The 57,671-nt window shown below is 30.1% G+C and carries 54 protein-coding genes, 1 tRNA gene and 2 pseudogenes (1 of these 57 running past the window's edge); 15 read left to right on the forward strand and 42 right to left on the reverse strand.

Annotated elements, in window-relative coordinates:
• Both AJ886_RS03935 and AJ886_RS03940 read left to right on the forward strand, forming a co-directional pair.
• Positions 1-476, forward strand: a pseudogene (locus tag AJ886_RS03935) (glycosyltransferase family 2 protein); the annotation flags it as partial.
• Positions 476-1,435 carry a radical SAM protein gene (locus AJ886_RS03940; RefSeq protein ID WP_070287154.1) on the forward strand — a complete coding sequence of 320 codons (960 nt, stop codon included), beginning with the start codon at positions 476-478 and terminating at the stop codon, positions 1,433-1,435. The pseudogene AJ886_RS03935 and the gene AJ886_RS03940, both read left to right, overlap by 1 nt.
• On the opposite strand, the gene truD is transcribed toward AJ886_RS03940, so the two are convergent.
• Complete coding sequence (gene truD, locus AJ886_RS03945) at positions 1,428-2,546, reverse strand: tRNA pseudouridine(13) synthase TruD (RefSeq protein WP_070287155.1); 1,119 nt, start codon at positions 2,544-2,546, stop codon at positions 1,428-1,430. The genes AJ886_RS03940 and truD overlap by 8 nt on opposite strands.
• Positions 2,515-3,336: a thiamine-phosphate kinase gene (locus AJ886_RS03950; protein ID WP_070287156.1), complete on the reverse strand. Its 822-nt coding sequence runs from the start codon at positions 3,334-3,336 to the stop codon at positions 2,515-2,517. Before AJ886_RS03950 ends, truD begins: the two co-directional genes overlap by 32 nt.
• A gap of 86 nt (positions 3,337-3,422) precedes the next feature.
• On the opposite strand from AJ886_RS03950, the gene AJ886_RS03955 reads away from it, so the two are divergent.
• The 10 genes from AJ886_RS03955 (at position 3,423) to AJ886_RS04000 (ending at position 11,119) form a co-directional block, all read left to right on the forward strand.
• Positions 3,423-4,496: a DUF5644 domain-containing protein gene (locus tag AJ886_RS03955; RefSeq protein ID WP_070287157.1), complete on the forward strand. Its 1,074-nt coding sequence runs from the start codon at positions 3,423-3,425 to the stop codon at positions 4,494-4,496.
• Entirely contained in the window at positions 4,493-4,876 is a 384-nt protein-coding gene (locus tag AJ886_RS03960) for an ornithine carbamoyltransferase (protein ID WP_070287158.1), read from the forward strand. Before AJ886_RS03955 ends, AJ886_RS03960 begins: the two co-directional genes overlap by 4 nt.
• Positions 4,869-5,552: a 16S rRNA (guanine(966)-N(2))-methyltransferase RsmD gene (gene rsmD, locus AJ886_RS03965; protein ID WP_070287159.1), complete on the forward strand. Its 684-nt coding sequence runs from the start codon at positions 4,869-4,871 to the stop codon at positions 5,550-5,552. The genes AJ886_RS03960 and rsmD overlap by 8 nt, the downstream gene beginning before the upstream one ends.
• A 58-nt stretch (positions 5,553-5,610) precedes the next feature.
• The gene (locus AJ886_RS03970) at positions 5,611-6,657 is read left to right on the forward strand and encodes a flagellar basal body P-ring protein FlgI (RefSeq protein WP_070252594.1); all 1,047 of its coding nucleotides are present in this window, start codon (positions 5,611-5,613) and stop codon (positions 6,655-6,657) included.
• A complete protein-coding gene (locus AJ886_RS03975; RefSeq protein WP_070287160.1) occupies positions 6,657-6,998 on the forward strand; it encodes a hypothetical protein in 342 nt (113 codons plus the stop codon). The genes AJ886_RS03970 and AJ886_RS03975 overlap by 1 nt, the downstream gene beginning before the upstream one ends.
• A 62-nt stretch (positions 6,999-7,060) precedes the next feature.
• Positions 7,061-7,258, forward strand: coding sequence for a flagellar biosynthesis anti-sigma factor FlgM (gene flgM, locus AJ886_RS03980; RefSeq protein WP_070287161.1), 198 nt, complete (start codon positions 7,061-7,063; stop codon positions 7,256-7,258).
• A 41-nt stretch (positions 7,259-7,299) separates the two neighbouring features.
• Positions 7,300-7,734 (forward strand): flagellar protein FlgN, encoded by a 435-nt coding sequence (locus tag AJ886_RS03985; RefSeq protein WP_002779263.1) that lies wholly within the window; start codon positions 7,300-7,302, stop codon positions 7,732-7,734.
• A gap of 9 nt (positions 7,735-7,743) precedes the next feature.
• Positions 7,744-9,570 (forward strand): flagellar hook-associated protein FlgK, encoded by a 1,827-nt coding sequence (gene flgK, locus AJ886_RS03990; RefSeq protein ID WP_070287162.1) that lies wholly within the window; start codon positions 7,744-7,746, stop codon positions 9,568-9,570.
• A 16-nt stretch (positions 9,571-9,586) separates the two neighbouring features.
• Positions 9,587-10,351, forward strand: a complete 765-nt coding sequence (locus AJ886_RS03995; protein WP_052800369.1) for a TIGR02757 family protein — start codon at positions 9,587-9,589, stop codon at positions 10,349-10,351.
• A 3-nt stretch (positions 10,352-10,354) separates the two neighbouring features.
• Positions 10,355-11,119: a TSUP family transporter gene (locus AJ886_RS04000; protein WP_070287163.1), complete on the forward strand. Its 765-nt coding sequence runs from the start codon at positions 10,355-10,357 to the stop codon at positions 11,117-11,119.
• On the opposite strand, the gene AJ886_RS04005 is transcribed toward AJ886_RS04000, so the two are convergent.
• From AJ886_RS04005 to AJ886_RS04150, 30 genes are all read right to left on the reverse strand, one after another.
• Positions 11,112-12,293 (reverse strand): type II secretion system F family protein, encoded by a 1,182-nt coding sequence (locus AJ886_RS04005; RefSeq protein ID WP_070287164.1) that lies wholly within the window; start codon positions 12,291-12,293, stop codon positions 11,112-11,114. The genes AJ886_RS04000 and AJ886_RS04005 overlap by 8 nt on opposite strands.
• On the reverse strand, positions 12,290-13,849 hold the full coding sequence (locus AJ886_RS04010; protein WP_070287165.1) for a GspE/PulE family protein: 1,560 nt from the start codon (positions 13,847-13,849) through the stop codon (positions 12,290-12,292). Before AJ886_RS04010 ends, AJ886_RS04005 begins: the two co-directional genes overlap by 4 nt.
• The gene (locus tag AJ886_RS04015) at positions 13,839-14,426 is read right to left on the reverse strand and encodes a hypothetical protein (RefSeq protein ID WP_002870888.1); all 588 of its coding nucleotides are present in this window, start codon (positions 14,424-14,426) and stop codon (positions 13,839-13,841) included. Before AJ886_RS04015 ends, AJ886_RS04010 begins: the two co-directional genes overlap by 11 nt.
• 3 nt (positions 14,427-14,429) lie before the next feature.
• Positions 14,430-15,038, reverse strand: coding sequence for an ATP-binding protein (locus AJ886_RS04020; RefSeq protein WP_002862129.1), 609 nt, complete (start codon positions 15,036-15,038; stop codon positions 14,430-14,432).
• The gene (mshL, locus tag AJ886_RS04025; protein ID WP_002870886.1) at positions 15,031-16,443 is read right to left on the reverse strand and encodes a pilus (MSHA type) biogenesis protein MshL; all 1,413 of its coding nucleotides are present in this window, start codon (positions 16,441-16,443) and stop codon (positions 15,031-15,033) included. The genes AJ886_RS04020 and mshL overlap by 8 nt, the downstream gene beginning before the upstream one ends.
• On the reverse strand, positions 16,421-16,732 hold the full coding sequence (locus AJ886_RS04030) for a hypothetical protein (protein WP_002862131.1): 312 nt from the start codon (positions 16,730-16,732) through the stop codon (positions 16,421-16,423). The genes mshL and AJ886_RS04030 overlap by 23 nt, the downstream gene beginning before the upstream one ends.
• A gap of 23 nt (positions 16,733-16,755) precedes the next feature.
• Positions 16,756-20,316: a pyruvate:ferredoxin (flavodoxin) oxidoreductase gene (gene nifJ, locus AJ886_RS04035; RefSeq protein ID WP_070287166.1), complete on the reverse strand. Its 3,561-nt coding sequence runs from the start codon at positions 20,314-20,316 to the stop codon at positions 16,756-16,758.
• A 93-nt stretch (positions 20,317-20,409) separates the two neighbouring features.
• Positions 20,410-21,051, reverse strand: a complete 642-nt coding sequence (locus tag AJ886_RS04040; protein ID WP_002887739.1) for an HAD family hydrolase — start codon at positions 21,049-21,051, stop codon at positions 20,410-20,412.
• Positions 21,051-22,010, reverse strand: a complete 960-nt coding sequence (gene cadF, locus AJ886_RS04045) for a fibronectin-binding outer membrane protein CadF (RefSeq protein ID WP_070286091.1) — start codon at positions 22,008-22,010, stop codon at positions 21,051-21,053. The genes AJ886_RS04040 and cadF overlap by 1 nt, the downstream gene beginning before the upstream one ends.
• Before the next feature lie 124 nt (positions 22,011-22,134).
• Entirely contained in the window at positions 22,135-22,524 is a 390-nt protein-coding gene (gene rpsI / locus AJ886_RS04050) for a 30S ribosomal protein S9 (RefSeq protein ID WP_002851459.1), read from the reverse strand.
• A 2-nt stretch (positions 22,525-22,526) separates the two neighbouring features.
• Complete coding sequence (gene rplM, locus AJ886_RS04055; RefSeq protein ID WP_002779321.1) at positions 22,527-22,952, reverse strand: 50S ribosomal protein L13; 426 nt, start codon at positions 22,950-22,952, stop codon at positions 22,527-22,529.
• Between the two features lie 83 nt (positions 22,953-23,035).
• Entirely contained in the window at positions 23,036-25,801 is a 2,766-nt protein-coding gene (locus AJ886_RS04060) for a RecB-like helicase (RefSeq protein WP_070287167.1), read from the reverse strand.
• Positions 25,798-28,164, reverse strand: a complete 2,367-nt coding sequence (locus AJ886_RS04065) for a PD-(D/E)XK nuclease family protein (RefSeq protein WP_070252600.1) — start codon at positions 28,162-28,164, stop codon at positions 25,798-25,800. Before AJ886_RS04065 ends, AJ886_RS04060 begins: the two co-directional genes overlap by 4 nt.
• Positions 28,161-28,682: a FixH family protein gene (locus AJ886_RS04070; protein WP_070286093.1), complete on the reverse strand. Its 522-nt coding sequence runs from the start codon at positions 28,680-28,682 to the stop codon at positions 28,161-28,163. Before AJ886_RS04070 ends, AJ886_RS04065 begins: the two co-directional genes overlap by 4 nt.
• On the reverse strand, positions 28,669-29,271 hold the full coding sequence (locus AJ886_RS04075; protein WP_002870878.1) for a hypothetical protein: 603 nt from the start codon (positions 29,269-29,271) through the stop codon (positions 28,669-28,671). The genes AJ886_RS04070 and AJ886_RS04075 overlap by 14 nt, the downstream gene beginning before the upstream one ends.
• On the reverse strand, positions 29,268-29,369 hold the full coding sequence (locus tag AJ886_RS04080; RefSeq protein WP_002858872.1) for a hypothetical protein: 102 nt from the start codon (positions 29,367-29,369) through the stop codon (positions 29,268-29,270). The genes AJ886_RS04075 and AJ886_RS04080 overlap by 4 nt, the downstream gene beginning before the upstream one ends.
• On the reverse strand, positions 29,366-29,587 hold the full coding sequence (locus tag AJ886_RS04085; protein ID WP_083267240.1) for a DUF4006 family protein: 222 nt from the start codon (positions 29,585-29,587) through the stop codon (positions 29,366-29,368). Before AJ886_RS04085 ends, AJ886_RS04080 begins: the two co-directional genes overlap by 4 nt.
• Positions 29,584-30,447 carry a cbb3-type cytochrome c oxidase N-terminal domain-containing protein gene (locus AJ886_RS04090; RefSeq protein ID WP_002870877.1) on the reverse strand — a complete coding sequence of 288 codons (864 nt, stop codon included), beginning with the start codon at positions 30,445-30,447 and terminating at the stop codon, positions 29,584-29,586. The genes AJ886_RS04085 and AJ886_RS04090 overlap by 4 nt, the downstream gene beginning before the upstream one ends.
• Positions 30,447-30,710, reverse strand: coding sequence for a cytochrome c oxidase, cbb3-type, CcoQ subunit (locus tag AJ886_RS04095; RefSeq protein ID WP_002851307.1), 264 nt, complete (start codon positions 30,708-30,710; stop codon positions 30,447-30,449). The genes AJ886_RS04090 and AJ886_RS04095 overlap by 1 nt, the downstream gene beginning before the upstream one ends.
• Before the next feature lie 4 nt (positions 30,711-30,714).
• Positions 30,715-31,380: a cytochrome-c oxidase, cbb3-type subunit II gene (gene ccoO / locus AJ886_RS04100; RefSeq protein WP_002855439.1), complete on the reverse strand. Its 666-nt coding sequence runs from the start codon at positions 31,378-31,380 to the stop codon at positions 30,715-30,717.
• 12 nt (positions 31,381-31,392) lie between these two features.
• Complete coding sequence (gene ccoN / locus AJ886_RS04105) at positions 31,393-32,859, reverse strand: cytochrome-c oxidase, cbb3-type subunit I (RefSeq protein WP_052858371.1); 1,467 nt, start codon at positions 32,857-32,859, stop codon at positions 31,393-31,395.
• A 125-nt stretch (positions 32,860-32,984) separates the two neighbouring features.
• Entirely contained in the window at positions 32,985-33,665 is a 681-nt protein-coding gene (gene bumR / locus AJ886_RS04110) for a butyrate response regulator transcription factor BumR (RefSeq protein ID WP_002862143.1), read from the reverse strand.
• 2 nt (positions 33,666-33,667) lie between these two features.
• Entirely contained in the window at positions 33,668-34,879 is a 1,212-nt protein-coding gene (gene bumS, locus AJ886_RS04115) for a butyrate sensor histidiine kinase-like phosphatase BumS (protein ID WP_070284018.1), read from the reverse strand.
• Positions 34,876-35,535 (reverse strand): sulfite exporter TauE/SafE family protein, encoded by a 660-nt coding sequence (locus AJ886_RS04120; RefSeq protein WP_002870873.1) that lies wholly within the window; start codon positions 35,533-35,535, stop codon positions 34,876-34,878. The genes bumS and AJ886_RS04120 overlap by 4 nt, the downstream gene beginning before the upstream one ends.
• On the reverse strand, positions 35,532-36,650 hold the full coding sequence (gene carA, locus AJ886_RS04125) for a glutamine-hydrolyzing carbamoyl-phosphate synthase small subunit (protein ID WP_002851156.1): 1,119 nt from the start codon (positions 36,648-36,650) through the stop codon (positions 35,532-35,534). Before carA ends, AJ886_RS04120 begins: the two co-directional genes overlap by 4 nt.
• Complete coding sequence (locus AJ886_RS04130) at positions 36,650-37,201, reverse strand: DUF507 family protein (RefSeq protein ID WP_002851269.1); 552 nt, start codon at positions 37,199-37,201, stop codon at positions 36,650-36,652. The genes carA and AJ886_RS04130 overlap by 1 nt, the downstream gene beginning before the upstream one ends.
• A 92-nt stretch (positions 37,202-37,293) precedes the next feature.
• Positions 37,294-37,812 (reverse strand): MotE family protein, encoded by a 519-nt coding sequence (locus AJ886_RS04135; RefSeq protein WP_070286419.1) that lies wholly within the window; start codon positions 37,810-37,812, stop codon positions 37,294-37,296.
• Complete coding sequence (locus AJ886_RS04140; RefSeq protein ID WP_070287170.1) at positions 37,805-38,233, reverse strand: flagellar export protein FliJ; 429 nt, start codon at positions 38,231-38,233, stop codon at positions 37,805-37,807. The genes AJ886_RS04135 and AJ886_RS04140 overlap by 8 nt, the downstream gene beginning before the upstream one ends.
• Entirely contained in the window at positions 38,230-39,480 is a 1,251-nt protein-coding gene (locus AJ886_RS04145) for an adenylosuccinate synthase (RefSeq protein WP_002862151.1), read from the reverse strand. Before AJ886_RS04145 ends, AJ886_RS04140 begins: the two co-directional genes overlap by 4 nt.
• Before the next feature lie 28 nt (positions 39,481-39,508).
• Positions 39,509-39,606 (reverse strand) — tRNA-Sec (locus tag AJ886_RS04150).
• Between the two features lie 139 nt (positions 39,607-39,745).
• On the opposite strand from AJ886_RS04150, the gene yedE reads away from it, so the two are divergent.
• Both yedE and yedF (AJ886_RS04160) read left to right on the forward strand, forming a co-directional pair.
• Entirely contained in the window at positions 39,746-40,942 is a 1,197-nt protein-coding gene (gene yedE, locus AJ886_RS04155) for a selenium metabolism membrane protein YedE/FdhT (RefSeq protein WP_002880461.1), read from the forward strand.
• 3 nt (positions 40,943-40,945) lie between these two features.
• On the forward strand, positions 40,946-41,173 hold the full coding sequence (yedF, locus tag AJ886_RS04160) for a sulfurtransferase-like selenium metabolism protein YedF (protein WP_002855447.1): 228 nt from the start codon (positions 40,946-40,948) through the stop codon (positions 41,171-41,173).
• 15 nt (positions 41,174-41,188) lie between these two features.
• Here the strand turns inward: yedF (AJ886_RS04160) and putP are convergent, their stop codons facing one another.
• From putP to fdhD, 7 genes are all read right to left on the reverse strand, one after another.
• Positions 41,189-42,658, reverse strand: a complete 1,470-nt coding sequence (putP, locus tag AJ886_RS04165) for a sodium/proline symporter PutP (protein WP_070287172.1) — start codon at positions 42,656-42,658, stop codon at positions 41,189-41,191.
• A 17-nt stretch (positions 42,659-42,675) separates the two neighbouring features.
• A complete protein-coding gene (locus AJ886_RS04170; protein WP_070210369.1) occupies positions 42,676-46,164 on the reverse strand; it encodes a proline dehydrogenase family protein in 3,489 nt (1,162 codons plus the stop codon).
• Positions 46,165-46,293: 129 nt separating this feature from the next.
• Positions 46,294-47,316, reverse strand: coding sequence for a selenide, water dikinase SelD (gene selD, locus AJ886_RS04175; protein WP_079396812.1), 1,023 nt, complete (start codon positions 47,314-47,316; stop codon positions 46,294-46,296).
• A 10-nt stretch (positions 47,317-47,326) separates the two neighbouring features.
• Complete coding sequence (gene yedF / locus AJ886_RS04180) at positions 47,327-47,899, reverse strand: sulfurtransferase-like selenium metabolism protein YedF (RefSeq protein WP_002867054.1); 573 nt, start codon at positions 47,897-47,899, stop codon at positions 47,327-47,329.
• A gap of 110 nt (positions 47,900-48,009) precedes the next feature.
• Positions 48,010-50,112 (reverse strand): aspartate chemotaxis receptor CcaA, encoded by a 2,103-nt coding sequence (gene ccaA / locus AJ886_RS04185; protein ID WP_002862158.1) that lies wholly within the window; start codon positions 50,110-50,112, stop codon positions 48,010-48,012.
• A gap of 112 nt (positions 50,113-50,224) precedes the next feature.
• Positions 50,225-50,962 (reverse strand): winged helix-turn-helix domain-containing protein, encoded by a 738-nt coding sequence (locus tag AJ886_RS04190; protein WP_002855349.1) that lies wholly within the window; start codon positions 50,960-50,962, stop codon positions 50,225-50,227.
• Positions 50,955-51,737, reverse strand: coding sequence for a formate dehydrogenase accessory sulfurtransferase FdhD (gene fdhD / locus AJ886_RS04195; RefSeq protein WP_070287174.1), 783 nt, complete (start codon positions 51,735-51,737; stop codon positions 50,955-50,957). Before fdhD ends, AJ886_RS04190 begins: the two co-directional genes overlap by 8 nt.
• Before the next feature lie 1,455 nt (positions 51,738-53,192).
• Between fdhD and AJ886_RS11010 the strand changes: the two are divergent.
• Positions 53,193-54,308: pseudogene (locus AJ886_RS11010) on the forward strand (autotransporter outer membrane beta-barrel domain-containing protein); the annotation flags it as partial.
• A gap of 621 nt (positions 54,309-54,929) precedes the next feature.
• Here the strand turns inward: AJ886_RS11010 and AJ886_RS04205 are convergent.
• The 3 genes in view from AJ886_RS04205 to AJ886_RS04215 are tightly spaced (each overlapping or abutting the next) and all read right to left on the reverse strand, a layout consistent with a single transcriptional unit that may run on beyond the window.
• Entirely contained in the window at positions 54,930-55,862 is a 933-nt protein-coding gene (locus AJ886_RS04205; RefSeq protein WP_002862161.1) for a formate dehydrogenase subunit gamma, read from the reverse strand.
• Positions 55,859-56,500 carry a formate dehydrogenase FDH3 subunit beta gene (gene fdh3B, locus AJ886_RS04210; protein ID WP_002851264.1) on the reverse strand — a complete coding sequence of 214 codons (642 nt, stop codon included), beginning with the start codon at positions 56,498-56,500 and terminating at the stop codon, positions 55,859-55,861. Before fdh3B ends, AJ886_RS04205 begins: the two co-directional genes overlap by 4 nt.
• Positions 56,497-57,671, reverse strand: the final stretch of a protein-coding gene (locus AJ886_RS04215) for a formate dehydrogenase subunit alpha (protein ID WP_083267242.1). The gene runs 1,630 nt beyond the window's last position; 1,175 of the gene's 2,805 nt are visible here — the last part of the coding sequence; its start codon lies beyond the right edge, outside the window; the stop codon is at positions 56,497-56,499. The genes fdh3B and AJ886_RS04215 overlap by 4 nt, the downstream gene beginning before the upstream one ends.

Raw genomic sequence — 57,671 nt, forward strand, 5'->3', positions numbered from 1 at the left:
TAAATTCCCAAAATAATATAATCTTACAACAAACTAATCAAATTCATAATTTAAATACAACCTTGGAAAATCAAAATCAATTATTAATTGCAAAACAAAACCTGCTAAAATTCCAAAATAATTATGGAAAAGCCAAAATAAGAATTCAAAACCAACTTTCTTATAAACTAGGACAAGCTTTGATTTTAAATTCTAAAAGTGTATTCGGTTGTTTATCTTTGCCTTTTATAATATTAAGCATTGTTATTTCACATAAACAAGAACAAAAGGCTTATAAATTTAAAGTAAAGAAAAATCCAAATTTAGCTTTACCTCCTTTAGAAACTTATCCTGATTATAATGAAGCTTTAAAAGAAAAAGAATGTTTTACTTATAAATTAGGAGAAGAATTTATTAAGGCTAGTAAAAATTGGTATGGGGGTGGGTATATTAAATTTTGGTTAATTAACATACAAAATTTAAAAAGGAAAAATTAATGAAACTAAAACAATGGCTATTATCACTAGTAAAAAAACTACAAACTAAAAAGAAATATAAGCATATTTTAGAATTGCAATCTAGAATTACAGAACTAGAAAAAATAAATAATATTTTATTAAACAATATGACAACGGGGGGGGGTATAACAGAAAAAATTAAAAAAATTACTCCTAGACCTTTTTTGCACGGCATTAGTTTTCATTTAGCAGAACACTGTAATTTAAATTGTTTTAGTTGCGATAATTTCTCTCAGATAGCTAAAAAAGGCTATTATGAATTAAATCAATTTGAAAAAGATGTGCAAAAAATATTTCACATTACCGAAGGAATGGTAGAACAGTTTTATTTAGCAGGAGGGGAACCTTTGATGAATAAAGATTGTAAAGAATATTTTTATATTTTAAGGAAATATTTTAAAAATAACTCAATTTGGTTAATTACTAATGGAATTTTACTCCCAAAACAAGATAATTCTTTCTGGAAAGCTTTAGAAGAAAATAATATCATCCTAAGACCTACAAAATATCCCTTGAAAATTGACTGGGAAAATATTAAACAAAAATGCAAAGAATATAACATAACACTATCTTTTTTCAATGATGAAAACATAGAAAAAACCAGTTTTAAAACAGCTTTAAATTTAAAAGGCGATAGCGATCCATTCGATAATTTTACAATTTGTCACAGAGCTAATATAAGAATACAAATAAAGGATGGTATAGTATACCCATGTCCCATAGTAGCAAATATCAAATATTTTAATAGCTACTTTAAGCAAAATTTGCAAATTTCTAATAGAGATTATCTTAAACTTAACAAAATTACAAGTTACGATGAAATATTAAACTTTATATCCAAACCTTTGCCATTCTGTAGATATTGCGCCATTTCAAAAATGGATTGTAGACCTTGGTGTCATAGTACAAAAAACATAACAGAATATGCAGTTAACTAAAGATTGTATTATGCAAAATTTCTTCTAAAACCACAGTGGCATAAGAGCCTTTTTGTAAGAAAAACTCTATACAAAAATGAGCTTTTTCTTCATCATAACGCCATTTTAACTCTTCTAAATATCCCCACATAAAGCGTCTTGAACCTTGCATTTTAGCCTTAAACCCCAAAGCATCTTTAAAAATTTCATTTTCTAAATTTAAAGCCAAACCTTCTCCTGTTTCATAAGTCTTAGCACCGATTAAAAGCCCCATAGCGCTAATGTCTCTTGCTCTAAAACGCTCAAGCTCAGCACTTAAATCCTCGCATAAAAAACACTTTCCAAAAGGATAATGCCCTAAAACTTCGCCTTTTAAAAGCTTAAAAAATTGTTCTTGTTTTTTAAGTTCCTTAGCTTCTTCTTTAGAAATTTTATAAATTTGGATCAATTCTTTTTCGCTAAAATCATTTGCAAAATGTGATAACTCCACTCTTTTACTCAAATAACGATTAAAAAGCTCACTTTGAAAAGCCGAGATTAAAAACTCTTTCATTTTTACATTTTTCATCTTTTTGCCACGCAAAATTTCAAGCCCTTCTTTGTAATTATCCCCAAATTTTCCAAAACGCTGATAGCCAAAATAATTCGCAAAACCTTGTTTATCCAAATTCATCAAAGCTTGTTCTAGCTTTAAAGCATCGCTTGGTAAAACTTTTTTTAAGCGTATGAAAAAAGAATTTCCTTTTAAATGCCCTATTCTTAGCTTGTTTTCATGGATAAAAGTTTCTAAAATTTTAAGTTTAGGATGAGAAAAATTTGACAAAAAACTCTCAAATTTTTTAGGCATAGAAAGGTATTGAAAGGTTGATCCTTGCTTGTCTTTAAGCCCTGCATAACCAAAATCTCTTATTTTAACCCCGCTTGCTTCACTTAAAATTTTTAAAGCTTCATTTGTGGTTAAATCTTTTTTATTGATATGCAAAATAAGATGCTCGCCCTTACCGCTAAATTCATACAAAGGTCTTTCACGCACTACAAAATCATCGCTATTTTTACTAAAATACGCATTAATAGGGCTGTGTTTTAAACTATATAAAGGCTTAAAAATGGTGTTCTCTTCCGCTAAATTCATATTTTCCTTTCACTGCTTTTCCAAAGATATTTAATTTCACGCCGTGTTTTTTGGCTATTGTTTCTATATTTTGCCGTTCTTTTTCATCAAAAGCAAATAAAATTTCATATTCTTCTCCGCTATAAAGCGTATAATCATCAAGTTTTTTAAACCAAGAAATACCGCATTTATTTAAGGCTAAAAGTCTTGATAAATCTTTGCTTAAACCATCTGAAATATCCATAGCACAAGAAATTAAAGGTGCGATTTCATAAAAAAAACTAGCTCTTAATTTTGGCTTTATAAATACATGATTTGGTTTTAAAGCACCCCCATTTTGCAAAATTTCAAGCCCTTTTAAACTTCGCCCTAATTTTCCTGTATAAGCAAGTAAATGTCCCTTTTTTAAACCTTTTCTAAAAACGGCTTTATTATTAATCTTTGAAATGATAGTAAGACTAATGTCTATTTTATCATTGCTTATAGTATCGCCGCCTATGATTTTTATGTTAAATTTCCTAGCTGTTTTTAAAAAACCTTTTTGCAAGGCTTTGATCTCATTTTCGCTTAAATTTTTTGGCAAGGCAAGTCCTAAAAGTGCGTATTTTGGTACAGCATTCATCACAATGGCATCTGAGATATTGACAAGCATTGCTTTTGTAGCGATTTGCCCTAAGCTAAACCACTCCCTTTTAAAATGCACATTTTCAAAAAACAAATCCTTGCTAAAACACCAATCATCAATAATAGCTCCATCATCGCCATTTTTTTCATTTAAAAAAGCTTTGATAATAAAATCTTCTTTATTCATAATGCGTGATTTTATAAAATTTCCTTTTAAATTCTAGTGAATTTTAGAAAAATTTTATATAATATAGAAATATTTAAGGAAAAACCATGAAAAAATTAGAATTAAGAATTTTTAGATTTGATAAAACCAAGGATTATGACGCTTATTATAAACCTTATATTTATGATAATTATGAAAATTTTGCAAGCTTTTATGATTTGCTTTTGCAAGTTCAAGATGATGATATTTATTTTGATTTTGATAAAGATGAAGACACTTACATAGTGGTAAATAAGAAAATCATACCACTTTTTACACCTTTAGAAAAAATAGCAAAAGAATTTGATTTTAATCTTTGTATCGAGCCTTTAAGCACAAAAAGAGCCATTAAAGATCTTATCATCGATAAAAATGATTTTTTAGACAAATACAAATATCTTGAAAAATTTGGCGATGAAGAGGATAAAAAGCTTTATGTAAAATATGATTATTTATATTATGCAAGTGAAATTTTAGACTATCTTCCTGAATATATGGGCGATGGAGTGTTTTATTTGGCTTCAAAAATGATAGAAAAATATCCTGAAAAAAAGATAGAAATTTTAAAAACTCTAGCAGATAAAGAAAAGGGTATTTTTTATCATCTTGAAAGCAAAAATGAAATTTTAGAAACAACGATCAAAAACCTACAAAATGAAATTTTAAATTTAGGGCTTTTTGATAAAAATATTTTACACTTTGATTTACCTAGAACCAATGCTTTTGATAATGAGATCAAAGAACTTAAAGAAATTAAACATAATTTTAAAGATTTCAATATAGCTTTTTATGGTTTTAATGCTTGTGATACTTTAAAATCCAAACTTGAGGCTAAATTTATTTCCTATGAAAACAGTACAAAAAATAATGGCTTTACTTTACTGAATTTAAACCCTACGCTAAGCTATAAAATGGCTGCAGATGTTGTTTTGGACGCTTATGATAGCGGGGCTGATTTTATGGTAGTAAAAGAAGAAAAAGATTTTTATCTTTTTGATACTTGTGCTAAAAAACTTATGCAAACAAGCGGAAGGGAATTTGAAGACTTTTATATTTTAAGTCGTTTTGAGTTTTTAGCCCTTATCGAAGGTATACAAGCTCCATCATTAAAAAATCACACTTTAAAGGTTAGTTTGATATGAAAATCTCTTTAGAATGCAAAGATCTCATCATAGAAAAAACTTTAGAACTTTTTTTAAAAGATCATTTGGTGATGAAAAAAGATTGTGATTTTATCATTAGCGATGAAAAAATTCATACCGCAAAACCCTTATTTATCATCTCTAAGAACTCTCCATTTTTAAGCGTGCCATTTAGCAAAGAAGCCTTGTTTGAGTCTTTAAATGAATTTGATAATGCCTTAAAAGCAGCAGCTTTACAACTTGCACTTGAACAAAAAAGACTGCTTGAAGAAAAAATTGATGCTATTGCCTTGGAATTTAAAAAAGATTATGAAAATAAAATCGATCTTGCCATAAAAGATCTTAAAAACAAACTCATAAAAGCACTTAATAATGAATGACGAATTTATAAGCGTTAAAGACTTTTTTAATCATAATGAAAAAAGAAAAAATTTCCTTCAAAAACAAGAAATTAATCCTCTTAAAGAAAAAATAAAAAAAATCAAAGAAACAAAGCTTTATACAAATATAGAAAGTGGTAAATACAAAGGAAAAAAACTACTTTTACCTAGTCTTACAACAACAAGAAGTACTAAAAGCATAGTAAAAAGTTGTGTTTTTAATGTAATAAGGGAAGATTTAAGAGATAAAATTTTCATTGAAGCCTTTGGCGGAAGTGCTTTAATGGCGGCTGAAGCACTAAGTAATTATGCTTTAAAAGCTTATGCTGTAGAACTTGATGTAAAAGCTTATAAAATTGCTTTAGAAAATGCTAAAAACATAGATCCAATTTTAGAAGTGATCCACGCAAATACTTTTGAAATTTTACCCCAACTCATAGAAAATTCAAAAAATGAAATCATCTTATATCTTGACCCACCTTTTGATATCAGGGAAGGTTTTAGCGATATTTATGAAAAAATTTATCATTTTTTAGAAAATTTAGATTTAAAGACTTTAAATTTAATTATTTTTGAACACCACTCAACCATAAAAACTCCTGAAAAAATCCAAAATTTTCAAAAAGTCAAAGAAAAGAAATTTGGATCAACAAGTTTAAGTTTTTACACTTCTTAACTTACTTGGAACACTTCTTGCTTGATCTATCATCAATAATAGATTAAAGGAAGAATCCATGAGAGTTTTAACGATATTTTTACTCTTTATGACAAGCATTTTTGCAGTGCAAATCAAGGATGTAGCAAACACTGTAGGTGTAAGAGATAACCAACTTATAGGTTATGGACTTGTTGTAGGGCTTAATGGAAGCGGCGATGGAACAAGCTCTAAATTTACACTACAATCCATCTCAAACCTTTTGCAAGGTATGAATATCAAAGTAGATCCTAACGATATCAAATCAAAAAATACCGCAGCTGTTATGGTTACAGCCAAACTTCCAGCCTTTGCAAAAAGCGGAGATAAACTTGATATTACCGTTTCATCTATGGGTGATGCAAAATCTTTACAAGGCGGAACACTTTTACTGACTGCACTTCGTGGGATTGATGGTGAAATTTATGCCATAGCACAAGGCTCTATCTCAACAGGAGGTTTAACACCTAGACCAGGAGGAGCAGGTTCTCACTCAACTACTGCAACTGTAATGGGTGGAGCTAATGTAGAAAGAGAAATTCCACAAAATTTTAGCCAAAATAATGATCTAACCTTAAGCTTAAAAGTAGCAGACTTTAAAACCGCAAATGATATAGAAAGAGTTTTAAATACCGTTTTTGGCGAAGAAGTGGCTAAAGCCATCGACTCTCGCACAGTAAAACTCAAAAAACCTGAAGATCTTTCAAATGTTGATTTTATGGCAAGAGTTTTAGAACAAGATATAGCCTATAAACCACAAAGCAAAGTTATCATCGATGAAAGAACAGGAACAGTGATTGCTGGAGTTGATGTAGAGGTAGAACCTGTTTTAATCACTCATAAAGATATCACTATAAAAATAGATCCAAACAATAACGCAGTAGCTAATCAAAATGAAATCGATATGAAAGATGGTGGTTTTGTAGATCCAAGTTCAAATACCTTAAGAATCAACAATGCCAAAAGCACAGTTGCAAATATAGCTAGAATGCTTAACAAACTTGGAGCAACCCCAAATGACATTATCGCTATTATGGAAAATTTAAAGCGCGCAGGTGCAATTAACGCAGATTTGGAAATCATCTAATGAAAGTGGATAATTTTTTAAATACTTATAGTATGAATAGCGCTTTACTTGATCGTGCAGCCAAAGCAAGAAGTTTAGAATCAAGTATTAAAATAAATGACAATAATATAGTTACAAAGAGTAAAGAAGATGAAGCCTTAAAAGAACAAACGGATGCTTTTGAGGCATTTTTTTTAAAGCAAGTTTTAGATGTATCTTTAAAAAGTCAAAATTCACTCTTTGGAAAAGATGCCAGCGATGAAATATACTCTTCCATGTATAACGATACCATGAGTAAAGCTTTAAGTGGAGGTATGGGTTTTTCAAAATTATTATACGATTTTTTAAAAGAAAGGGGTTAAGTTTTTTAAATTTGGGTCGATATGGTTTGTAGAGGATTATAACTAAGATCAAGGAGGCAGAAATGATCAATCCTATACAACAAAGTTATGTGGCAAATACCACATTAAATACAAATAGAATAGATAAAGAAACAAAAACAAACGATACTCAAAAAACGGAAAATGATAAAGCGAGTAAAATCGCAGAGCAGATTAAAAACGGTACTTATAAAATCGATACAAAAGCTACGGCTGTTGCGATTGCTGACTCTTTAATCTAAAACTTTCATTCTCCTTTTTTTGAGAGAGAAAAGGAGAAAATATGCTTAAACAAAGACTTGATGAAGTAAATGCTATCTTAGCAAAACTTATTGCTTTAACCGAAGAAGATATAGAAAATATCAAAGTGGCTAAACATGAGAGTGTAACGCCAAGTGTAGAAGAAAAAAACAAACTTATCGCCGAATTTATTACAGCTAAAAAACAACTTGATGTTGCCTTGGTTGAGCTAAATAATAGCTCTACAAAAGGGCTTAGTGAACTCTTAGATGATGAAGATAAACAAAAACTAGATCTACTTAAAAAAAATCTTCAAAACCTTCATAGTAAAAACAAAGAGTATGCTAAATTTGTTCTTATTGTCAAAGATTTTCTTGATGGCTTAGTAAATAAAATGTTTGATATCAATGATGGAACAAATAATGCTTATGGAGATAAAAAGACAAATCCAGAGTCAATTTTCAAAATCAATGTATAAGGATTTATAATGGGTATTTTTGGAACATTATACACAGGTGTTACAGGCTTAAAGGCAAGCGAAGTTCAAATCGCAACAACTGGAAATAATATCTCAAATGCTAATGCAACTTTTTATACACGCCAAAGAGTAGTGCAAACTACAAATGGGTATATTACCACAGGTGGAGTTCAAGTAGGCACAGGAACTGCTATAGAAAGTATAGTGCGTTTGCATGATGAGTATTCTTACTATAAATTAAAAGGTGCATCAAACCAACTAGAATACACTAAATATATGGCTTCAACCTTACAAGAAATCGCTCAGCGTTTTCCAGACTTACAAAATACTGGAATTTTGAAAGATTTAGAAAATTATAACAAAGCTTGGAATGATTTTGCATCTAACCCCAATGAAAATGCCACAAAAATAGCCCTTGTAAAAGCTTCTCAAACCTTAACAGAAAGCGTTAATAACACTTTTGCAACCTTGGATAAAATCCAAAAAAAAGTAAATGATGATATTAAAAATACGGTTGATGAGATTAATAGAATCGGCGAAGAAATTGCTACTATAAATAAACAAATTTATGGACAAGAAGCCCTACCAACAGAACACGCAAATGAGCTTAGGGATAGAAGAGATGAGCTTGAGCTTACTCTTTCAAAGCTAGTTAGTGCAGTTGCAAGCAAAAATGAAATCAATCAAGACAATCGCCTTGATACAACCATCACTGATCCAGGACATCAATACAATCTAAGTATAGAAGGTTTTAGTATAGTAGATGGGATAAATTTTCATCCTTTAAAGCTTGATTATGATGATAAGAATAAATCTTATAGCATTTATTATGAAACTCCTGATGAAAAAGTTCGCGATCTTACTGCAAAGATTAGCGGTGGACAGCTTGGTGCTCAACTTGACTTACGCGGTAGAAACTATAGCAAAAGCGAAGGAAAATATGAAGATGGAATTATCCAAGGTTATATGGATTCTTTAGATACTTTTGCTAAAACCATGATCAATGAAACTAACAATCTTTATGCGAGTTCTGCGAAAAGTTCTGTTACCTCTGATTATCTATCTGGACTTAAGGGAGATATTCCTTTAGTTAATTACGACAGAACCATACAACCAGGAAGTTTTGATATAGTCATTTATGATGATAAAGGCGATAAAAAACTCACCAAAACCATCACCATAGATGTAAATACAACCATGAATGATATCATGCGTCAAATCAATGCTAATACAGATGATAATAACGATCACAATGCAAATAATGATGTTGATGATCATATCAATGCAAGTTTTAGCTACGATGCAAAAACTGGAGATGGTTTATTTCAAATCAATGCAAAATCAGGTTTTAAGGTAGCCATTGAAGATAAGGGCACAAATTTCGCAGGTGCGTTTAGCATAGGTGGTTTTTTCAGCGGAACTGATGCAAGTGACATGAAAGTAAAAGATTCCATCTTAAATGATCCAAGTACAGTAAGAGCAAGCTCAAATGGAGTTGATAGTGGCAATGACATGGCAAATAAAATCATCCAACTTCAATATAAAAAAGTTAATTTTTATAATGAAGATGGCACTATCGATAATCTTACTATGGAAGAATATTACCGCAAACTTACAGGTAAAATAGCCTCAGATGGTGAAAATAACAATGTCGTCAATTCAAGCAATGAAACTCTTTATAATTCTGTTTATAGCGAGTACCAATCTAAAAGTGGCGTAAATACAAATGAAGAATTAGCCGCCCTTATACAATATCAATCAAGTTACGGTGCAGCAGCAAAAATCGTCTCAACCGTAGATCAAATGCTTGATACCTTACTAGGGCTTAAATCTTAAGCTCTAGTAATATCAAATGAAAAATTTTATCCATCTTAAAGCTAAGCTCGATTTTTTAGCCAATCAAAAAAATACCAATCATTCCCTTTTTGAAACTCCAGATCCTTTGCAAATTGCTAAAATTCACAATGATGAATTTATTGCCTTAATTTGTGCTTTATTTGCCTATGGAAATGCTAAAAATATAGTAAATTTTCTAAAGAAACTTGATTTTTCTTTATTAAACCTTCAAGAAAAACAAATAAAAAAAGAACTTAAAAATTTAAAATACCGCTTCCAAAATGAAAAAGATATACAAGAAATTTTTATCACTCTTTCAAGACTGAAAAATGAAATTTCACTCTACGAACTTTTTTATCAAGCCTATCAAGAAAGAGAAAATACCACAGATGCCATCTTAGCTTTTATGCAAAAAATCAAAACCTTAAATTCATATTCAAGTTATGGATATGATTTTTTCTTTGGAAAAATTTGGCAAAACACCCCTACTTCACCTCTTAAACGCTATAATATGTATCTAAGATGGATGGTTAGAAAAGATGAACTTGATCTTGGACTTTTTACCAAAATTCACACCAAAGATCTTTTAATTCCACTTGATACACATACACATAAAATTTCCTTGACTTTAGGACTTCTAAAGCGTAAAATATATGATTATAAAAGTGTTTTAGAACTCACGCAAAATTTAAAAAAATTAGATGCAAATGATCCCATAAAATATGACTTTGCACTCTATCGTTTAGGGCAAAGTAAGGAAATTGACAAATTTAAGGAGTGAAAAATGGGCTTTGAGTACTTAGATACAATTTATTATTTCATACTTTTTTTTGTAGCTCTTTTTGCTGGTTTTATAGATTCTATTGTAGGTGGAGGAGGGCTTATTACTCTACCAGCACTCATAGCCTGTGGGATTCCTGCGCATTTATCTTTAGCAACAAACAAACTCCAAAGCGTCTTTGGTTCTTTTACGGCTACTTTAACTTATTTTAAATCCACCACTCTACCTCATCTTGCTTGGGGTGTTTTTTTTACAGCCTTAGGAGCGGCTATAGGAAGTTATAGCGTTCTTTTTGTAAAAGATGAGCAATTAAAGCTTATTATCTTAATCTTTTTAACTCTTACTTTCTTATATACAGCCTTGCGTCCTAACTTAGGCAAACACGAAAGCGAACCTAAAATAAAAAATATCAAAATTTTTCATTTAATTTGTGGCTTAACTTTAGGATTTTATGATGGATTTTTAGGGCCTGGAACGGGTTCATTTTGGATTTTTGCTTGTGTGATGCTACTAGGTTTTAATATGAGAAAAGCAAGCATTAATACTAAAATTTTAAATTTCACTAGTAATATCATTGCTCTTGCTATATTTTTATGGCAATACGAACTTTTATGGGCTGTAGGCTTGCTTATGGGCGTAGGACAAGTTTTAGGAGCTTATTTAGGCTCAAAACTTGTATTAAAAACTAATGGAAAGTTTATAAAAACTTTATTTTTAATCGTTGTAGGAGCTACTATCATTAAAGTAGCTTGGGATTATTTTAGTTAAAATTGACCCCTGAGCTAAGCTCCCACATAGGTAAGAATATACCTAAAGCCAAAAACAAAACTAAAAGCGCTACAAATAAAATCATCATAGGTTCTAAAAAAACCAAAAATCTATCCATCAAATTTTCGCTTTTTTGTTGATAATATTTGGCAATTTCTTCACTTAATACTTCAAGTCTTCCACTTTTCATCGCAACACTAAGCATAGAAAATACCAAAGAATCAAAAATATCAATCTTTTTAAAAACCTGACTTAACTCAAGACCAGAATCTATAAAACTAAAAAGTTTTTTATACTGAAAAATTAAAAATTTATTTTCAAGCCCTATAATAGCTAAATCAAAAGCTTTAGATATTGAAATTCCATTTTTTAAAAGTAAAGAAAAAACCATAAAAAAATAATAATTTTGATTATAAATAATCAAACGAGAAATCAAAGGTATTTTTAAAAATAAAAAATCGCAAGAAAAAGCAAAAGAATGAAAATTTTTATAAGCTAAAATAAGCATAACAATAAAAATAACAAACAAAAATGTGCAAAAAATTCCATAGCCATCTAAAAAATTATAAATTTCTAACATTACATGCGTGATAAAAGGCAAACTCACGCCTAAATTTTCAAATAAATCTTTAAAATTAGGCACTACAAAAAGCATTAAAAACAAAAATGCTCCGATAATACTTAAAAAAACCAAAGTAGGATATCTAAAAGCCTTTTTTAATTGTTTTTGACTCTCTAAGCTTTTTTCTCGAAGTTTAGAAATTTGACTAAACACTTCACTGATTTTTCCTGTCTTTTCAGCCGTTTTAATCAAAGCTAGCTCCGCACGATTTAATCCAAAATTAGCATTTTCAAAAGCTTGATTTAGATTTTGAGCTAAAATTAAATTGTCTAATATTTTTTTCATAATCTTGCAAGAATGCATAAGATATAATTCTCTAATCGCTTCTTGAACACTTAATCCAACTTCACACAACAAAGCCAGCTCTTTAAAAAAGAGTATAAAATTTTCATCTTTTAATCTCTGAAAATTAGATTTTTGAATTTCTTTTATATCAATGATTTTCCAATTCTTTGATAAGGCTTTTGCTTGTGCTGTATTTAAATTTTCAGCTTTTATAGTTTTTGTATAATTTTGATTGTTTTTAAGAAATTCTACTTCATAAAATTTCATCTTACAACCCTTAAAAGCTCATCTATACTTGTAAGACCTTCTTTGGCTTTTTTTAAACCTTGTTCAAACATAGTTTGAAAGCCATATTTTTTTGCAAGCTCCATTAAAATCGTTTTATCTTGATTTTCCCTAATTGCACAAGCTAAATCTTCATTGATCTCTAAGCACTCAGCGATTAATTCTCTGCCAAAAAATCCACTATGATGACAACGCTCACATCCTTTTGGTTCAAAAAATTCACCTTCAAATTCAATATAATATTTTTTGCTTTTTTGCTTACACCAAGGACAAAGTTTTCTAACCAAACGCTGTGCTATAACAAGACTCAAAGCCGATGCTATCAAGTAACTTTTTGCTTGCATATCCAAAAGCCTATCAATGGTACTAAGAGCATCATTAGTATGCAAGGTGCTTAAAAGCAAATGACCTGTTAAAGAAGCTTTAAGTGCAATATCTAAACTTTCTTCATCGCGAATTTCTCCTATCATGATAATATCAGGATCTTGCCTTAAAATTGCTCTTAAAATACTATTAAACTCGACTCCAACTTTTGAATTAAGCAAAATTTGCTGCACTAAAGGAATTTTATACTCTATAGGATCTTCTGCGGAGATAATCTTTTTTTCAATACTTTTCAACTCATTTAAACACGCGTATAAAGTTGTGCTTTTACCACTACCTGTAGGGCCGGTTAATAAAATCATTCCATTGGGACGATGTAAAATCTTTTTTAAAATTTCTAAATTTTTATTTCCAAGATTTAGTTTATACAAATCCAAAATTTCTTTATCATGTTTTAAAATTCTTATAACAACACTTTCGCCATAAATCAAAGGCAAACATGAAACACGAAAATCATATCTTTCATTTTCAAAATCTAATTCAAAACTTCCATCTTGCGTTTTTCTTGATTCAGCTAAATTCAAACAAGCTAAAAATTTGACATGAAAAACCAAAGCTTCATAAATATCCTTCTCAAAAATAGCAAATTCACGCAAAATTCCATCAACCCTAAATCTAATCAAAGCGTCATCATTCCTTGCTTCTATATGAATATCACTCGCATGAAAAGATAAAATTTCATGTAATAAAAAATCAAAAATTTGACTGATGCAACTTTGATCATCTCTTTTTTGATTTTCTTGCCATTCAAGTCTAAGCTTAATGCTTAGTCTTTTAATCTCCTCTTGAATGCGAATTTGATTTAAAATTTTAGCTATCTTTAATTCATCGGCAATTGCAGTGTCGATTTTTTCACAAATCATAAAAGTCTTAACTTGCTCTAAAAGCTCTAAAGAACAAGGTTTGGATCTAATAATCATAAAGCCGTCATTGTTTTTAATAAGCAGAAATTTAAATTTTAAAAGTAAAGAAAAAGGTATACCTTCATAAATAAAATCATTATCTTCATCTAAATCAACAAAATGCAAATTACAAAAATTTGCTAATTTTTTAAAAAAATCCCAAGAAGTGATATTAAATTTAGTGCAAATTTCATCAAGACTTATTTCATTATCAATATAAGCTTGAAAAATTTTATCCATTCTACTTTCCATCTAATTCCATTAAACCATAATAATTTATATAAGCATCTAAAGCACTTTGAGCTTCTTTTTCTTCACCTAAAGCTCTTTTAGCCTGAGCAAAAATCAGCCAAGAATCTTGTTTTTGCTTGTCAAGTTCATTGGCTTTTAAAGCCCAAAATATTGTCTTTTGATAGGCTTTAATATCAAAATACTTCTTAGCTAAATTTAATGCCTTTTCATAGCTTGGATTTCGATAAAAAGATTTTTTTAAATCAGAAATATTTAAAATTTTAGAATCAATTTCTATCTTACTAATATGTGTATTTTCCTGCACCGCTTTAACTTCTTCTAGTTCTTTATATAACTTTTCCCTAGAAATCTTATTTTTTTCTTGTAAAATTTGTGCTTGAAGAATCTTTTGCTCTAAATGCTTTTTATGTTCAATAGCTTGCAAATAAATATTTTTTTGCTTATTATATTTTTGCATTAGCACAAAAAAACAAAATGCTATTGCTAAGATTAAAACAATTAAAAATAAATATTTTAAATATTTTTTAAGTAAAAAATATTTATACCTAAGCTCAAGCTCTTTAATTCTTTCTTGCATATCTTACCTTAATAAGCCATTCTCTAAAGCACTAAGCTTTAAAATATACTCTTGACTTTTGTTTTTATCGAAAAAACTATTTATCTCGTAAAAACTTTTTAAAGTTTTATCAATATATCTTAAATTTCCTTGAGAAATTTTTTGTAAAAACTTAAGACATTTATTTGAAAAATTCATTCCAAATTTCAATTTAATATAATCATCAAGTTCTAAAAGACTAATATTTTTCAATTCAAAACAAGCACTTAAGCGACTTTTAAAATGCTCTTTTTTAAGTATATTCAACTTTTTATGAGAACTTAAAACAAAACTTATAGAATCACTATAAATCCTGATGCTTTCTAGCATTGCATAATCATACATTCCCACTTCATCAAGAATAATTAAACTCTGGCCTTGTGAAATCAAAAACTCAATTTTTTCTTTTAAGAAACTCTGATCTTTAAAATTTTCATTAATAAAATCAACATTATATTTTTTTGCCAATCTTTGCAACAATACACTTTTACCACTACCGCTTTTTCCCCATAAAAAAATAAAAGCTTTTTGGCTTTCTAAAATTTGATTGATTTGATGAAAAATTTCTTCTCTAAATGGAATAATTTTACTCATAATGCTTAAATCCTAGATCTTTAAGACTTGGAGCGTTTACACTATCTACTATACTTGGAGTGATAATAAAAACAATTTCAGTTGCTTTAGAATTTAAAACTTCTCCTTCAAACAAAGAACCTAGGATTGGAATTTTTGATAGAAAATTGATAGAATTTTTCTCATTAGATTTATCGTGAGAAATCAATCCACCTAAAATTAAAGTTTGATTATTCTCCACTTGCACAACACTAGAAAGCTTTTTTTGTATAGTATCAGGAGCAATAGTTCTTGGCTCTTTTTGTCGTTTATTATCTTCTGGATACTTAAAATCACTTAAGCTTGGATTAATCCTAAGCATTATTTTTCCATCATCAGAAATTTCAGGCAAGATATTGAGTAAAATGCCTACAAAAATAGAATAATTATTATAACTTTCACTAACAGTAGTCCCATTTTCAGTACCTTTAGAACTTTCTTTGACTTGATAATTTATAGTATCGCCTACAGAAATAATGGCTTGTTGGTTGTTTAAAGCCATAAGCTTTGGATTAGAAAGCACGCTAGTTTTTCCATTTTGAGAAAGAAAGTTAATAATAGAATCAAAATTTAAATTTGCCCTTAAACCCAAATTCTTAACAAAACCTTGCCCATTTTGAAACTGAATAAAAGAATTTTCATTATTTACTTGTGAATTTAAACCTATATTAAAATTTTGCCAATTAATCCCACTAGAATGGCTTTCATTTAAACTCACAGCAAGTATGCTAACATCGATAATAACTTGTTTTTTAAGACGATTTTCTAGTTTTTGCAAATAATTTTTCACACTTTTTAACTGAGAATTTGTTCCAGTTACTATAATAAGACCTGCATTGGGATTTATAATGGGAGTTTTAGCCTCATAATCTTCATGAGAATTTTTTAATAATACAATAATCTCTTTTTCTATATTTTGCCAAAAATCAAATTTTTCCATACTTTTAATCATATTGTCTTCTGCGTCATCAAAACTACCGCTATATTCACTTTGCCTTGGTTTAGCGTCTACAGACGCTTTAGTTATGCTTTGTCCTTCTCTGATAGAAGTGATATAACTTATCTTGAAAATCTTCGTATTAATGCCTGAAATTCTTAAAATTTTACCATCAAAATCATAGCTAAGATCATGCTCTTTGATAAAAAAATTAAAAATTTCGTCCAAACTCATTTGATGAATATTGACAGAGTTTTGCAATGTTTCTAATTTTTCTTTGGCAATTTTATCTTTAACAATAATACTAAAAGAACAATATTTTGCAAGCTCATCAAGACTTTCTTGTATGCTTAATTTTTCATTAATACTGATATCAAAAAGACGCTTTTGACAATCTAAAGCATAAAGATAATGGCAAAAAAGAATGTTAATTAATATTAATCTTATCATTTTTATTTATTTGGATTGCAATTTCTAAATTATCATATTGGAATTTAATCTCTTTAGTATTTATTTCATGTATTATAGCATCATCAATCATATCACCTTTTTTATACCATCGATCATAAATTTTTACTTTATCAAGCATAATTGCAGTAATTTTAATATGTCTTAATTTTTCAAAAGTAGGATTCACAAATGGGTTTTGAAGAGTATTAAAATTTATGCGATTTTCTTTATCTATAAGTTTAAAATACTCTTCAAAATTATCTTGTGCAAACAAAGTGCTAAAACACAATGTAGCACTAAAAATATATTTTATCAGCTTTCAACCTCATTACTATAATCAGCCATAGCGATACGCTTAAGCTGTCTATAGCGACGTTGAGCGTCTTTTTTATTGCGTTCAAAAAGCTCAACAGCATGTTCAGGATTTGCTTTTTTAAGTGAATTATAACGCACTTCATTCATCAAAAATTGCTCATATAAATCCCAATCAGGCTCTTTTCCTGTTAGAGTTAAAGGATTTTTTCCTTGCTCTTCTAAGCGAGGATCAAAGGTATAAAGTGGCCAATAACCACATTTTGTAGCAAGCTCACCTTGCTCTCCTGAGTAACCCAGCCCACCTTTAATACCATGAGCTATACAAGGAGAATAACAAATCACCAAAGATGGTCCATCGTAGGCCTCAGCTGCAGTGATAGCTTTGATAAGATGAGTATAATTTGCCGTTGAATTTACTTGTGCTACAAAAATATAACCATAAGTCATAGCAATTTGACCTAGATCTTTTTTCTGTATAGGTTTGCCTGCTGCTGCAAACTGTGCTACAGCTCCTGTTCTAGAAGATTTTGAACTTTGACCGCCTGTATTAGAATAAACTTCTGTATCAAGCACTAAAATATTTACATTTTCTCCGCTTGCTAAAACATGATCAAGTCCGCCATAGCCTATATCATAAGCCCAACCATCACCACCAAAAATCCAGTGAGATTTTTTACTTAAATACTGTTTAAGCTCTAATATATCTTGCACCGCTTTAATATTTTTATTTTGCTCTAAAATAGGGATCATTTTATTTTTAATTTCCACAGACATAGCACCATTGTCTTTATTTGCAATCCAATCTTTAAAAAGAGCTGATAAAGCATTTGGAACTTCTTGCATACTTTCATTCATGATATGTTCAATGCGGTGTCTTGTATTTTCAGTTGCAATTTTCATACCCAAACCAAACTCAGCATTGTCTTCAAAAAGTGAATTTCCCCAAGCAGGACCGTGTCCATTTTTCACACTTTTTCTATAAGGAGTTGATGGAGCTGAGCCCCCATAAATAGAACTACAACCTGTCGCATTAGCCACAATCATTCTTTCACCGAACAATCTTGTAATTAAAGTAATATAAGGAGTTTCCCCACATCCAGGACAAGCTCCATGGAATTCAAATAAAGGTTGGGCAAATTGTGCTCCTTTTGTAGTTTCTTTATTTAAAATATCATCTTTGTATGTGATTTCTTTAAATAAATAATCCGCATTTTCTTGCTCACCAAAATCCATCTCTTCTTGAAGTGGTACCATAACCAAAGATTTTTCTTTAGTAGGACACTCATGAACACAAAGCTCACAGCCTGTACAATCAAGTGGAGAAACTTGAATTTTAAAGCTTAATTTTTCTCCTTTGGTTCCTTTAGCTTCTAAAGCATGATCTTTTACACCGCGAGGTGCATTTACCATTTCTTCATCATTAATCAAAAATGGTCTAATAACAGCATGCGGACAAACTGAAGCACATTGATTACATTGGATACAATTTGCCTCTATCCATCTTGGTACCATAACCCCAACACCGCGTTTTTCGTATTCGGTTGTGCCGTGTTCAAAACTTCCATCTTCATAACCTAAAAAGGCTGAAACAGGTAAATCATCACCCTTAGCCGCATTCATAGGTTTTACGATTTTTTCAACAAATTCAGTACCTTTATAGGCATTGGTTTGTTCTTTTTCTTTAAGCTCTAAATTTTTCCAATTTGGATCTACTTCAACTTTTACAAGTCCATCAGCACCCACATCAATAGCCTTGTAATTCATTTCTACAATAGCATCGCCTTTTTTACTATAAGATTTATACGCAAGCTCTTTCATGTATTTTTGTGCGTCTTCATAAGGAATGATTTTTGCAAGTTTGAAAAAGGCTGATTGCATAATGGTATTTGTACGATTTCCCAAACCTATATCACGAGCTAGTTTGGTTGCATTGATGATATAAAAATTTACTTCTTTTTCAGCTAAAGTTTTCTTTACTGCATCTGGAAGTTGTCTTATGGTTTCTTCAGCATTCCAAATACTATTTAAAAGGAAAGTTCCTCCTTTGCGAATTCCTGCTAAAACATCATAAATTTCCAAATAAGCCGCTACCGAACAAGCGATAAAATGCGGAGTTGAAACAAGATAAGTTGAACGGATAGGTTTTTTAGAAAATCTTAAATGGCTTCTTGTATAACCCCCTGATTTTTTAGAATCATAAGCAAAATAAGCTTGAGCGTAAAAATCCGTTTTATCCCCGATGATTTTAATCGAGTTTTTATTTGCACCCACAGTTCCATCAGCACCAAGTCCGTAAAATAAACATTCGATCGTACTTTCATCTCCAAGTGAAATTTTCTCTCCAGTACTCAGTGAAGTATGAGTTACATCATCAACTATACCTACAGTAAAGCCATCTTTTGGATTATCAAGTTTAAGATTTTCAAATACTGCTATCATTTGAGCAGGATCAACATCCTTTGAAGAAAGTCCGTATCTTCCACCCACTATAACAGGAGCATTTTCTCTTCCATAGAAAGCTGATTTTACATCAAGATAAAGTGGCTCCCCAAGACTTCCTGGTTCTTTGGTTCTATCTAAAACTGCGATTTTTTTCACTGATTTTGGCATAACATCAAAGAAATATTTTAAGCTAAATGGGCGATAAAGATAAACTTTTAAAATCCCTACCTTTTCACCCTTAGCATTAAGATAGTCTACCACTTCTTCAAGTGCTTGAGTCACAGAACCCATAGCAACAATCACACGCTCTGGCTCTTTATGTCCATAATAAGTAAATGGTTTGTATTCTCTACCTGTGATTTTTGAAATTTCTTGCATATATTCATTAACAACATCAGGCAAAGCATCATAAAAACGGTTACTTACTTCTCTAGTTTGAAAATAAATATCATCATTTTGTGCTGTTCCGCGTGTTTTTGGATTTTCTGGATTTAAAGCATTATTTCTAAATTCAAGCAAAGCTTCTCTATCTAATAATCTATCAAAATGTGCATAATCCATTACTTCAACTTTTTGAATTTCATGGCTTGTTCTAAAACCATCAAAAAAATGCAAAAATGGCACTCTTCCCTTAATTGCAGCTAAATGTGCTATACCAGCTAAGTCCATGGTTTCTTGCACGGAATGCGAACAAAGCATAGCAAAACCAATTTGTCTTGCCGCATAAATATCTTGATGATCACCAAAGATAGACAAAGCTTGAGCAGCCAAAGAACGCGCTGCTACATGGATTACACAGGGGAGTAATTGACCTGCTATTTTATACATATTTGGAATTTTAAGGAGTAATCCTTGAGAAGCTGTATAAGTTGTAGTCAAAGCCCCAGCCTGTAAAGATCCATGCACACTACCTGCAGCACCTGCTTCACTTTGCATTTCTACGATTTTTACAGGAACTCCAAAAAGATTTTTTTTGCCTGCAGCTGCCCACATATCGGTGTAATCAGCCATAGGAGAACTAGGTGTAATAGGATAAATTCCAGCAACTTCAGTAAAAGCATACGCAGCGTATGCAGCAGCCTCATTTCCGTCCATAGTTTTCATAATTTTACCCATTGAGACCTTCCTTATATATTGATAATTTTTATAATTTTTTAGCTATCAATTTACTATAAATTCTCTTAAAAGGCGTTTAACGAAAACTTGAAATTAGTTTAATCTAGCTATATAATTAACAGCCTCATATGCATTTAAAAATACCATAGAATGAGCTTTTAATTCATTTTCATTGCCATAGCCACAAGTTAAGGCCAAAGGAGTGATATTAGCAGAAATTGCAGCTTGAATATCTAGTATTGTATCGCCTATCATATAGGCATTTTCTTGAGTTTTATTAAGTCTTTTTAAGGCTAAAATTATAGGTTCAGAACTTGGCTTTGGATTTATGACATCTTCAAGAGTAATTAAAGTTTTAAAGAATTTTTTAACCCCCAAATAATCAAGTAAAATCGGAGTAAATTTACCTCCTTTTGTTGTAACTATACCAAGATCTGCAATTTCGCTTCCAAGTTCTAATGCTTCTTTTGCTTTAGGCAAAAGAGTGGTTTGTTCTAAATAAATTTGTGCATAAATTTCACGATAAGCTAATACAAATTCTTTACTTAAATTTACTTTATCTGGATAAAGCATTCTAAACATTTGCTCTAAAGGATAACCTATGAGATTTTTGATTTCTTCATTATTTTTAGAAGTTAATCCAAGGGCTTTAAAAGCTCCTTGGAAAGAATTTAAAATAGCATCAGTAGAATCAATTAAAGTGCCATCTAAATCAAATAAAATAGTTTTATTCATTATCTTAAAATAAATTTAGCATCCACTCTTCTATTATCCGCTCTACCTTCTTTAGTGTCATTGCTTGAGCGAGGATTATCTTGACCATAACCTACTGTTTTGATGCGACTTTTTTCTACACCATATTTTTCAAGTTCATTAGCAACACTTTTAGCACGTCTTTCAGAAAGCTTTTGATTATAAGCTCTTGAACCGATATTATCTGTATGTCCTTCAAGAATAGTATCATATCTTTCATTTTCATCTAAAACTTTTGCAATTTCTTTGATTTTTTCTTGAAAAGTTGGATTTATAGTAGTTTTATCAAAACCAAAATGACCTTCCAAAGAAATAGTTTTTTCGCAACCATTTTCATCTAATAAAGCACCTTCTCTTGGTTCTACAGGACATTTTACTTGTGGAGCTGGACGAGTATCAGCAACTTCTTCTACAGCTTTTTCCTTTTTGCCACCAAAACCAAAACTAATACCTAAAGTTGAAACCCAATTATGGTTTGCATGGTTAAAATTAATTTGATCTCTAGTTTCAAGTCTTAAAGCCAAAGAATCACTAAGACGGAATTTTACACCCGCGCCATAATGTCCAAATCCACCGCTTTTATTATCATAGGCAGCATTTGAAAAATCCTCATATCCTCCACCTGCTAAACCATAGAAATAAAATTTCTCACCTACATCAATACCTTTAATAGCACTCAAATAAGTTCTTGTAATATCTGTAGTTTTATTTGTATTTGTATATTTAACATCAGAATAATGCTCTAACCCAAATTCTAATTGATCAAGCCAAAAATCGTCAAAATGATAACCAAGTCTAATCCCTGGTGCATAGCGATTATCCATATCTAAATTACCTTCAAAGTAATTATAGTTTAAAGTTGGAGTGATTTCAAATTTTACATTGTTATCAGCACCGAATAAAACACTTGCCAAACCTAAACATAATAATATTTTTTTCATAGAAAAAACCTTTCATTGTGTTATAAAATAAAAATTTAAATTTTGCAATTATATCATAAATGACAGAAAAAAGGATAAGTTTTATAAAAAATTGTAGAAAGGTGGGAAAATCCCACCAAAAATATTAACGTTTAGAGAATTGCGGGCTTCTTCTTGCTTTGCGGCGTCCATATTTTTTACGCTCAACAGTTCTACTATCTCTAGTAAGAAGTCCTTTAGGTTTTAATAAAGCTCTAAAATCAGCATCCATAGCTGCTAAAGCTCTTGAAATTCCATGTCTTAAAGCTTCAGCTTGAGCACTATAGCCCCCGCCTAAAGTAGTTGCTTTAATATCCATTGAAGTTTCTTGTTTAGTCACAAGTAAAGGTTGAACCACTTTAAGCTTAATCGCCTCGTGTCCACCAAGCCAAGTGTTTAAATCAACACCATTAACACTAATTTTACCACTACCTGGTTTTACCCATACCTTTGCGATAGCAGTTTTTCTCTTACCTGTTGCGTATGTTGTTGCCATGATTATTTTCCTTCTTTAGCAATTTGCGCAGTGTGTGGGTGCTCACTACCCGCATAAATTTTTAATTTTTTAAGCATAGCTCTGCCCAAATTTGTTTTAGGAAGCATACCTCTAACTGCTAATTTATATAATTTTGCAGGATTTTTTTCAAGTAAATCACCAAATTTTTCGCTTTTTACACTTCCAAAATATCCTGAATGTCTATGATAAAGCTTATCTTCTGCTTTATTAGCACCTGTAAATACAGCTTTTGAAGCATTGATGATAATTACATAATCACCACAATCAACATTTGGAGTAAAGCAAGGCTTGTTTTTACCTCTCAAAATTGTTGCTACTTCAGTTAAAAGACGACCAAAGCGTTTGCCTTCTGCGTCTAAAACAATCCATTCTCGTTTTACTTCGTTTGGCTTTGTTATCTTTGTCATAATTTTTACCTTTGCCAAAAATTTAAAATGTGATTGTATAAAAAATAATATTAATTTTTACTTAATTTAAGTAAAAATAAAGTTTATATTTCCAAAATTTGAATTTCATTTTCCAAACAATAAACTATAAAAGCACGCACTTTATCTTTTTTTAAAATTTCACTAATGGCAATCTTATAAGTTCTTACTTGCTCTTTATGTTTATCTTGCATAGCAAGACCTGTTTTATAATCAATTATGAAAGCTTCTTCATCTTTTAGAGTAAGCAAGTCTAATTGTTTAATTTCTCCATTAAAACTCAAAGCTTGCTCTTTTAAAAGCTTTCCATCGCTAATTAAATTTTGAAATTGAGTATTTTTCAGCAAAATTTCAATTCTTTTAAAAAGCTTTTCAAAATCACTCTCATCTAAAAAATGCCTAAATTTGCTCTTGCATCTTTGAGTAAGTATTTGAAAATTTTCACCCTTAGGGAGTTTTAAATTTTGCATAAAAAAGTGAAAAGCATTTCCAAAATATAACTCTTTACTATCAAGCTTTTCTTCACTTTGAACTTCTTGTGGGCTAATTTTTTCAAATTTTTGTAAAGCTTGAATACTTTCTTTTTTAATACTTAAAATTTGCTCTTTGCTTTCTAAAAAACCTCTCTCTTGAGAATGTATATTTAAAAATCCCCCCTTAAAATAACTTGGATAATTTCCATTTACACTTTCTTCGTTTCTTTTTATGATAATCAAACTTTCCTTAGCTCTTGTAAAAGCCACATAAAGTTTATTGATATCATCTTCATAATTTGCTCTTGTAATATTTTCTTTAAAAAGGGTATAAATAGGCTCTTTAGTAAGCTCTCGAATTTTATCCTTAATATGGAGTTGCCAACCTTGATTGATATCATATTCAAGCATGATATCTTCATTGTTTGAATTGTTTTTAGATAAACTATCTAGCAAAATCACATGATCAAATTCCAAGCCCTTAGATTTATGCACACTCATAATACCAATTCCCATATTTTGCTCGCTTACTATTTTCAAAGTACAAGGCTCAAATAAAAGCTTTAAAAAATTTTCCTTAGTTTTAGCATATTCGATAAATTGCATTAAAGCTATATCATTTAAATCAAGTTTTAATTCTTTTATTAAAAAAAGTACATTTTCCATAGCATTTTTTGAAAAATCAAGGGTGATTTTTCTCGGCTCAAAACCTAAAAGTTCTTTTAAAAATACCAAGTAAAACTCATCACCAAAAATACAATATTTAGCATATTCTAAAACAAGTCTTACGCTTGCTTTATTTTCAAGTAAAACATTGCTTTGAGTAAATGCAGGAATATTTTGCTCTCTTAAAAAATCCAAAACCATATCTGCATCGCTATTTTTCCAACACAAAATACAAATATCATCATAAGAAATATTTTTAGATCTTAAAAAATTAACTTGCTCAAATAAAGTTTCTAAAGTCTTTTCCTTGATTTCTTGAGCTTGGTTTTTAACCTTTTGTTCTTTAGATTCCACAATACGCACAAAACCGCCTTTTTTGCTTTCTAAGGCAAATTGCTCTTTATAATCTTTGATTTTTTCTTTAAAAGTTTCATTAACAAAATCAACCAAAAGCTCTTTAGAACGATAGTTAGTATTTAAACTGTCACTTTTAATTTGATCAAATTCTTGTTTTAACAAATCAAATAATTCTTTTTTTCCTTTACGAAAGCGATAAATACTTTGTTTTTTATCTCCTACATAAAAAAAAGTGCGATTTTTCTTAACTCCTTCCCCTGAAACAAGCTCAGCAATCAAAGGGCGTAAAATTTGATATTGGATCACGCTTGTATCTTGAAATTCATCAATAAGCAAATGCGAAATAAAACCATCTAAGCGAAAATAAATCATATCCTTAAATTCACTGGTTATTAACTCATAAACTTTTTTACTCACATCTTGGAAATTTAAAGTATTTTTATCTTTATGAAATATATTTTTAGCTTCACTATAATGATTTAAAAGATTCATTAAATTAGCAATTTTATAATTTTCAAGCTCTATAGCATAAGTATTTAAAGCATTTATAAGCTCCATTCTTTTTGCGCTAAAATGCAAGTTAGTGCTTTCTAAATCTTGCAAATATTTTGTACTTTCAAATTTTGTCATAAAGCTTGATTGCATAAATACAGACAAATCTAAAACTTCACTTTTAAAATTGTCACACAAATTTTTATAATTTTTTACATGAGTAAGACCCAAACAATAACTTCTTAACTCACTATAAGCTTTATTGATATAAGCTTTAGATGGATTTGGAATTTTAGGAAGATTTTGAAAATAAGCATTCTCATAAAATTTTTCAAGCTCGTTAAAAAAATTTTCTTTCTCATCAACTAAATTAATATAATAAGCCAAATCTTTTAATTCATCTTTTTTAAGAAGTTTTAAAAAAATCTCTCTTACATCAAGCTTCTCTTCACTCATTGTAAAATCACTACTTAAGCCCAAATTTAAAGCAAAAACACGCAAAATTTTTCCGAAAAAAGCATCAAAAGTACTGATTTTTAACTCTGTTCTTAAAAATTCTTCTTTTTTAGCATCTCTTAAAGAAATAAGCTCTTCTTTATCTTTACCTAAAAGCTTGCAAAGCTCATTGCATTCACTGGTTTTATTTTCTTTTTCTAAATTTAAAAAAGTCTCAATAATTCTTTTTTGCATTTCATTAGCAGCTTTTTTAGTAAAAGTTAAAGCTAAAATTTCATTAATCCTAGCTCCTTTTAAAATAAGTGCTACAAAACGCACGCTCAAGGCAAAGGTTTTTCCACTTCCTGCACTCGCTTCTAATGCCAAAAAAGGCTCAAATTGACTCATTTTAATTCCTTTTTATAAATGAGTTTATAAGGACAATACTCATCTTGTTCATTTTCAAACTCTATTTCTTCCTTGCTCATAAGAACTAAATCTTTAAGTCTTTCTCTTAGCTCATCTAAACTTTTGGCTTTTTGATGTAATATTTGCATACTATTTAAATCATAAAAACCCACGCTTGCATTTTCATCATATAAAGCCTGGTAAAAAGCAAGTTGATAAGAATTACTTGGCACTTTTCCACTTTTATAATCAATAATCAAATTACCTTCTTTTGAACTATCGATACGATCTATAGTGCCCTTAAGTTTTATACTATCTGCTCCAAGCTTTAAAATATTATTTAACTCAAGCTCTGTATGTGCGACATAAAAGCCTTTTGAAAAATGCTCTTTTTCATTTTTAGCAAATTGTATAAATTTTAATTTAAACACTTCAAGATCAAGTTCGCTGATATTGTATTTTTGATATTCTTTATCCAATAAATTTGTAAAAACTTTTATATCAAAATCATTATTTGCATAATTTTTATAATAAATTTCAAGCATTTTATGGATGAAATTTCCTTGATTTTTCGCTTTACTTTCCTCGCTTAAAACCCTAGGTTCTGCTAAATTTAAAATATAGCGATAATAATAAGTTCTTTTTTGATTTTCCAATAAATTAAAACGACTAAAAGAAAGCGGGAACTCGAAAGGATTATGCTTTAAAATAGGAGCTTTTATAGGAGTTAGATTAGGTTTTATGCCCTCATAGTCTAATTTTAAAGCATTAAGATAAGCTTTTTGGTGAATATGGGTTTCATAAAAAAAGTCAAAATCAAGTTCATCTAAAAAACGTGATTTGCTTTTTTCTTCATTTTCCACAAAGCAAATACTTACTTCTAAAGCATTCTTCATCAAGCTTTCATAATAAAATCTTTGTAAATTTTCTCTTCTATCATAGCTAATCAATCCTGCTTTTTTACGCACTTCATTGTTTAAAAAAAGTTCATTAACACTTCTTTTAGGAATAAATTCTTCATTAAAATCAACCAAAATCACCCCATCAAAACAAAGCCCCCGACTTTCTAAAAGTCCCATTACCGTAACCTTACCTCCACCTACATCACTAAGGGAAAGTTGTGAAATTTGCATGAAAAAAAGATGGATCAACTCTTTAAGAGTTAAAGACTGATTTTTCAATAAATCTTTAATAAAATAAAGTTCTTTTCGTATCAAATAAATAAGCTCTTGCTTTTCATTTTCTAAAAATAAAGCAAGTAATTTTTCAAAATATTCAAAATCACATTTCTCATCAAAATACTTTTTAAACTCTATAAAATCAAGCTTTAAAGAATGTAAAAGCGTATTGTGATAATCAAAAATCATCTGCGTGTCTTCAAAATAATCCTCTTGATTTTTATAAACAAAAGAAGCACTACTAGCACTTTCATAAAGTGCTTGAAATTTTTGATAAAATAAACTTTCTTTAATACTAATCCCACTTGCAAAATTAAGCATATTGTCTTTATCAAAAAGTCTTAAAAACTCACAAAAACTTTCATCTGGAGTTATAACTACAATATTTTCAGACTTTAAACCTTTGCGTACAAAATGTGAAATTTCATCCATAACAAAAGCGCATTGTAAAGCCCTTAATTCAAAAGATTTGAGTTTAATTTTTGAATTTTTTGTTTTAAAAATTTCTTCTTTTAAAATCTCTTGTTTTGAAAGATTGATTTCATAATGAGTGTTTATTTTTAAATCAAATGTTTTTAAAAAATCAAGTTTTAAAAGATATTCGAGATTAAATTTACTCGTTTTAAAACTTAAAACCACTTCTTTAATCTGAGAAATTTCACTTAATAAATTTTCTTCAAATTTACTCAAAAAACCTTGCAAATCATAAACTATAGCTTCATACTCATCTAAAAAATCTTTATTAAGAGTGTAATTTTTAGGCAAAGAAAGATCATCATAAAAAGATTTCTTTTCAAGCAAAGCAAGATAATTCTTATATACCTCATCTAAAATTTCCAAATGTTCATTATAGGTGGCATAATAATCATTATTTTTAAGATCTTCTATGCTTTTTTTTTCTAAACTAAGTTCTTTGAAAAAGGAAAAAAGATATTCGTTGTTTTTCAAAAAAGCAAAAAATTCTACAGAAATTCCTAGTTTTTTTTCTAAATCCTTACTTTTTAGACAAGCTTCTTGCATTAAAAGCAAGCTTTCATAAGAACTTGCCTTATGAAAATTACTCAAACAAACTTTATCTAAAAATTCACCTATATGAATAGCACTATCTAATAAAGCATTTTGCTGTTTTTTTTGGTTATAATACTCTCTAATTTGTCTTGAAGAACTAAAAATTCTTAATTTCATTGAGCATTTAATTCGTAGCTAAAAAAACCCACTGTTTCTTGATTTGCATAAAACTTTAGCTTAAGCTCCCATCTACCTTTATCTAATTTAGGCAAAGCGATACTTAAAATTCCATTTTTAACTTGTCCTTCTAACTTTTGATCAAAATTTTTAGTGAATGGTCTTGTAAGAAGAACTTGAACTTTTAAATCATCAGAATTTATATTTTGTAATGCAGAAATTTTAAAATTTGCAACATAGAAATTTTGATCCACTTCATAACTAGGAATTTTTCTTTTACCTATAAAAGTGATTTTATCATTTTGAAAATTTACTTTAAAAAATTTATCAAAATTTACTTGTTGTTTTTGTATTTGATTGTAATTATTTTCAACATTTTGATAAGAGTCAAAATAAAAATCATCCTCATATACAGGATGGTGACTTGCTATAAAAATCGTTACAATACAAGCAATAATTATAGCCAAAAGTGAAAGCAAAATACCATAAGGCCAAAAACTTCTTTTAGTTTCTAACATTTTTTTTCCTCTTTATTCTTCTTTGTGCATAGTATAACAATGCAAAGCAAATAAATCCATAGATAAGTATTCTTAAGATATTGATAGTATCACGATTTGCATTACCTATAGAATGTTCTAATTGTAATCCCAAGGATTTTGCCACACGATCTACAATATCTGCATAACCATTAAGTATAGCAGCATTATAAATATCACCTTTATTTGTAGCTAATATCGGCAAAATAGATCCTGTTCCAGGATAAGGACTAAGCACGGATTCTTTATCAATCAAAGCTAAAGCACCTTTTGAGCCCACTATATCAACTTTGTGAGAATTTTTTGACAAAAGAAGCAATATATAAGATTGAGGAAGTTCTTTTTGTTTATTTAATAAAGTTTCAATTTCAGTTTCATCACCAACCATAACGCCGATAAAAATATTACTTTTTTGGTAAAGCTCTTTTCCTATAAGATTAATCTCATTACTTACTTTTTGACTTAAAATATTTTCATTAAAAAGTACAGCATCAAGAGCAAAAACCCTAGAAGGCAATAAAACAAAGAAGAAGATGGCTAAAAAAAAGCCATCTTGTAATATTTTTTTCATCCTATATGAAGATGATTTACAGTTAAAACCGACCAAGCGGTGATTGCAGCAGCAACAACTAAACCAATAACAATTAAATATTCCAAAGCCTTACTCATTGTGCTTCCTTTATACTTCTATAATCTTGTTCTTTTGAACCAAACATCTTTACACTTTGTGCATCTTTAAGACTATATGGCTTTTGCATCACTTCTTGCTGAGCTTTAAGACCCCAAATAGTTAAAACTACTAAGATAGCAAGTAATAAAACCGTAGCAATTAACATACCTGTAACACCTGAAAGAGAAAACACGCATCTATTATTATTTTCCATCATTCACCCCTTGAAAGAGAAATTACATACTCGCCAACAGCTTCTTTTTGAATATCATTAAGTGTTGGAAAACTCGGCATTGTTCCTATAAAACCAGCCTTACCACTATGTAAAACATCTACTACAAAAGCTGCAGAACCGTATTTTGTAAGATCTGGGAACATTCCATCTTGACCTTTTCCATCTTCTCCATGGCATGCTGCACAAGTTGCATAAGCTTCTTTACCTTTTGCTACTAAATTTTCATTTGCAGTTTTCTTAATAGCTGAAAGATCTTTTGCTACATAAGCAGCAATAGCAGGAATATCTTCTTCTGCCACACCTAAATCAGCAGCACCAAGCATTTCTCCACCTGGAAAATTCATACCTTTTGAACCATGTTTAATTACATTGATTATACCTTCTTCGCTACCCCAAATATTTAAATTTTGAGCTTTACCATTGATACCATCGCCTGTAATTCCATGACAAGCTGAACACTGAACTAAAAAGATATTTTGACCCATTGCTATTTTATCTTCAGGAGATAAATTTTTAAATTTTTCTTCGAATTTTGTATTATGAGTTGCTACTTCTTCATTGTATTGACCTATACTTGAAAAAGAATTTAAAGGATATCCCCATAGAAAATACCAAATAGCCCAAACAATAGTCAGGAAAAATACCACAGCCCAACCAGTAGGAACAGCATTTTTATACTCTCCTATTCCATCCCAACTATGTTCACTAAGCTCTGACTCGCCCTTTTTTTCTTTCATTTGCTTAAACATTCTACTCACAATAACTAGTGTGATTAAAATGATAAGAATAGCTCCAATTAAAGATAAGAGATTAACATTATCTTCTAAATTTAACCATTGCATTAAGCACTCCTTTTACTTTCTAATACACTATCATCAATATCATCTTTTAAGGCAAGGTTTGCATAATTTTCATAATTTCTCTCACCTTTTTTTTCTGTTCTATATAAATGATACCAATACGCATATAATACTATTGACAAAAACATCACGAGTGCAAAAAAACCATAACCTTGAAAAATCTCCCACTCATGTTTTTGAACTGTTGCTAAATCAAATGTGATTAAATTTTTAATCACATCAAAAACTATTGATAAATGTTCCATCATCTTACTTTAAGCTATTTAAATAAGCGATCAAAGCAACTATTTCTTTGATTTCACCTTTAGCAAAAGCATCTTTTACTTCTTGATTTTTCATTTGATCAACTATAGCCTGAGCTTCAGCTTTTACTTCAGCTTGCGCATCCTCCCAAGAACCAAGTTTTGTTCCATTTTCTGTATCATAAGGAACATTGAAAACTTTTTTCACGGTTAAAGCCTCAGCATAAGCAGTTTCAATATCTGCATTATTTTTAAACATATGCTTATATGAAGGCATAATAGAATCTGGAACAACAGAAGTAGGATCCCACATATGATTTTCATGCCAATCAGCTGTTCTATAATTTCCTACACGAGCAAGATCAGGTCCTGTTCTTTTTGAACCCCAAAGAAAAGGTCTATCATAAGCAAATTCACCACTTACAGAATACATACCATAACGATCTGTTTCTGATTTAAATGGACGAATAAGCTGTGAATGACAAGCATTACAACTATCTTTAATATATACTGCACGCCCTGCAAGTTGTAAAACCGTATAAGGTTTTTTACCTTCAATTGGTCTTGCATTTTCTGCAAAATTTGGTAAAACTTCAACTATGCCTGCATAAGCAATCACTACAAAAACAGCTACAGCAAAAAAGAATGGATTTTTTTCTAACCAACTAAACATATTTTCTCCTTTTTATGCTGCCATAGGCGAAGCGCTTTTTGGTTCTTTATCAAGCACTCTTCCACAAGCAATTGTTTTGTAAATATTATAAGTAAACATAAAGAAACCGATAAGATACAACAATCCACCAATCGCTCTAATCCAATAATAAGGAACAATAGCCACAACAGTATCAATAAAGCTATAAAGCAAGTTACCATACTCATCTGTCGCTCTCCACATCATACCTTGAGTAATACCCGCAATCCACATTGAAGCAAAATAAAGAACTATACCTGTGGTTTGGATCCAAAATTGAGCTTCCATTAAAGATTTGCTATAAAGCTCTCTTTTGAAAACTCTAGGAGTCATATGATAAAGAGCAGCCATAGTCATAAATCCTACCCAACCTAATGTTCCATCATGAACATGTCCTGGAATCCAATCTGTAAAGTGTGCTAAAGCATTAACAGACTTAATTGAAAGAATTGGCCCTTCAAGTGTTGAGAACATATAGAAAGTTGATGCCAAAATCATAAATTTAATCAATGGACTCTCGCGAAGCTGGCTCCACTCACCTTTCATAGTAAGCAAGATATTAATCGCTGAACCCCAAGAAGGTAAAATCAATACTATAGAGAAAACCGAACCCATAGTTTGCATCCAATCAGGTACAGTTGAATAAATCAAATGGTGACCACCTGCCCAAAGATAAACAAACATTAAGCCCCAAAATGCAAATAAAGAGAGTTTATAAGAGAAAATCGGCTGACCACTTTCTTTTGGCAAGAAGTAATAAATTTGAGCAATAATACCCACAGTAAATACAAATGCCACAGCATTATGTCCATACCACCATTGTACTAAAGCATCATTTGTTCCTGCATACATTGATACACTATGCCACCATTTACCCATTCCAGTAACAAAATAAGTTGGTACTTCCATGTTGTTAAAAAGATAAAGCATAGCTATACCTAAAAATGTAGCTATATAATACCATAAAGAAATATAAAGAGTTTTTTCACGGCGAATTCCAATAAGTCCAAAAATACTTACACCCCATAAAACCCAAACAAGAACAACAAGAATATCTAAAGGCCACTCAAGCTCTGCATATTCTTTAGATGTAGTCACACCCATAAACAAAGATATAACAGCTAAAACCATAGTAAGCATATAAAGCCAAAAATGAAGCTTGCCAACAATCATTAAAAATCTTGACTCAGCCATACTTACCTTAAGAACACGCTGACCTATATAATACCAAGTTGCCCAAATCCCTGAAAGCATAAAACCAAAAATCACACCTGAAGTATGAAGTGGTCTAAGTCTTGAAAAAGTGGCATATTCTCCTGCTAAATAATTTAAGTTAGGATATGCCATTTGAAAAGCTATAAGAGTTCCTATAGCCATACCAACAATGCCAAACAATACGGTTGTAAACATAAAATATCTTGCAACCGTATAGTCGTAATTTAATACATTACCTGGATGCATCGACTTTCTCCTTAAAATTTTTGATAACAAGAGAATATTATAGAATATTAATTATACATTTTTTCTTAAAAATGATAATTTTGTTAATCATTTGTTATGCTTTATATTTTAAGGCTAAATCAGTCTTATTTATTGATATTTATCTTATAACCTAAACTTGGCACATTTTTTATAAAATCTTCACCTACTTTATCTCTTACTCTTTTAATGAAAGTTCTAACAGCAGTATCACTCACATGTTCACCTATCCAAACATTTTTCTTTATATCTTCATGCAAAACCAAAGCCCCAGGTTGCTTTAAAAGCAAAGAAATAAAAGCCAATTCTTTTTTAGTTAAAACAATTTCTTCACCATTGTAAATCAAAGTTCTTTTAGTTTTGTTAAATTGATATTCTTCAGAAATTTTTACAAGCATATTTGCTTCAATTTTTTCACCTATCAGATAATCTAAAACTTTAAACAACTCTTCTATATCAACAGGTTTAATCAAATATTTATCTATACCAATATCAATAGAACGCAAAAGTCTCTCTTTCTCTGAATACGCACTAAGAACAACAATTGGGACATCATCTGAAATTTCCTTAATCTCTCTTGCCATATCAAGCCCATCCATAATAGGCATAGCAATATCTGTGATAACTAAATCCGGCTTAAATTTTTTAAATTTTTTAAGCCCCTCATCTCCATTTTGAGCTCCGATTACTTTACTAAAGCGTTCGCTTAATACATTAATCAATGATTCTCTAGTCTTAATTTCATCTTCAACTACTAATATTATCAATTCTTTACATTCTTGTGACATTTCTACTCTACCCTCTCTTTTAGTTTTAAAAATACCTCAAAACAAGCCCCATCTTTTCCGTTCTTAACTTTTATTTTTCCTTGGAAACTTTCAATAATTTGTCTACTTATATAAAGTCCTACTCCTATACCCTGACTGGGATGTTTTGTTGTAAAATAAGGTTGAAAAATTTTATCTAAATTTTCTTTATCAATCCCACCAGCATTATCTTTTATTGTAATTTTCAGATAGTTTTTTCCAAATTTTGAAAAATTTATTGTTATGATTTTCCTTTTTTTGTTTTTAAATGCCTCTATTGAATTTAAAATCAAATTAAGAAAAACTCTTATTAAACCATTCTCATACGCCAAAACTTCATAATCACTTTTCGAAACAATATTAATATTTACATGATTTTTTTCTATAGTTTCAAAAGCAATTTCCAAGGCTTTATTTAAAGTCTCTTTTATAAATACATACTGCTCTACTCCTTTGTTAAACAAAGTTCTAAACACATCAATTGTTTCTGACATATTTTTAATCATATCTTTTGATTGTGAATAAATTTCAGCAAATCCTTTTTCATCTTTAAGATTTTGCTTCATTTGAAACATGGCAATACCAAGCTCATTTAACGGTTGTCTCCATTGATGTGCTATATCACTAATCATTTGTTCTAATGAAGATTTCAAAATCTCTTCATATACTATTTTAATATCTTTTTCATTTTTTTCCAAGGCAATTTTCATTTTTTTCTCAAATTTTTTACCTAACTGTATAAATTCTTGTTGGTGATTTTTAACTGTATTTTCAAGATTAATACTTAATTCTCTTAATTTAGCGTGATTTAAAGCAAGCTCTTCATTAAGCTTAAAAGAATTACTGACATCATGAGAAAGTGCTACTATTTCTATTAATTCATTATTTTTATCCAATATGGGGATTAACAAAGTTTCAAGATAGAAGGTTTTGCCTAATTTATCAATATTTTTAAAAATAACCTGATAAGGCTTTTTATATGAAAGATCTTTTAAAAGCTTCTCAACATAACATTCCTCAACATCTGGATGTTTAAATATTGAATGTTTTTTTCCTATAAGCTCTTTTTTGCTATATCCACTTATTTGACAAAGCTTATCACTGACAAAAATTAAATTTCCTTGCACATCAGCTCTTGAAAAAATTGTATTTTTTTCCAGAGCTTTAAAAAACTGATCTTTAAAAAAATCTTTCATTGAAAAGCCTTAAAACCTATATAGGCAAGATTTATACCGTAACAAACAATAATGCCATACGATAAATAATTAAACAAATTTTTCAAAAAATCACTAAAAAATTGTGAAATTTTAGAAAAAAATAACATCGCAGGTAAAGTTGATATTCCAAAAATCATCATTACCAAAATACCTTCAAAAATATTTTGCTTACTTATTGCATTGGCTATAAAAAAATACACCAATCCACAAGGAACAAAACCATTTGAAAATCCTAAAAATATAGCTGATTTTAATCCTTTAAAATTTTTAGATTTTTTAATAATTTTCTTTACAAAACTATCAAAAAAAACATTATTTTCAATAAAAGATAACATATTGCCTCTAAAAATAAGAGCAAAACCCAAAATCATCATAAATATACCAAGAATAAAAAATGACAAACTTTGAACCTTAGCATTGATTGCCAAGATATTCCCAAAAGTCCCAAAAATTATCCCTAAAACAATATAAGCAAAAATTCTAAACAAATGATAAATAAAAGTTAATAAAAATAAATTATTGCTTTTTGAATTTAAATTTATAAAAAGTAAATTAAAACCACCACACATAGAATAGCAGTGTCCAAAACTAGATAAAAAAGCAACGCTGATAATAGCTAAAAAATCTATACTCACATCAAATTCATAAATTCTTTAAAAATGTACTTACTTTCATGAGGACCTGAAGAACTTTCCGGGTGATGTTGCACTGAAATAATAGGATAGTCTTTATATCTTACTCCTTCAACATTATCGCCAAATAAATTTCTATGAGTGATATGAGCCACTTGAGCTAATTCTTCTGGAACATTATAATTATGATTTTGTGCGGTAATTTCTACCGTTTTTGTATCAAGATTGATCACAGGATGATTTGCTCCATGTTGTCCAAATTTCATTTTATAAGTTTCATATCCAAAAGCATTACTTAAAAGCTGGTGACCTAAGCAAATTCCAAGCATAGGAATTTTAGCTTCTGCAAGTTTTTTAATCTCTGCAATCTCTTGTTTTAAAATCCTTGGCTCACCTGGACCATTAGAAAGAAACACGCCTTGAATTTCACCTTTTTTATACAGAGTAATCAACTCATCTGCTTTAACATTATATGGATAAACTTCTACTTCAAAACCTACTTCTACAAGTTCATTTAGGATATTTGTTTTAACACCATAGTCTATAACAGCAACTTTTTTCTCACTTCTTTTAGCATCATTAAATTTTTGAAAACTAGCGTTCCAAACACCTTGTTTATGAGAATAATTTTTCTTAGTGCTAACTTCTTTTACAAAATTTACTTCATCAATTTTTGCTGATTTTTCTAAGGCGATTTTTAAATCTTCTTTATTTGAAATTTCAGTTGAAATTACAGCTCTTAAATTGCCATTATTTCTTATCATTTTTACTAGATATCTCGTATCAAGTTCATAAATTCCTATTTTTCCATGTTTTTCAAGATAATCTTGCAGACTTTCTTTAGCGCGAAAATTTGAAAAACTAGAACTTAATTCACGCATTAAAACACCGCTTGCAAAAATTTCCTTACTTTCATTATCATTTTCATTGGTTCCCACTATACCAATTTCTGGCATGGAAAATACGATAAATTGCCCTGCATAAGAAGGATCTGAAATAATTTCTTGATATCCTGTTAAAGAAGTGTTAAATACAAGCTCTCCAAAAAAAGTACCGCTCTTTCCAAAAGCCTTAGCACTTAAAAAAATATCATTTTCTAAATAAATATAAGCCTTCATTAAAACATACCTTTTTTTCTAAGCTCTTCTTGATAGAGTTTTTCAAAGATAAGATCGTATTCTTCACTACCTGGAATAGGTTTTGTTTTATAATTGCTAATTTTCTCATAAACCTCATCTTCAAGTTTTTCATAAATTTTAAGATAAGACTCTATGCTTGAAAAGATTAAATTTTTAACTCTATTTTCGCTCACTATAAAATTAATATAATCATTCTCTACAAGTTCTTCTAAAATTTGATGCGCTAGATGATTATGTCTATCTTCAGAATCTAAAATCACATTAAATTCGGGAGCTAACTTTTTCTTCACAAGCCAAAACATATTTTTACGATCTACTTGCATAAGTTCCATTTCATCTTCTTGTTGCTCTAAAAGTTCTTTTACTCTTTCATCTAATTTTCTTTCATTTAGAATATCTTTCTCTAAAACTTCTATTATACATACCTTAAGCTTTTCTAATTGATCTTTAATTTCTACAAAAGAAGAATTAGCTATATCTAACATCATTTTATTTGCGATATAAGGAATATGTGGTAATTTTATACGCATCTTGAAAACCTTTTATTTAATAATGTTTGAAATAATAGCTTATTTTTGGTAAAAGAATGTTAAAAATGAAAAATTTTCATTCTTTTAATCACCTAATTACTAGCATTATTATCTAAATTTTTCAAAAGCAAAGTAAGCTCGCTAGCTTTTTTTGGATCCATTTTAGATAAAACACCTGAAATTTTACGTGATTCCAAAGAAAGCATTATTTTGCTTGCATCCTCTGCATCCATTTGACTTAAAACATCTGCAATGGCTGCATCTTTCATTTGGGAATAAATTTCTTTAACCCTACCTTGAGTTTTATCATTGATTGAATTTAAAATCTTTTGTTGCTCTTCTACAAGCCTTGCGTTTTCAAGCTTTAATTCTTCAATTTTTGCCAAAGTTGCATTAACCTCAGCCTCTTTTTTTTCTAAATTTTCAAGCCTTTCTTTTTGCAAAGCTTCAAAAGAGGCTTTATAAGCTTCTAAAGATTGTCTTGCTTCATCAAATTCTCTAGTTTGCAATTCAATTTGAGCTTTTCTAGCTTCAAAATACTGCTCACAATCTTGTTCAGCTCCAAAAACTACACTTGAAATAAAAACTAACAATATAATTTTTTTAATCATCTTTTTCCCCTTTGAAAAAACGACTGATTGCAATTTCATCTAAAAATTTTTCTTCAGCCTTCGCAAGTTCTTTTTGTTTTTGTTTAATTTCTTCAGTTTCCAAAGCCTTCATTTTTTCATAATCTAAATGCGCTTTTTGATATAAAAACTGATAATGGTTCATTTCTTTTTTAGAAAGTTCTACTTTCTCCTTAGCTCTTGCCAAAGCCTCGCGTCCTACTTGCGCCATACTTAAATTTGATCTTAACTCTGCTATAGATCCTGATTTTGGCAATACGCCTAAACTTTCACACTCTTGGCGTGAAAGTTCATAAGCTTTTTCATGTTCAAGCTGTCTTTGTTTGGCTTGATTAAGATTTGATTCTGCTTTATCAAGTTGTTGTTTTCTTACTTTTATAACAGAATTATATTTACTTTTCATAAGATGATAGTATCATCTCTTTCAGGGCTAGTGGAAATATACTTTACTTTAACCCCTGCAAGCTCTTCAAGTCTTGCTATATATTTTTTAGCATTTTCTGGCAATAAATCATAATCTTTTATACCAAAAACTTTATCCCAACCATCCATTTCTTCATAAATAGGTTGAACATTTTCTAAATCACTTGGTATGTAGTCGATTTCCATACCCTTATATTCATAAGCACGACAAATTTTTATCTTTTCAAAACCATCTAAAACATCAAGCTTCATCAAAGATAAAGCATCAAGACCATTAAGCCTTGCTGTATATCTTACAGCAACCGCATCAAACCATCCACAGCGTCTTTTACGTCCTGTGCTTACGCCAATTTCTTTTCCAATTTGTGCAATTTTTTCTCCATCTTCGCCCTTATCCTCAGTAGGAAAAGCTCCATTTCCCACACGCGTTGCATAAGCTTTTACAATACCTATAATATTTCCCGCTTCTTTAGGATTTAACCCAAGTCCTGTTAAAGCGCCTGCTGAAATAGTACTTGAACTTGTAACATAAGGATAAGTTCCATGATCAATATCAAGCATAGAGCCCTGAGCTCCTTCTAAAAGTACTCTTTTATCTTCATCTAAAGCCTTCCAAAGCATTCTTGTAGTATCTGTAATATAAGGAGTTAAAATTTCATTAAAGCGTTTTAAATCAGCAAGCAATTCTTCAGCACTTGGAATTTCAATTTCAAGCATTTCAAAAAAAGTTTTATTAGCTTCAAAATCTTTCATCAAAGCCTCACAAAGTCTTTGTGGTTCTAAAAGCTCTCCAACTCTATGTCCTGTACGATTAATCTTATCTGCATAAGAAGGTCCTATACCCTTACCTGTTGTTCCTATGGCATTTTTGCCTTTGAGTTTTTCTTTTGCAATGTCTATTAAAGAATGATGTTTTAAATTTAAATGAGCTCTATCGCTGATATATAATCTACCTTTTAAATTTTCAAATTGAGCCATTTCAGCAATCAATACTTCAGGAGAAACCACAACTCCATTTCCGATAATATTAATACATCTTGGATGCAAAACTCCACTTGGCATAAGATGAAGCGCATATCTTACACCATTTACCCAAATCGTATGTCCTGCATTGTGTCCACCTGCACTTCTGCAAACAAAATCATAATTTTCACATAATTTATCAACTACCTTACCTTTTCCTTCATCGCCCCATTGAATGCCGACAATAATATCTGCTTTGCTCATAAAAATTTCCTTGATTTTACTTTAATATTGGCGAGAAGATGAGAGAATCGAACTCCCCAAAGAATAGTCAACTATCCTTTCATCTGATTTGAAGTCAGTGGCGATCACCAGATACGCTAATCTTCCAAAGCGATAATTATAGCGATTTTTAATGAAAAACAAAATAAATTTATCAATATTCTTTTTGACTTCATATTAAATTTAAGCTATAATCTCACTCTTTTTTAGCATCAAGTTTTGATGATTACATTATTAGGATCTTTCTTTGAATTCTTTTAAACAAAAATATTTAATCAATTTTTGGGACAATTCCCATTCTATGATTGCACTTGGAATTTTAAGTGCAGTGTATTTTGGGATTTTTGGTGGCGTTTGGGCTGTTACTGGAGAAATGACGCGTTGGGGCGGTGAATTTCTAGAACTTTTAGGTATGAATTTAGATGGATATTCTTATTACCAAAAGCAAAATTTAAATGGAACCCCTTTAACAAGAACTGATGGTATTATGCTCATAGGTATGTTTATAGGTTGTTTAGTAGCCGCACTTTTAGCTAACAAAGTCAAATTTCGTCTACCTGCTAGCAATATAAGAATTTTTCAAGCAATAGTAGGTGGAATTCTTTCAGGATATGGAGCAAGACTTGCGTTTGGATGTAATTTAGCTAATTTTTTTACAGGTTTACCTTATTTTTCTTTACACACTTGGCTTTTTACTGTTTTTATGGTTTTAGGAATTTATCTAGGAGTGAAAATTTGCAACACTTCCTTTTTTAAACCTAAAGCTAAATTAGAACGGGTAAATAAAGAAAACTTGCCGCTAAACAAGCAAAGTTTGCGTACAAAACTATATTTTAACTTAGGCATATTACTTTTCATAGCCTTTTTAGCTTGGGTGTTTTATCTTGTTTTTACAAACGGCAATATCAGCACACAAAACAAAGCTTTAGCACTGATTTTTGGTTTTGTTTTTGGTTTTGTTATCTCTAGGGGGCAAATTTGTTTTACCTCTTGCTTTAGAGATTTGTTTTTATTTGGTAGAGATAATGCTATAAAAGGCGCATTAATTGGCATGATTATCGCTTCTTTAATCGCTTTTGCTTTTATCTTACAAGGCCATACTAGCAAACTCATAGAACTTTCTCCTGCTGTAGCTGTAGGAGCATTTTTATTTGGTTTTGGCATAGTTTTTGCCGGAGGTTGCGAGTGTGGTTGGGCTTATCGTGCCTTTGAAGGGCAAAGTCATTTTATGATAGTAGGAATTGCAAATATAATAGGAACTATGATTTTAGCTTTAAGTTATGACTTTTTACCAAAAGCTTTTAAAGAAGGTATAAAAATCAATCTTTTAACTGAATTTGGCAATTTAAATGGATTTTTTATCAATCTTATTTTATTCATCTTAATGTTTGTTTTTGTAGTATTTTACAAAAAACACTTCTTTAAAAATCAACTTAAAGGATAAACAATGAAAATTACTTATAGTTTAAATTTACAAGGTGAAGCTTGTCCTTATCCTGCTATAGCAACACTTGATGTCTTACCTAAGCTTAAAAGTGGAGAAATTTTGGAAGTGCTTTGCGATTGCCCACAAAGTATCAATTCCATACCTCAAGATGCAAAAAACCGTGGTTTTAAAGTGCTTGAAATCGATCAAAGTGGACCCACGCTAAGATTTTTAATACAAAAGCCTTAAAAAAGGCTTTTGTTCTCAAAGCTCTTTTAACATCTTTTCATAAGCTGCTTTAGTTCCAGATCTTACATTTGTAAACAAACTTGCAATAATAATTACCACAGAAGCTGCTAAAAACCCTGGAACTATTTCATAAAGACCCGAATTTGCAAAATTCTTCCAAAGTACCACAGTAGCAGCTCCTGTTATCATACCTAAAATCGCTCCTACTCTTGTCATCCTACTCCAAAATAAAGAAAAAAGCATTACAGAACCAAAAGAAGCTCCAAATCCAGCCCATGCATAAGAAACTATACTCAAAACACTTGAATTTTTATCAGTAGAAATCAAAAACGCTATTACAGCTACCAGTAAAACACCTAATTTACCTAAATTTAATACAACATGACTTGGCGCATCTTCTCTAAAAATCTTTTTATAAAAATCTTCCGCTATAGTAGAACTTGAAACCAGCAATTGTGAACTTGCCGTACTCATAATAGCCGCTAAAATAGCACTGAGTAAAATGCCTGCTATCCAAGGATTAAATAAAAGCTGCGACATCACGATGAAAATCTTTTCAGGATCTTGCAGGCTTAATTCAAATTTATACACATAAGCTATACCCAAAACACCTATCATACAAGCACTTAAAAGACAAACCACCATCCAAGCAATACCTATAAAAGTGGCCATAGGAATATCTTTAGTAGAACGAATCGACATAAAACGCACTAAAATATGTGGTTGACCAAAATAGCCCAAACCCCAAGCAAGTGCAGATATAATGCTTACAACTTCTACTCCTTCGCCCATAGATAAAGCTTGTGGTTTAATTTCTTTAACTATATTCATCGCTTCGCCAAAGCCACCTAAATGATAAAGCATAACCAAAGGCACAATAATTAAAGCCATCATCATTAAAAGCCCTTGTATCATATCCGTCCAACAAACCGCCTTATATCCACCTAAAAAAGTATAAGCAACAATAATAATCGTTCCAGTAGTTAAAGCATAATCATATCTGATACCAAAAGTACTTTCAAAAAGTTTGGCTCCACTTACAAGCCCCGATGAAACATAAAAGGTAAAAAATATCAAAATTACCACCGCACATATGATGCGAAGTATATGTTTGTCATCATCAAAACGAGTTTCAAAATAATCAGGAATAGTCAAAGAATTGGCAATAACACTGGTATAAATTCTAAGTCTTTTTGCTACAAAAATCCAATTTAAACTAGCCCCTATGGTAAGCCCGATCGCAATATAAGAATCTATAAAACCACTTACATATAAAGCTCCTGGTAATCCCATTAAAAGCCAACCACTCATATCAGAAGCCCCTGCGCTAAGTGCAGATATCACAGGCCCCATAGTACGCCCACCTAAAAAATAATCCTCTGAATTTTTATTTTGCTTATAAAAATAAAAACCTATATAAAGCATCAATAAGGCATAAACTACAAACATCACTGCTATTGGGGTATTAATTTGAACTACTTCCATCAAACTCTCCTTAATCATTAAGATATTGCTCTAATGCCTAAATTTCCATAGCGATGAAAAGATATACTTAAAGCTTTTTCATTAAAATAATTTAAAAGTTCAAAACGACCATTTAACAATGGCTTTTCTCTTATGATGATTTTAGCAAGCTTTGCAGCCTCTTTATAAATCTCATCATTTACATCTGGCTTTGCCAAATAACGCACTCTTTCATATTCTTTAATACTCTTGATAAAATTTTCTTTATTTTCTTTTAAAAATAATACTTTTGCTCCTATGCTTTGAACAATTCGTTCTATCATACTAATATCTTGTTCATCATAACTGATACCTAGATCAATATTTGCAATATTTGCACCTAAAACCACCCCTAAAACATCTTTTAAGCTTTCATTTCCACAAAGTCTTAAAACCATATTCTTTATTTTAGTATAAGAAAAAAGATTATCTTCTCCACGTATATTGACATAATCTTTTGAAACACTAAACTCATTTTTATAATGATAAGCATAAGATTGAGACATTTTAATTAAATCATTCATAAAATCTTGTGCTTCTTTTAAATCTATTTGTGCTAATTTTTTTGAAAATTTATCTTCAATTAAATGATCATCAAAATCTTCTTGCTTAATCTCTAAAAATTGAGTGATATAATTATAAATTCCCACTTTTCTACCCAAACCTATGGCAGATTTTTTAATCCCACCAAAAGGTTGACGCAGAACTATAGCCCCTGTAGTTGGTTTATTGATATAAATATTTCCTGCTTCTATATGAGTGTGAAAATACTCCCATTCTCTTTCATCTAAGCTTTCAAAACCTGCAGTTAAACCATAACCTGTGGAATTTACTATATCAATAGCTTCTTTTAAGTCTTTAGCTTTCATTACACTTAAAATCGGCACAAAAAGTTCATTCATATGGGTAAAATCACCCTTTTTAGTGCCGTATTTTATGCCTGGAGTCATTAAATAAGGATTATCCTCTAAAAACTTAGGTTTTAATGCCCATTCTTCATAAGGTTGTAATTCATCCAAAGCCTTTTGAACTTTAGAACTTGGCTTATCAGCTAAAGCACCTAATTTATTTTTAAATTCAAAAGGACTGCCCACTGCCATAGAACTTGCAGCATCCACTAAAGTCTTTTTAAATTCTTCATCATGATAAACCTCTTCTTCTAAGACTAGCAAAGAAGTAGCTGAACATTTTTGACCGCTATTGCTAAACGCAGAATGAATGATATTTTTAATCGCACTATCACGATCAGCAAATTTAGAAACTATAGTCGCATTCTTTCCTCCCGTTTCAGCACTTAAAAGCAAGGTTGGATTAGCTTTTAACATAGCATAAGCAGTATCCTCTCCTCCTGTAAGAATTGAAAATTTAATCGCTTCATCAACAAGTAAATATTTAGAAATATCGCTTCCTTTTGAAGGTAAGAAAATCAAAGCATCTTTTGGAATACCTGCATCCCAAAAACACTTACAAAGCATATAACCTGTTAGGGTTGAAAGTGAAGAAGGTTTGTAAATCACCACATTACCTGCAGCTAGTGGTGCAGCTATGGTGCCCACTGAAATCCCTATAGGAAAATTCCAAGGAGCTATGGTAACCCCTATGCCCTTAGGCTTGAATTTAACTTTTGGATTTTGTTTTTTAAGCTCTTCTAAAGAGTGCGGATAAAACTCTATAAAATCGATAGCCTCACTTACTTCAGGATCGATCTCTAAAAAGGTTTTGCCCACCTCTAAAGCTGCCAAACCTATCAAATCTCCCCTTCTTTCTCTCATAAGTTTTGCACTTTTAGCTAAAATTTGATAAATTTCATCATGACTTTTTTGTGTATATTTGGAATTTTTAGCTACTTCTAAAGCTTGTTTAATTTCTTTTTCTCCTGCTAAATAAGCCTTTCCTATTACTCTATCTTCAATCTTATCTTTAACCTCTAAAACATTTAAATTTTCTGCTTTAAAATCAAACTCACCTATGACAGGATAAACATCATAATCTTTTAAATTTTCATATTTAGCTTTAATTTCTTTAGCCCATGCTCTATTTTGCACTAAAATAAAATCCGTATCACTTTCGTTGCTAAATTTTTTACTTTCATAAGAACTTATGATATTTGATTCTTTATTTCTATCTTGCTTGCGATGTGTAGTATTATCAAGAGTTTTTATGCCTTCTAAAGATTTTAAAAAAAGTTCTTTTTGGATATTCCAGTTCTTATCTCCTACTTTAAGATTGAAAAAATAACGCATAAAATTATCTTCACTTGTATTTTCATCAAGGCGTCTTACAAGATAAGCAATAGCATTGTTAAAATGTGCTTCATCACAAACTGGGGCATAAAGGATTAAATCATGCATTTTGGATAATTGATAAGAACATTGCAAACTCATACCTTCAAGCATTTCAAAAGTAAAAGAATCTAAAGCACCCGCTTCACTTATACGTGTATAAGCATAAGCAATCTCAAAAATATTATGACTTGCAATTCCTATGTTGATGTATTTATAATTATCTCCTTCAAGAATAAAATCAAGCATTTTATTATAATTGCTATCAGTATCTATTTTTTTGTAAAAAGTAGGAAGTTCCCAGCCTTTTTGAGATGCAATAGTTTCTTCACTTTCCATATTAGCACCCTTAACAAAACGGATCTTAATAGGCTTCATACCTTTTAAAACCCTCTCTTTTGAAAAAGCAAAAAGTTTTTTAAGATACTCATAAGAATCAGGAATATAAGCTTGCAAAACAATCCCCGCTTTAATATCAAATTTGGCTACACTTTCTATAAAAGCTGCAACAGTAAGTTCTAAATCTCTAAATTCCTCCATATCAAGATTGATAAATTTAGAAACACCTTGTTTTTTCTCTTCTTCTAAGGCCAAAGCATAAAGATAATCTAGTCTTTTTACTACCTCTTCTTTGGAATAATCAAAATCTATAATATTAATTTGTGAAAAAATAGTAGTAATTTTTATGGAAATATAAGTGATATAACTTGATTTTAAAGCCTCTTCATATTTTTGCATACGATATTTACTCTCAGCTTCACCTAAAACCTCTTCACCGATTAAATTCACATTTAAGGTAATTTTATCTTGCTCTTTTCTTTTCTTAATATGTGGTTCTAAAACACTAGGGTTTGCATCTAGAACCATAGCTTTAGTATCTTCTCTTAAATGTTTGACAAAAAAAGGTACACTTAAATTAGGAGCAAATTTGCCAAAATTTAAAAAGCTAAAAAGTAGGAATTTTTCAAAAGTGCTAAAAAAATCCGCTATGCCATATTTACTCAAAATATATTCTATAAGCTCAAAACTTGCATTTTTATCTTTACATCTAAAAGAACGATCTAAAAGTTCTATAAGCATAACTTTATTTTTGGGATTATTAAGAAGTTTTTGCATTTTAGCATGAAATTCTTTTTCAGAATTTGAAATATTAGCTTCTATTTGTCCTTGCAATTCTTCAGCTAAGGCTAAAGCTTTTTGTATCATTTCGTATCTCCTAAGATAAAATAAATTTTAATAAATAATATATAAATAAGATAAAAATAATATTTTAAATCATAGAAAATGTATAAAAAATGATAAAAAAAATTTTAATGGGTATATAAGTAACAAAAATTAAGAAATGATAATATCATTTTCTTGCTTATTTACAACCTTAGCAATAATTTTAGCTTGAATATTTTCATCTTCTAGTTTTTTTAAACATTCTAAGGATTCTTTTTCACTTATAGAAATTAAAAGTCCTCCTGAAGTTTGCGGATCACAAAGTAATAATTTTTCTTCATTTAAATCAGGGATAAGTTCTTTTATAAATTCTAAATTTTTATAAGCTCCAGCAGGAATTAAACCCATATTAAAATACTCTTTTACTCCATCTAAAAAAGGAAGTTCACTTTCAAAAATTTCAAAAGAAATATTTTTATTTAGCATTTCTTTTAAATGACCTAAAAGTCCAAAACCTGTGACATCACTCATGGCGCTTGGGTGAAATTTAAGAGCAATTTGACTGGCTTTATAATTTAACTCCATCATACTTTTAAGCATTATATCTAAATGTTTTTGATTTAGCATTTGTGCCTTTAAAGCTGTACTTAAAATTCCTGTTCCTAAAGGCTTGGTTAAAATGATACAATCTCCAACTTTAGAAGTATTATTAGCAATAAATTTACTAGGATGTACTTTTCCTGTAACACTAAGTCCAAAAAAAAGCTCAGTGCTTTCTATAGTATGGCCACCCACAACTAAAGCATTGCATTCTTGAATCTTATCATTTGCACCTTCTAAAAGCTCTTTTAAGATATTTAAATCATGATTACAAGTATCAAAACCTACTATATTTAAGGCATTAATCACCTCTGCACCCATAGCAAAAACATCGCTTAAAGCATTTGCTGCGGCAATAGTACCAAAATGATAAGCACTATCTACTATAGGAGTGATAAAATCAAGCGTTTGCACCAAAGCTAAATCGCGGCTGATTTGATATACACTTGCATCTTCATTATTTCCAATATCGCTAAGTAAGGCAGGGGTTTTTTGCATGAAATTTAAAATTGTTTTAAGACCACCCGGGCTTAATTTCGCTGCTCAGCCTGCTGCTTTAACAAAATGCGTTAAATTTTGATTTTTATATTGCAGTGTTTTTCCTTTACAAAGTAATAATCTTTGCTTTACCAAAAAGCTCGTTTAAAATTTCATAAGCATTGCCTATATTTCCTATTTTAAGTTCTTTGCTTTTATTAAAAAATTCCAAACAAGCTCCGCAACTTATGATCTCAATACCTAAATTTTCAAGTTCTTTCATAGCTAAATGTGCTTTATGATTTTCATCAACATTGATTAAAACACTTTCATTTACGCAAAGAATTTTACTTGGAGCATGATCTAAATTTTTTAAGGTACTTAAAAATCCTACAAGTAAATTTTGTCCCAATTCACCCTCACCCACTTTGTCGGTTTTTAAAAATAAAACATTATAATCGTGAATATTTACTTCACTAGAATTAAAATTCTTTTTTTGCACTTTGATGCAAAACTCTTGTGCATTTTCATCTATAATAGGATTTAAATTTAAAGAGTTAAGAAATTTTACAACATTATTTTTTGAAATAATAGAATTTAAAACAATTTCTAAAATTTCATTTTCTTGAAGTTTTTCAAGAGCGTTTTTTGTTTCAACTATAGGCTGAGGACAAGAAAGATTGCGACAATCAATTTTCATTATTTTTCCTTGATATTAGCTTTGAAAAATAATATTATTTTATTACTTGTTTTGTGTTTAAAAATTTTAAATAATATAGAAAAAATTCAAAAGCTCAAAAATGAGCTTTTTTAAAATCTTTTTTTATTCACATCTTCAAGAATTGCTGCAGCAATTTGATTGACTTCATTTGTTATATTATTGGTAACATTTGCAACTTCGACATTTTCCTTAGTTACAGTTTCAAGTTGTGCTATAGCATCGTTAATCTGTGTGATTCCTGCTGTTTGTTCTTTTACAGATTCTGCTACTTCATTTACGCTTTGAACAAGTATATTAATATTTGCCTCGATTTCAGATAAGGATTTCCCTGTTCTTTCCGCAAGCTGTCTTACCTCATCTGCAACAACTGCAAAACCACGCCCATGTTCTCCAGCACGTGCAGCTTCAATAGCTGCATTTAAAGCAAGAAGATTCGTTTGCTCAGCGATATCTTTAATCACATTGACAATATTTTTTATATCATCAGCTTGCGAAGCAACCTCAACTGTTTTTCCACTTACATTTTGCATAGAAGAATTAATCTCCTCTACAGCTGCAGCCGATTGTTCTAAAGAACTCGCTTGTGCATTAGAGCCATCAGCAAGTTTTTGCATAGAATTTTTTAACTCTTCTGACTGATTGGCTAAATCTTTAGCAAAATTTGAAGAAGCTACAAGCATCTTTTTAATTTCTTTACCTAAAATATTAGTTGTAATCTCAACTTCGCCTTTAGCATCAAGCACCTCTGTGCTAAAATCAAGCGCTTTATAACTATCAAAAACTCTATTAATTTCATTCATATTAGAACCAATTTTACTTTGCAAAACATCAAGCATTCTATTAAGAACATTTTTAAGTTCTACTAATTGAGGGTTTATAGGATTTTTAGTAATTCTTGCAGTTAAATTACCTTTTTCAATTTCTTTAGCAGTTTGCACCGATTCATCTACAGCATTTTGATCTTGCTCTAAAGATATTTGAATCTTTTCAATATTTTCATTTATGATTCTTCCCATTGCCCCTAATTCATCATTGGCTCGAATTTTAATTAATTTAAGCTCAATTTTTTCATGATTTAAGAAACGGAAAAAAGATTCTAAAGAGTTAAGAATAATTGGTAATCTTGTTGCAACAATTTTTCTTACGCAATAATAAACCACTCCCAAAACAACAAAAATAAAAATAAAAGATGCGCTAATAATAATTAATTGTAATTTTTTCAAAGGTTCAAAAACTGAATATTTAGGGGCAGTTACCAAAACTGTCCAAGAGCTATCTTGCACTTTAAAACTATTAATCGCGGCATAAGAATCATCACCATCAAAAGCTATATAGTTAAAAACTCCATTTTTTCCTTCGCTCATAGCCTTATAAGTCTCTTGTGCGCCTTTGTTAGGATTGACATCTTTTAAATTTTTTAAAACCAAATTTTTATTAGGGTGAATTGCAACAAGACCATCTGAATTTAAAAGAACTCTTAATTCTCCATCATATTTTTGACTCTTGGGATCTAAAAGATAAGTAGCAATAGCCGAAAAATTCAAAGTCATACCGATAACACCTACAACTTGATTCTTTCGGTCAAATATAGGCATAGCAATATTTACAGCATCAAAATCTTGACCTTCTAAATTCATCCTAATAGGACGTCCTATATATACTTTATTTTCCCCATATTTTGCTTTTTTTAATATATCTTGCACAACTTGTAAATTAGCTATTTCATCACTAGCTTGTATTGCTTTTATCCCGCCTTTACTATCTTTTTCTTCATCAACATAAAGCATAACAAATTTTCCACTTTGAGTATTGAAAAATTTACTCTCCTCTTTAAAATATTCTGGCGGATCGATAAGATACAAATAAGTAAAATTAGAATAAGCACTATTATCAAAAGTATTGGTTATAATATTTGTTATACTGTCTATATCTAAATTTTCTTTTGAAGTTGATCTAAACATTTCTGTTAAAGTACCTGAAATACTTTTATTTAAAGCAATCATTTCCCCAAAAATTCCTTGAGTTTGGGTAGCATATTCTTTCGTGATAGAAGCTAGAATATCTTCTGTATTTTTGGTAATATTTTGACTTACTTGTTTTGTGATTAATGAAATTAAAATAATAAGCCCAATAACAACAACAGTTGCTACAGAAAAAATAAGTTTTAAACCTATATTTAAAGATTTAAACATCTTAATAACTCCTAAAATAAAATTTTGGATTTTATATTTTAACATATTTTTTAAAAAAATACTATTAATTAATTATAAAAATATTATGTATTAGTATTTTTTGATAGAAGATTTATTTTTTTCCTTTTAAGAACAATTCTTTAAAGCGTTTATTAGCGTATTCTTCTATGTCCTTTTGCAAAATAGAGTAATTTTCCATTAATTCCAAAGCTCTAGGAGTAAGTTTTGTTCCTGATTCTTTAGAGCGTCCTTGTCGTGTGCTAACTAAAATTTCTTGAGAATTTTTTTGTAAGGTTTGTAAATGCATCCAAGCTTTTTTATAATTAATCCCCATAAGTTTAGAAGCATGCAATAAACTACCTGTTTGTCCGATAAGCTCTAAAAGTTCTGTTTTTCCTCGTCCAAAAAGCAAATCTCCATCCGCATTTTCAATCCAAGTTTTTGTTCTTACTATAAATTGCTTACCTTTTTTTTCTTTAAAACAACCAAGTTGACAATACTTTACATCAACCTTATAAGCTTTTAAAGCTGAACGCATACTTTTAAGTCCACAACCTTCTTTAGCAATATCTCTTGCATCTTTACAAAAAATTCTACGCTTTTCATCTAAACTAGGTTCTATTTTTTTAAGCACTTCAATCTTTGCTTTTTCAAAATCTAAATGTCCAAATTGCCCCAACTCGCAATTATCAATTCTCATGTGATTTTCATCGGCTAATTGTCCGATTTTTTCTATATTTACATTAAATTTCTTTGCAATTTTAAAAGCCGTACCACAATCTAATTTTTCATTACTATTTAACAATTCTCTCATGTATGAGATGATTTCTTTTTCTTGATTTTTATCCATGAATTCTAAATTCTCCACTATAAATATTGATCTTATTTTCTCTAGCAAAACCACAAAGCGTTAAATCAAATTTTCTTGCTATCATAACCCCTAAACAAGTAGGAGCCGTGCGTGAAACAAGCACTGGAATTTTATGCATAACTGCTTTAGCTACCATTTCAGAACTTAGCCTTCCACTAACCATTAAAAAACATTGACTTAAATCAACCCCGGCTAAACATGCTTTTCCTAAAGCTTTATCTATGGTATTATGTTGAGCTATATCTTCACCTATAAAAAAAGTTTTCTCATCTACAAAAAGCTTAGCCGTATGCACACAGCCTGTTTTCTCATAAAGCTCACATTGAGTATAAAAAGTACTCATTTGTTTTAAAATTTCATCTTTGCTAAATTTTACATCAGAACTAATTTTACTCGCTTCAATGGCTTCTAAATCGATATTTGCAGTATGTGCTCTACCACAACCACTTATAACTACACCTTCAGCATTAAGCTTTGCTAAATTTTCTTTATCAATCTTTGCTTTGATATGCACACTCATACCATCATCTTTTGTTTCTATGTTCTCAATATCGCTTACTTTTGCAATGATATTTTCGCTCATTAAATACCCTATTGCTAATGCCTGTTCATCTACAGGAGTTGCCATTAAAGCACCTACTTTTTCATCATTAATAAAAATTTCAAGCTTAATTTCACGTACTAAAGTATCATCGCATGTAAAAGATCCATCACCTTTATATTTTAAAATTTGGGTTGTAAATAAGGGTTCCATAAGCTTTCTCTTTTCGCGTTATTTTAAAAATTTAATTATATCAAAAAAACATAATTAAAAGTAATACTGATAAAAAAATAGGGATTTAATTTATAATTTTTAAGAATTTTAAAGCATTTTATATCAAAAAAACATAAATTTACTCTTTAAACTCTTCAAGTGAAAATATACTAACAATTTGAAATTTAAAAACAAAAATAAAATTTTCTCTTTATAAAATTACTTCTTAAGCTCTTTTTTATGGGGGGGGGTATAATGGTTTTTTTATTTTTTGTATAAGGAGAATTTATGAAGCTTTCGTTTTCGGCGAGTAAAGTTTTAGTGGGTTTTGGCTTAGGTGCTGCACTTTGTAGCAATGTAATGGCAGTAGATTTAAATTCTAAAAATACCTTAGTTGAAACTCAGACAACACCAACTGAAATAGAACTAGATGGGATTAGCGGAAAAAATCTGCAAGATTATTTTGAAGTTAAAGGGCAAGATGTAGTTTTAATAAATGGAGATAGTTTAAAAGGCAATGATTTAACCATAAAATCAAACATTCCTAGATTTGATGATGAAAGCTTTTTAAATCCAGATGATAAAGATATCGATACTGATGAATTTAAGTATGTCTTTGATTTGGGTGATAAAAATACTTTAAATATCGAAAATGTTGGTATGGAAAGTTCTTACATTGCAAATCTTTATGTAAATGCTAAAGAAACCATACTTAAAGATATGAATTTATATGTCAATCAAAGCGGCTCGGTGTTCAATGGAGATTTAAGCCTTAGCGGAACTAATTTAGTAGAAGATGATACACAAAAAGGCTCAAGAGTATCTATATATGGAAATAACCTTGTCGTAAATGGAAATTTAAATGCAGACAAAACCTTTTTTGAATTTGGCAATCCTTATGCAGTGCAAAATTATTCTATAAAAGTTGCTAATAATGCGAATATCACTAATTCTAAATTTAGCGTAAATGGTACATCTTTTAGAGATTTGCTTGCTAAAAACACACTTTTAATCCAAGCACAAGGATTTAATAAGGATATAAGCACATCAAATACAGCTGAAGCTTCATATGGCAAATTTGCAAGTGATTATATCGATATAGATAAAAATCAAGACACCTTTCAAAGTATAACACTTGATAAAAATTTGCTGGATATGGAATTAGTAGATTACAATTTAAAAGAAGTAAATTGCGGATCTAGCAAATGCTTGGTAGCAAATGGAACAGCAACTGAGCATTTAAAAAATACTCTAACTCAATTAAAAATTGACTTAAAAATGCTAGAAAAACTAATAAAACAATTTAATGATAATGAACAAATAAAAAAACAGCTTGAAGACCAAAAAAATAAATTAAATGAAATAATACAAAAAGGCGAAAACAATCCAAACTTAGACAAAGAAGTAGTAAAATTATACAACCTTAAAGAAGGAAGTGCTGAATATAATGCTGTACTTAATCTTAGAGAAATCGCAGACAAACTTGTAGATCAAGGTTTAGGACTAGATTTAAAAAGTTTTAGCGGTGTAAAACTAGCCCTACAAATCAAAAAAGACACAGACAATACAGGTAAATCTGTATCCAATCTCAATTCAGCTTCTAGTGCAGTAAATACCACTATGAATATTTCTAATGATGTTTCTATAGGTTCTCGTGTAGCAATGCTAAACAATCCTTTTGGAACTTATGCTTCTAAAATGAATGGCCTTAAATTTGCTGCTTTAGATAGTGATATGAGACCAAGCTATGTAAATGAATATACCAATAGTATTTGGGCTAATGCTTTTGGTAGTGCTAACATTATCGATGGAGATAGTGGTGCAATGTATGGTGCTACCGTAGGGGTAGATAAACAAGCTAATGATAATGTTTTATGGGGTGCTTATTTTACTTATGCAAATGCTAAAATCAAAGACAATAATTTAGAACAAAAAAGCGATAACTTCCAATTAGGTATGTATTCTACTATCAATATAGCTCCACAATGGGAACTTAATCTTAAAGCTTATGCTCAAGTTTCTCCAACTAAACAAGACAATATTCAAACAGATGGTGCATATAACTCAGATTATACAAGCAAATTCTTAGGATTTAGTGCTAATGTAGGTCGTGTGTTTGACTTTAGTGATAATACTTTATTTATTAAACCTTTTGCAGGGATAAATTATTATTTTAGTTATACTCCATCTCATACAGAAAATGGTGCTATTGCTAAAGATATTGATTCTATGAAAAACAATTCTGTAAGTGTTGAAGTGGGTGCTGAATTTAGAAAATATATGAATGAAAACTCTTATATTTTTGTAACTCCAAAAATAGAACAATTTGTTATCAATAGTGGTGATGATTACACAGCTAACCTAGCTGTAAATAATGCTTTCTTTACTAGTGTAGAAGCTAACAACAAGAAAAAAACATACGGACAAATTATCGTAGGGGGTAATGTAGATTTTACAAATCAACTCAGTATGAATCTTGGCTTTGGTGCTAAACAAATACTAGCAGGTAAAGTAGATAATAAAAATGAAACTTACTTAAGTGGTCAAGTAGGACTTAAGTATAAATTTTAATCTTAAACTTTTTGAGAATTCTTTACAACGAAATTCTTGTTAAAACACAAGAATTTAAAAGTTTTAACCTATATAGTACGGCAATCTCTGCCGTGCATAGGATTAAAAGAGATATAACAAACACGCTTTTTTACTACGCAGTGTAGATTAAAATGTAAATGTTTTTAAGAAATTAAATTAGAAATAAATTTATTTTAAAATATTTTTAATCACTTTTACTTTGACTAAATTTAAAAACATCTTAAAAATTAATAATATTCCTTAATAAAAAAAGATAAAAAATGCTAAAGTTTAAAAAACCTAGTGTTTATGGAGATTAGAATGATTAAAGAACAATATTTATAATTGCTTTAATTGTTCTTATTCTTATAGCTAATTTAATCAAACAATAAAATATGTTAAAACCTTACTTAGTCAATCTTTAAACACAAATTCTTACTAGGCTTTGGTAGAGAGTTTAGCCTAGATCAAATCTCACCCCAAAATAAAAATCTAATTTAATTAAACTTATTTTATTAATGAAAAAAAGTCCTTAATATAAAATATCGAATTTAAGTATAAGAATTTTATAAATATTTAAATTTAAAAATCTCTCTTAAACTAAGAGAGATTGATAAAAAATTAAATTTTCACATTAGGATCATAAGAAAAACTAGGTTCAATTTGCTTTTTATTGCTTAATTCTTTATACCAATAAGAATGTAAAATATAAACCTCTTCTTCTTCTTTATAACCACTAATCATAGAATGGATACTGCCTTTGATTGCAAATACTGCCATATAAATATGCACGCCAAAAAACACTGCACACACTATACCCAAGAAATTATGCACTATAGCTGAAATTCTTAAAAGTTCAATTTGAGTTAAACCAAAAAGACCTTGAATTGCCGTGGAATTAAAATCAAGAAAATACATAAATCCACCTGTAATTATCATCAAAAATCCACCAAAAACAGCAATATAATACCAAGATTTTTGACCAAAATTAAACTTACCTGCAGGTACAGGACGTTTTACTTTGCTTAAATAACCACCTACTATCATCATCCATCTGATATCATAACTTGCAGGAAGCATTCTTTTAATCCACCATAAAAACATAGGGATTATAGAGATGATAAATAAAACCGTTGCAAAAGCATGTAAATTTTTACAAACCCTTACAAAAAGTCCGCCTCCAAAAGTCGCCCCAAACATCATCACAAAACCAGTTGGCACTAAAATCACCCAAGAAATTGCTGCGATAAAATGAAAAAGTCTTTCAAATAATGTAAAAGCATAAATTTTCTTTCCATCGTGTGAAAATTGCTTAGGTCCTATAACCATATAATGCAAAGCAAATGCAGATAATACCGCAATAACAGCGATTAAAGCTATAGTAGCTATATATTCACCTTGCAAAGTTGTCCAAAGTTTGCCAAAAGTATCATAATTTGGGATATTTGTAATACGATGAAAATCCCAAATTTGAGTATCTTGTCCCATTCTCTCGCTACCATAAGCAAATAAATTCACTACGCTTAATAAAAGCGTTACAAATACTTTTCTCATAAGCGTTCCTTTCCTGTGTAAGCAATCTTCCATTCCAAACTTTCCGAAGGATTTGGAATGCCATAATTTCTATTCATCAATCTATTGTGATAAATCTCTTCTATTTTAGAACTTTCACCTACTAAAAGTGCTTTTGTCGAACACATCGCAGCACATACAGGAACTTTTCCTTCTGCGATACGATTTTGACCATAGAGTTCTCTTTCTTTTTCTGAATTCGTTGCTTCAGGGCCACCTGCACACATAGTACATTTATCCATAATGCCTTTATTTCCAAAAACACTATCTTTTGGAAATTGTGGTGCACCAAAAGGACAAGCATAAAGACAATATCCACAACCTATGCAAATTTCTTTATCATGCAAAACGATACCATCAGCACGGATGTAAAAACAATCCACAGGACAAACGATAGAACAAGGAGCATCATCACAATGCATACAAGAAATAGAAGTTGAAACTTCTTTTCCTTGAATTCCTTCATTTAAAGTAATCACACGGCGGCGGCGAATATGAATAGGAAGCTCATGTGCTTCATCACAAGCTACCGCACAACCATTACAATCAATACAACGCTCATTATCACAAAAGAATTTCAAGCGTTCTTTTTCTAAATTTGCAAAATTTACCTTACTCATTTTCCATCCTTACTGATTCTACAAAGCCCACCTTTAGTCTCTGGAATCTGACACATGATATCATAACCATAATTTGTTACCGTATTAGCACTTTCTCCACTTGCATAAGGCTTAGTTCCTTCTGGGAAATTGTGCGTTAAATCCACGCCTTGCATAACTCCTGTAAAATGGAAAGGCAAGAAAATCATATCTTTTGCTACACCTGGATTAACCTTCACTCTTACATGAATTTTAGTACCTTCTGGAGAATGTACCCAAATCATATCTCCTACTTTAATGTCTTGCTCTTTTGCTAATTCAGGATTGATCTCACAAAACATTTCAGGTGTTAAACGCGTTAGATACATAGATGCTCTATTTTCCATACCTGCACCATTTAAATTCACAAGTCTTGCAGTAACAAGATTAAGCGGGAATTCTTTAGAATAATCCTTAGCTTGTTGCACAGACACAAATTTAGTATCCACGCGGTAAAGCGCTTTTTGATCTTCAAAACTTGGATATTTTTGCACCAAATCGTTTCTTGGAGAATGTAAAGGCTCACGGTGGAGTGGAATTTTATCTTTAAAAGTCCAAACTACAGCTCTAGCTTTAGCATTTCCATAAGGAACTATGCCTTTTTCTATACATTTAGTTGCTATGATATTGCTATCATCATAAGACCAAGTTGATCCCATTTTTTCTTTTTCTTGAGCACTTAAAGTAATACCTAAAACTTTTTCTATATTATCTTTAGTAATTTGTGGATAACCTGTATCAATAGGTGAATTTAAAGGTGCATTTTTAGCAAGTAAACTCTCTCCTTCATATTCAAGTCCAAAATTGTTTCTAAAGCCCATACCACCTTTTGCTACTTCAATGTCGGTATTATAAAGCACAGGAGAACCTGGGTGCTTATCACTCCAACAAGGCCAAGGAAGCCCGTAATACTCGCCAGCAACTTCGTCTTTTCCTTCTAAAGTTACCTCATCAAATTTATCCCAGTATAAAGTATGCTTTTTAAGCCTTTCAGGACTCCAACCATTAAGCCCTATACTTCTAACTGCTTTTGCAATTTCTCTTGTTGCATTTTCAGGCCAAACAATCTCACCTTTTTCATCGCGTAAAGTCTTGGTAAAGTCTTCATAAAAACCTAATTTTTTAGCAAGCTCAAATAAAATTTCTTGATCTT

The sequence above is a fragment of the Campylobacter sp. BCW_6465 genome (assembly GCF_001762815.1).
Lineage (GTDB): Bacteria > Campylobacterota > Campylobacteria > Campylobacterales > Campylobacteraceae > Campylobacter_D > Campylobacter_D jejuni.

Coding starts and splice junctions, on each gene's coding strand:
- AJ886_RS03940 (WP_070287154.1), top strand. CDS start 476: ATGAAACTAAAACAATGGCTATTATCACTAGTAAAAAAACTACAAACT.
- truD (WP_070287155.1), bottom strand. CDS start 2,546: ATGAATTTAGCGGAAGAGAACACCATTTTTAAGCCTTTATATAGTTTA.
- AJ886_RS03950 (WP_070287156.1), bottom strand. CDS start 3,336: ATGAATAAAGAAGATTTTATTATCAAAGCTTTTTTAAATGAAAAAAAT.
- AJ886_RS03955 (WP_070287157.1), top strand. CDS start 3,423: ATGAAAAAATTAGAATTAAGAATTTTTAGATTTGATAAAACCAAGGAT.
- AJ886_RS03960 (WP_070287158.1), top strand. CDS start 4,493: ATGAAAATCTCTTTAGAATGCAAAGATCTCATCATAGAAAAAACTTTA.
- rsmD (WP_070287159.1), top strand. CDS start 4,869: ATGAATGACGAATTTATAAGCGTTAAAGACTTTTTTAATCATAATGAA.
- AJ886_RS03970 (WP_070252594.1), top strand. CDS start 5,611: ATGAGAGTTTTAACGATATTTTTACTCTTTATGACAAGCATTTTTGCA.
- AJ886_RS03975 (WP_070287160.1), top strand. CDS start 6,657: ATGAAAGTGGATAATTTTTTAAATACTTATAGTATGAATAGCGCTTTA.
- flgM (WP_070287161.1), top strand. CDS start 7,061: ATGATCAATCCTATACAACAAAGTTATGTGGCAAATACCACATTAAAT.
- AJ886_RS03985 (WP_002779263.1), top strand. CDS start 7,300: ATGCTTAAACAAAGACTTGATGAAGTAAATGCTATCTTAGCAAAACTT.
- flgK (WP_070287162.1), top strand. CDS start 7,744: ATGGGTATTTTTGGAACATTATACACAGGTGTTACAGGCTTAAAGGCA.
- AJ886_RS03995 (WP_052800369.1), top strand. CDS start 9,587: ATGAAAAATTTTATCCATCTTAAAGCTAAGCTCGATTTTTTAGCCAAT.
- AJ886_RS04000 (WP_070287163.1), top strand. CDS start 10,355: ATGGGCTTTGAGTACTTAGATACAATTTATTATTTCATACTTTTTTTT.
- AJ886_RS04005 (WP_070287164.1), bottom strand. CDS start 12,293: ATGAAATTTTATGAAGTAGAATTTCTTAAAAACAATCAAAATTATACA.
- AJ886_RS04010 (WP_070287165.1), bottom strand. CDS start 13,849: ATGGAAAGTAGAATGGATAAAATTTTTCAAGCTTATATTGATAATGAA.
- AJ886_RS04015 (WP_002870888.1), bottom strand. CDS start 14,426: ATGCAAGAAAGAATTAAAGAGCTTGAGCTTAGGTATAAATATTTTTTA.
- AJ886_RS04020 (WP_002862129.1), bottom strand. CDS start 15,038: ATGAGTAAAATTATTCCATTTAGAGAAGAAATTTTTCATCAAATCAAT.
- mshL (WP_002870886.1), bottom strand. CDS start 16,443: ATGATAAGATTAATATTAATTAACATTCTTTTTTGCCATTATCTTTAT.
- nifJ (WP_070287166.1), bottom strand. CDS start 20,316: ATGGGTAAAATTATGAAAACTATGGACGGAAATGAGGCTGCTGCATAC.
- AJ886_RS04040 (WP_002887739.1), bottom strand. CDS start 21,051: ATGAATAAAACTATTTTATTTGATTTAGATGGCACTTTAATTGATTCT.
- cadF (WP_070286091.1), bottom strand. CDS start 22,010: ATGAAAAAAATATTATTATGTTTAGGTTTGGCAAGTGTTTTATTCGGT.
- rpsI (WP_002851459.1), bottom strand. CDS start 22,524: ATGGCAACAACATACGCAACAGGTAAGAGAAAAACTGCTATCGCAAAG.
- rplM (WP_002779321.1), bottom strand. CDS start 22,952: ATGACAAAGATAACAAAGCCAAACGAAGTAAAACGAGAATGGATTGTT.
- AJ886_RS04060 (WP_070287167.1), bottom strand. CDS start 25,801: ATGAGTCAATTTGAGCCTTTTTTGGCATTAGAAGCGAGTGCAGGAAGT.
- AJ886_RS04065 (WP_070252600.1), bottom strand. CDS start 28,164: ATGAAATTAAGAATTTTTAGTTCTTCAAGACAAATTAGAGAGTATTAT.
- AJ886_RS04070 (WP_070286093.1), bottom strand. CDS start 28,682: ATGTTAGAAACTAAAAGAAGTTTTTGGCCTTATGGTATTTTGCTTTCA.
- AJ886_RS04075 (WP_002870878.1), bottom strand. CDS start 29,271: ATGAAAAAAATATTACAAGATGGCTTTTTTTTAGCCATCTTCTTCTTT.
- AJ886_RS04080 (WP_002858872.1), bottom strand. CDS start 29,369: ATGAGTAAGGCTTTGGAATATTTAATTGTTATTGGTTTAGTTGTTGCT.
- AJ886_RS04085 (WP_083267240.1), bottom strand. CDS start 29,587: ATGATGGAAAATAATAATAGATGCGTGTTTTCTCTTTCAGGTGTTACA.
- AJ886_RS04090 (WP_002870877.1), bottom strand. CDS start 30,447: ATGCAATGGTTAAATTTAGAAGATAATGTTAATCTCTTATCTTTAATT.
- AJ886_RS04095 (WP_002851307.1), bottom strand. CDS start 30,710: ATGGAACATTTATCAATAGTTTTTGATGTGATTAAAAATTTAATCACA.
- ccoO (WP_002855439.1), bottom strand. CDS start 31,380: ATGTTTAGTTGGTTAGAAAAAAATCCATTCTTTTTTGCTGTAGCTGTT.
- ccoN (WP_052858371.1), bottom strand. CDS start 32,859: ATGCATCCAGGTAATGTATTAAATTACGACTATACGGTTGCAAGATAT.
- bumR (WP_002862143.1), bottom strand. CDS start 33,665: ATGTCACAAGAATGTAAAGAATTGATAATATTAGTAGTTGAAGATGAA.
- bumS (WP_070284018.1), bottom strand. CDS start 34,879: ATGAAAGATTTTTTTAAAGATCAGTTTTTTAAAGCTCTGGAAAAAAAT.
- carA (WP_002851156.1), bottom strand. CDS start 36,650: ATGAAGGCTTATATTTATTTAGAAAATGATATTTTTTTAAGTGCTAAG.
- AJ886_RS04130 (WP_002851269.1), bottom strand. CDS start 37,201: ATGCGTATAAAATTACCACATATTCCTTATATCGCAAATAAAATGATG.
- AJ886_RS04135 (WP_070286419.1), bottom strand. CDS start 37,812: ATGATTAAAAAAATTATATTGTTAGTTTTTATTTCAAGTGTAGTTTTT.
- AJ886_RS04140 (WP_070287170.1), bottom strand. CDS start 38,233: ATGAAAAGTAAATATAATTCTGTTATAAAAGTAAGAAAACAACAACTT.
- AJ886_RS04145 (WP_002862151.1), bottom strand. CDS start 39,480: ATGAGCAAAGCAGATATTATTGTCGGCATTCAATGGGGCGATGAAGGA.
- yedF (WP_002855447.1), top strand. CDS start 40,946: ATGAAAATTACTTATAGTTTAAATTTACAAGGTGAAGCTTGTCCTTAT.
- putP (WP_070287172.1), bottom strand. CDS start 42,658: ATGGAAGTAGTTCAAATTAATACCCCAATAGCAGTGATGTTTGTAGTT.
- AJ886_RS04170 (WP_070210369.1), bottom strand. CDS start 46,164: ATGATACAAAAAGCTTTAGCCTTAGCTGAAGAATTGCAAGGACAAATA.
- yedF (WP_002867054.1), bottom strand. CDS start 47,899: ATGAAAATTGATTGTCGCAATCTTTCTTGTCCTCAGCCTATAGTTGAA.
- ccaA (WP_002862158.1), bottom strand. CDS start 50,112: ATGTTTAAATCTTTAAATATAGGTTTAAAACTTATTTTTTCTGTAGCA.
- AJ886_RS04190 (WP_002855349.1), bottom strand. CDS start 50,962: ATGGATAAAAATCAAGAAAAAGAAATCATCTCATACATGAGAGAATTG.
- fdhD (WP_070287174.1), bottom strand. CDS start 51,737: ATGGAACCCTTATTTACAACCCAAATTTTAAAATATAAAGGTGATGGA.
- AJ886_RS04205 (WP_002862161.1), bottom strand. CDS start 55,862: ATGAGAAAAGTATTTGTAACGCTTTTATTAAGCGTAGTGAATTTATTT.
- fdh3B (WP_002851264.1), bottom strand. CDS start 56,500: ATGAGTAAGGTAAATTTTGCAAATTTAGAAAAAGAACGCTTGAAATTC.